General features: G+C 55.1%; 50 protein-coding genes and 1 tRNA gene (2 of these 51 only partly in view). 20 read left to right on the top strand and 31 right to left on the bottom strand.

Annotation, left to right across the window (positions count from 1 at the left end):
• The 4 genes from QLQ17_RS07675 to QLQ17_RS07660 all read left to right on the top strand — a co-directional run.
• A protein-coding gene (locus QLQ17_RS07675) for a DNA topoisomerase III (protein ID WP_283208954.1) crosses the window boundary here: on the top strand, window positions 1-443 show its 3' portion. The gene continues 1,726 nt to the left of window position 1, outside the view; 443 of the gene's 2,169 nt are visible here — the last part of the coding sequence; its start codon lies beyond the left edge, outside the window; it ends in the stop codon at window positions 441-443.
• A 71-nt stretch (window positions 444-514) separates the two neighbouring features.
• Entirely contained in the window at window positions 515-1,240 is a 726-nt protein-coding gene (locus QLQ17_RS07670; protein WP_283208953.1) for a response regulator transcription factor, read from the top strand.
• Between the two features lie 13 nt (window positions 1,241-1,253).
• The gene (locus QLQ17_RS07665) at window positions 1,254-2,882 is read left to right on the top strand and encodes a FecR domain-containing protein (RefSeq protein ID WP_283208952.1); all 1,629 of its coding nucleotides are present in this window, start codon (window positions 1,254-1,256) and stop codon (window positions 2,880-2,882) included.
• A gap of 9 nt (window positions 2,883-2,891) precedes the next feature.
• Window positions 2,892-5,459 carry a CHASE2 domain-containing protein gene (locus tag QLQ17_RS07660; protein WP_283208951.1) on the top strand — a complete coding sequence of 856 codons (2,568 nt, stop codon included), beginning with the start codon at window positions 2,892-2,894 and terminating at the stop codon, window positions 5,457-5,459.
• A 76-nt stretch (window positions 5,460-5,535) separates the two neighbouring features.
• Here the strand turns inward: QLQ17_RS07660 and QLQ17_RS07655 are convergent, their stop codons facing one another.
• The 17 genes from QLQ17_RS07655 to rpsB form a co-directional block, all read right to left on the bottom strand.
• Window positions 5,536-5,970, bottom strand: coding sequence for a fibronectin type III domain-containing protein (locus QLQ17_RS07655; RefSeq protein ID WP_283208950.1), 435 nt, complete (start codon window positions 5,968-5,970; stop codon window positions 5,536-5,538).
• A gap of 363 nt (window positions 5,971-6,333) precedes the next feature.
• Window positions 6,334-6,410: transfer RNA gene (locus QLQ17_RS07650), tRNA-Met, on the bottom strand.
• A 70-nt stretch (window positions 6,411-6,480) separates the two neighbouring features.
• Window positions 6,481-7,161 carry a ribonuclease HII gene (rnhB, locus tag QLQ17_RS07645; protein WP_283208949.1) on the bottom strand — a complete coding sequence of 227 codons (681 nt, stop codon included), beginning with the start codon at window positions 7,159-7,161 and terminating at the stop codon, window positions 6,481-6,483.
• On the bottom strand, window positions 7,161-8,324 hold the full coding sequence (gene lpxB / locus QLQ17_RS07640) for a lipid-A-disaccharide synthase (RefSeq protein ID WP_283208948.1): 1,164 nt from the start codon (window positions 8,322-8,324) through the stop codon (window positions 7,161-7,163). The genes rnhB and lpxB overlap by 1 nt, the downstream gene beginning before the upstream one ends.
• A 6-nt stretch (window positions 8,325-8,330) precedes the next feature.
• A complete protein-coding gene (gene lpxA / locus QLQ17_RS07635; protein WP_283208947.1) occupies window positions 8,331-9,122 on the bottom strand; it encodes an acyl-ACP--UDP-N-acetylglucosamine O-acyltransferase in 792 nt (263 codons plus the stop codon).
• Window positions 9,122-9,559 carry a 3-hydroxyacyl-ACP dehydratase FabZ gene (gene fabZ / locus QLQ17_RS07630; RefSeq protein WP_283208946.1) on the bottom strand — a complete coding sequence of 146 codons (438 nt, stop codon included), beginning with the start codon at window positions 9,557-9,559 and terminating at the stop codon, window positions 9,122-9,124. Before fabZ ends, lpxA begins: the two co-directional genes overlap by 1 nt.
• 11 nt (window positions 9,560-9,570) lie before the next feature.
• Window positions 9,571-10,596, bottom strand: a complete 1,026-nt coding sequence (gene lpxD, locus QLQ17_RS07625; RefSeq protein WP_283208945.1) for a UDP-3-O-(3-hydroxymyristoyl)glucosamine N-acyltransferase — start codon at window positions 10,594-10,596, stop codon at window positions 9,571-9,573.
• Between the two features lie 54 nt (window positions 10,597-10,650).
• A complete protein-coding gene (locus tag QLQ17_RS07620) occupies window positions 10,651-11,148 on the bottom strand; it encodes an OmpH/Skp family outer membrane protein (RefSeq protein ID WP_283208944.1) in 498 nt (165 codons plus the stop codon).
• Between the two features lie 44 nt (window positions 11,149-11,192).
• A complete protein-coding gene (gene bamA / locus QLQ17_RS07615) occupies window positions 11,193-13,511 on the bottom strand; it encodes an outer membrane protein assembly factor BamA (protein WP_283208943.1) in 2,319 nt (772 codons plus the stop codon).
• 43 nt (window positions 13,512-13,554) lie between these two features.
• The gene (rseP, locus tag QLQ17_RS07610) at window positions 13,555-14,904 is read right to left on the bottom strand and encodes an RIP metalloprotease RseP (protein WP_283208942.1); all 1,350 of its coding nucleotides are present in this window, start codon (window positions 14,902-14,904) and stop codon (window positions 13,555-13,557) included.
• A gap of 48 nt (window positions 14,905-14,952) precedes the next feature.
• Window positions 14,953-16,143 carry a 1-deoxy-D-xylulose-5-phosphate reductoisomerase gene (gene ispC, locus QLQ17_RS07605; RefSeq protein WP_283208941.1) on the bottom strand — a complete coding sequence of 397 codons (1,191 nt, stop codon included), beginning with the start codon at window positions 16,141-16,143 and terminating at the stop codon, window positions 14,953-14,955.
• A gap of 4 nt (window positions 16,144-16,147) precedes the next feature.
• Entirely contained in the window at window positions 16,148-16,987 is an 840-nt protein-coding gene (locus tag QLQ17_RS07600; protein ID WP_283208940.1) for a phosphatidate cytidylyltransferase, read from the bottom strand.
• 23 nt (window positions 16,988-17,010) lie between these two features.
• Window positions 17,011-17,781 (bottom strand): polyprenyl diphosphate synthase, encoded by a 771-nt coding sequence (gene uppS, locus QLQ17_RS07595; RefSeq protein ID WP_283208939.1) that lies wholly within the window; start codon window positions 17,779-17,781, stop codon window positions 17,011-17,013.
• 65 nt (window positions 17,782-17,846) lie between these two features.
• Window positions 17,847-18,404 (bottom strand): ribosome recycling factor, encoded by a 558-nt coding sequence (gene frr / locus QLQ17_RS07590; protein WP_283208938.1) that lies wholly within the window; start codon window positions 18,402-18,404, stop codon window positions 17,847-17,849.
• A 63-nt stretch (window positions 18,405-18,467) separates the two neighbouring features.
• Window positions 18,468-19,196, bottom strand: coding sequence for a UMP kinase (gene pyrH / locus QLQ17_RS07585; RefSeq protein ID WP_283208937.1), 729 nt, complete (start codon window positions 19,194-19,196; stop codon window positions 18,468-18,470).
• A gap of 176 nt (window positions 19,197-19,372) precedes the next feature.
• A complete protein-coding gene (gene tsf, locus QLQ17_RS07580) occupies window positions 19,373-20,242 on the bottom strand; it encodes a translation elongation factor Ts (RefSeq protein WP_283208936.1) in 870 nt (289 codons plus the stop codon).
• Between the two features lie 39 nt (window positions 20,243-20,281).
• Window positions 20,282-21,031: a 30S ribosomal protein S2 gene (rpsB, locus tag QLQ17_RS07575; RefSeq protein WP_283208935.1), complete on the bottom strand. Its 750-nt coding sequence runs from the start codon at window positions 21,029-21,031 to the stop codon at window positions 20,282-20,284.
• Between the two features lie 301 nt (window positions 21,032-21,332).
• Here rpsB and map point away from each other — a divergent pair, with 301 nt between their 5' ends.
• Genes map through dapE form a run of 6 tightly spaced genes read left to right on the top strand, consistent with a single transcriptional unit; the run spans window position 21,333 to window position 28,495 of the window.
• Window positions 21,333-22,103, top strand: coding sequence for a type I methionyl aminopeptidase (map, locus tag QLQ17_RS07570; protein ID WP_283208934.1), 771 nt, complete (start codon window positions 21,333-21,335; stop codon window positions 22,101-22,103).
• Window positions 22,104-24,749, top strand: a complete 2,646-nt coding sequence (locus tag QLQ17_RS07565; RefSeq protein ID WP_283208933.1) for a [protein-PII] uridylyltransferase — start codon at window positions 22,104-22,106, stop codon at window positions 24,747-24,749.
• Window positions 24,746-25,948, top strand: coding sequence for a succinyldiaminopimelate transaminase (gene dapC / locus QLQ17_RS07560; RefSeq protein WP_283208932.1), 1,203 nt, complete (start codon window positions 24,746-24,748; stop codon window positions 25,946-25,948). Before QLQ17_RS07565 ends, dapC begins: the two co-directional genes overlap by 4 nt.
• Window positions 25,945-26,289, top strand: a complete 345-nt coding sequence (locus QLQ17_RS07555) for an ArsC family reductase (protein ID WP_283208931.1) — start codon at window positions 25,945-25,947, stop codon at window positions 26,287-26,289. Before dapC ends, QLQ17_RS07555 begins: the two co-directional genes overlap by 4 nt.
• Window positions 26,290-26,316: 27 nt before the next feature.
• Window positions 26,317-27,345, top strand: coding sequence for a 2,3,4,5-tetrahydropyridine-2,6-dicarboxylate N-succinyltransferase (gene dapD, locus QLQ17_RS07550; RefSeq protein WP_283208930.1), 1,029 nt, complete (start codon window positions 26,317-26,319; stop codon window positions 27,343-27,345).
• Window positions 27,332-28,495: a succinyl-diaminopimelate desuccinylase gene (gene dapE / locus QLQ17_RS07545; RefSeq protein WP_283208929.1), complete on the top strand. Its 1,164-nt coding sequence runs from the start codon at window positions 27,332-27,334 to the stop codon at window positions 28,493-28,495. Before dapD ends, dapE begins: the two co-directional genes overlap by 14 nt.
• A gap of 31 nt (window positions 28,496-28,526) precedes the next feature.
• On the opposite strand, the gene QLQ17_RS07540 is transcribed toward dapE, so the two are convergent.
• Window positions 28,527-28,763 carry a SlyX family protein gene (locus QLQ17_RS07540; protein WP_283208928.1) on the bottom strand — a complete coding sequence of 79 codons (237 nt, stop codon included), beginning with the start codon at window positions 28,761-28,763 and terminating at the stop codon, window positions 28,527-28,529.
• Between the two features lie 169 nt (window positions 28,764-28,932).
• On the opposite strand from QLQ17_RS07540, the gene QLQ17_RS07535 reads away from it, so the two are divergent.
• A complete protein-coding gene (locus QLQ17_RS07535) occupies window positions 28,933-29,508 on the top strand; it encodes a cold-shock protein (RefSeq protein WP_283208927.1) in 576 nt (191 codons plus the stop codon).
• 66 nt (window positions 29,509-29,574) lie between these two features.
• Here QLQ17_RS07535 and QLQ17_RS07530 read toward each other — a convergent pair whose 3' ends face one another.
• The 3 genes from QLQ17_RS07530 to QLQ17_RS07520 are packed head-to-tail and all read right to left on the bottom strand — an operon-like array spanning window position 29,575 to window position 32,803.
• Window positions 29,575-29,952, bottom strand: a complete 378-nt coding sequence (locus QLQ17_RS07530; RefSeq protein ID WP_283208926.1) for a hypothetical protein — start codon at window positions 29,950-29,952, stop codon at window positions 29,575-29,577.
• A complete protein-coding gene (locus QLQ17_RS07525; protein ID WP_283208925.1) occupies window positions 29,945-31,339 on the bottom strand; it encodes a hypothetical protein in 1,395 nt (464 codons plus the stop codon). The genes QLQ17_RS07530 and QLQ17_RS07525 overlap by 8 nt, the downstream gene beginning before the upstream one ends.
• Before the next feature lie 57 nt (window positions 31,340-31,396).
• Window positions 31,397-32,803, bottom strand: coding sequence for a mannose-1-phosphate guanylyltransferase/mannose-6-phosphate isomerase (locus tag QLQ17_RS07520; RefSeq protein WP_283208924.1), 1,407 nt, complete (start codon window positions 32,801-32,803; stop codon window positions 31,397-31,399).
• 85 nt (window positions 32,804-32,888) lie between these two features.
• Between QLQ17_RS07520 and QLQ17_RS07515 the strand changes: the two genes are divergently transcribed.
• The 3 genes from QLQ17_RS07515 to QLQ17_RS07505 all read left to right on the top strand — a co-directional run bounded on the left by QLQ17_RS07515 (window position 32,889) and on the right by QLQ17_RS07505 (window position 36,864).
• Window positions 32,889-33,812, top strand: coding sequence for a DUF1853 family protein (locus QLQ17_RS07515; RefSeq protein ID WP_283208923.1), 924 nt, complete (start codon window positions 32,889-32,891; stop codon window positions 33,810-33,812).
• 54 nt (window positions 33,813-33,866) lie between these two features.
• Window positions 33,867-35,744 carry an MFS transporter gene (locus QLQ17_RS07510; RefSeq protein WP_283208922.1) on the top strand — a complete coding sequence of 626 codons (1,878 nt, stop codon included), beginning with the start codon at window positions 33,867-33,869 and terminating at the stop codon, window positions 35,742-35,744.
• Window positions 35,745-35,838: 94 nt separating this feature from the next.
• Window positions 35,839-36,864, top strand: a complete 1,026-nt coding sequence (locus QLQ17_RS07505) for an NADP-dependent oxidoreductase (RefSeq protein ID WP_283208921.1) — start codon at window positions 35,839-35,841, stop codon at window positions 36,862-36,864.
• A 51-nt stretch (window positions 36,865-36,915) separates the two neighbouring features.
• Here the strand turns inward: QLQ17_RS07505 and QLQ17_RS07500 are convergent, their stop codons facing one another.
• The 6 genes from QLQ17_RS07500 to QLQ17_RS07475 are packed head-to-tail and all read right to left on the bottom strand — an operon-like array spanning window position 36,916 to window position 43,798.
• Window positions 36,916-37,881, bottom strand: coding sequence for an NAD(P)H-quinone oxidoreductase (locus QLQ17_RS07500; protein ID WP_283208920.1), 966 nt, complete (start codon window positions 37,879-37,881; stop codon window positions 36,916-36,918).
• Window positions 37,882-37,937: 56 nt separating this feature from the next.
• Entirely contained in the window at window positions 37,938-39,041 is a 1,104-nt protein-coding gene (locus QLQ17_RS07495; RefSeq protein ID WP_283208919.1) for a tRNA-queuosine alpha-mannosyltransferase domain-containing protein, read from the bottom strand.
• Between the two features lie 15 nt (window positions 39,042-39,056).
• A complete protein-coding gene (locus QLQ17_RS07490; protein WP_283209060.1) occupies window positions 39,057-40,754 on the bottom strand; it encodes a sugar phosphorylase in 1,698 nt (565 codons plus the stop codon).
• A gap of 29 nt (window positions 40,755-40,783) precedes the next feature.
• Entirely contained in the window at window positions 40,784-42,010 is a 1,227-nt protein-coding gene (locus QLQ17_RS07485; protein WP_283208918.1) for a glycosyltransferase family protein, read from the bottom strand.
• Between the two features lie 31 nt (window positions 42,011-42,041).
• Window positions 42,042-42,845, bottom strand: coding sequence for an HAD-IIB family hydrolase (locus QLQ17_RS07480; RefSeq protein WP_283208917.1), 804 nt, complete (start codon window positions 42,843-42,845; stop codon window positions 42,042-42,044).
• Window positions 42,846-42,856: 11 nt separating this feature from the next.
• Window positions 42,857-43,798: a hypothetical protein gene (locus QLQ17_RS07475; protein ID WP_283208916.1), complete on the bottom strand. Its 942-nt coding sequence runs from the start codon at window positions 43,796-43,798 to the stop codon at window positions 42,857-42,859.
• Window positions 43,799-43,944: 146 nt separating this feature from the next.
• Between QLQ17_RS07475 and QLQ17_RS07470 the strand changes: the two genes are divergently transcribed.
• Complete coding sequence (locus QLQ17_RS07470) at window positions 43,945-45,399, top strand: protein adenylyltransferase SelO (protein WP_283208915.1); 1,455 nt, start codon at window positions 43,945-43,947, stop codon at window positions 45,397-45,399.
• 15 nt (window positions 45,400-45,414) lie between these two features.
• Here the strand turns inward: QLQ17_RS07470 and QLQ17_RS07465 are convergent, their stop codons facing one another.
• A complete protein-coding gene (locus QLQ17_RS07465; RefSeq protein WP_283208914.1) occupies window positions 45,415-46,929 on the bottom strand; it encodes a fumarate hydratase in 1,515 nt (504 codons plus the stop codon).
• A gap of 379 nt (window positions 46,930-47,308) precedes the next feature.
• On the opposite strand from QLQ17_RS07465, the gene QLQ17_RS07460 reads away from it, so the two are divergent.
• On the top strand, window positions 47,309-50,095 hold the full coding sequence (locus QLQ17_RS07460; protein WP_283208913.1) for a hypothetical protein: 2,787 nt from the start codon (window positions 47,309-47,311) through the stop codon (window positions 50,093-50,095).
• Window positions 50,096-50,195: 100 nt separating this feature from the next.
• On the opposite strand, the gene QLQ17_RS07455 is transcribed toward QLQ17_RS07460, so the two are convergent.
• On the bottom strand, window positions 50,196-51,275 hold the full coding sequence (locus QLQ17_RS07455) for a CaiB/BaiF CoA transferase family protein (protein ID WP_283208912.1): 1,080 nt from the start codon (window positions 51,273-51,275) through the stop codon (window positions 50,196-50,198).
• Between the two features lie 215 nt (window positions 51,276-51,490).
• On the opposite strand from QLQ17_RS07455, the gene QLQ17_RS07450 reads away from it, so the two are divergent.
• The gene (locus QLQ17_RS07450) at window positions 51,491-52,507 is read left to right on the top strand and encodes an AraC family transcriptional regulator (protein WP_283208911.1); all 1,017 of its coding nucleotides are present in this window, start codon (window positions 51,491-51,493) and stop codon (window positions 52,505-52,507) included.
• A gap of 18 nt (window positions 52,508-52,525) precedes the next feature.
• Here the strand turns inward: QLQ17_RS07450 and QLQ17_RS07445 are convergent, their stop codons facing one another.
• Together QLQ17_RS07445 and QLQ17_RS07440 are read right to left on the bottom strand one after the other, a co-directional pair.
• Window positions 52,526-53,380: a hypothetical protein gene (locus QLQ17_RS07445; protein ID WP_283208910.1), complete on the bottom strand. Its 855-nt coding sequence runs from the start codon at window positions 53,378-53,380 to the stop codon at window positions 52,526-52,528.
• Between the two features lie 3 nt (window positions 53,381-53,383).
• Window positions 53,384-54,784, bottom strand: coding sequence for a DNA recombination protein RmuC (locus QLQ17_RS07440; protein ID WP_283208909.1), 1,401 nt, complete (start codon window positions 54,782-54,784; stop codon window positions 53,384-53,386).
• A gap of 171 nt (window positions 54,785-54,955) precedes the next feature.
• On the opposite strand from QLQ17_RS07440, the gene QLQ17_RS07435 reads away from it, so the two are divergent.
• From QLQ17_RS07435 to QLQ17_RS07425, 3 genes are all read left to right on the top strand, one after another.
• A complete protein-coding gene (locus QLQ17_RS07435; RefSeq protein WP_283208908.1) occupies window positions 54,956-55,297 on the top strand; it encodes a hypothetical protein in 342 nt (113 codons plus the stop codon).
• Between the two features lie 93 nt (window positions 55,298-55,390).
• Window positions 55,391-56,200: a putative ATP-dependent zinc protease gene (locus QLQ17_RS07430; protein ID WP_283208907.1), complete on the top strand. Its 810-nt coding sequence runs from the start codon at window positions 55,391-55,393 to the stop codon at window positions 56,198-56,200.
• Window positions 56,197-57,671, top strand: the 5' portion of a protein-coding gene (locus QLQ17_RS07425; RefSeq protein ID WP_283208906.1) for an inactive transglutaminase family protein. The gene runs 46 nt beyond the window's last position; the window shows 1,475 of its 1,521 coding nt (coding positions 1-1,475); its start codon is at window positions 56,197-56,199; its stop codon lies beyond the right edge, outside the window. Before QLQ17_RS07430 ends, QLQ17_RS07425 begins: the two co-directional genes overlap by 4 nt.

Below are 57,671 nucleotides of genomic sequence, written 5' to 3'. Positions count from 1 at the left end.
TGACGGCTATCTGGGAATCCACGCTCGAACAGATACGGCGAGGCGAAGGCGACCCACGGCAATTTCTGACAGACCTTCAGAACCAGATCCGCAAGCTGGTTTCCGGGCCCGGAAGCCTCTCCCCCCAACCAGAGCCTGAGACATCCGGCGGCGTCCATTGCCCGAAATGCCGGGCCCCGATGCGGGAACGGGAGGGCAAATTTGGCGCTTTCCTCGCGTGTACCCGCTTCCCGGATTGCAACGGCACTCGCCCCATTGATGACACCCAACCTGAAGATGGCAGCGGCACCCGGCCCATCCCCTGCCCACACTGCTTTTCCCCCCTGGTACGGCGAAAAGGACCAAAAGGTTATTTCTGGGGCTGTAGTAATTTCCCTGGCTGCCGACAAACAATCAGTGATGACAACGGAAAACCGGCGATTCGTTTACCGAAGGCTACATAACGATACTGAAGCGGCTTTCAATTTTTGTAATACTCTGGTTCTGCTGGCAAAACCATTAACGAGGACGACCAATGCGCATTGCGCTGCTGGAAGATGAACAGGAACAGGCGCAACACATTCAGTCGATGCTGACTGAGCGTGGGCATCAGTGTGATCATTTTCCGTCCGGTCAGTCTTTTTTGAACGCCGTACTGCACCGTAGTTATGACCTACTGATTCTGGACTGGCAGATTCCGGATACGACCGGCATCGAGGTTCTGGAGAACGTGCGCTCTCAGCTCAACTGGCAAATTCCGGTGGTTTTTCTGACCCAACGTGACAGCGAAGCGGATATCGTGCGCGCACTGGATGCCGGTGCTGATGATTATTTGTCCAAGCCCGCACGTGAGGCAGAGCTGGTCGCCCGCATCAATGCGTTGGCACGGCGCACAAACCCCGATAACGACAAAGAGGTTCTGACCTACGGTCCGTTTCAGATCAACACCCAGCAACGCGCAATCAAGCTTCACGGCGAACCGCTAACCCTGACGGACAAAGATTTCGACCTGACCTTGTTCCTGTTTCAGAATCAGGGTCGGCTGCTCACTCGCGACATGCTGCTCGAACGCGTCTGGGGCATGGCCAGCGACATCAACACGCGGACAGTGGATACCCACATGAGCCGCCTGCGCCGCCGTATGGGGCTGAATCCGGAAAATGGTTTTCGCATTAAAACGATCTATCAAAAAGGCTACCGCCTGGAAGCCATGAGCGGTCCGACCACTGACTCAGAAGATACAGCGGCGGAAAGAGCTTGAAATGACTCAAGGCATGACGCATCGACCCCTTCTGATCAGCCTCCTGATCGCTTCCTGCCTTTTGGTGGGCGGCTATAGCCATGCGGAACTATCAATCACTCGCGGTTCCGAGGCCGGCTCTTCGAGCTTTGCGGCGTCAAGCGTGCCTGAATGGACCTATACCGTTCAGTCGGGCGAGACTATCCAGAATATAACCAAGCGGTACCTTGCCAACGGCATCGCCTCATCACGGCTGCTTCAACACAACGATCTCGTTGATTCTTCCCAGCTGAGAAATGGCGACACGCTCAGGATTCCTCTCTCCTGGCTTGAGCAGCAACCCGATCCGGCCCGGGCTACGACGGTTTCCGGACAAGTGATGGTGTTCTCGGGAAGAACCGGCAGCAAGCGCCCCCTTACACCGAATACTCTGATTCGCGTGGGTGATGAAGTCATTACCTATTCCGGCACGTCAACCATTAAGTTGGCTGACGGCTCGGTGATTCGTCTGTCTCCGAACTCGAGGCTTGCCTTCAATCGCCTGACCCGCTTTGGCAAGTCTGGCATGGTGGACACACGGCTGCGCCTTAATAGCGGTGAACTCGAAACCCAGGTAGAGCCGGTGATCGAAGATGGCTCACGGTTCGAGATCGAGACGCCCTCGGCCGTTGCTGCCGTTAGGGGCACCATGTTTACTTTGCGCACCAGTCCAGAGGGCACAGACTTGAGGGTAACCGAAGGCCGTGTTGCTTTTGGCCCGCCCGGCCACTCTAAAGCCATTCCAGAGGGCTTTAGCGCAAGCGTCTCATCCGCCTCCAATGGCGGTATGAGTATACGTCGGCTGCCGCCCGCGCCAGACGTCAACCCGATCCCCGGTCAGCTAAACCGGCTGCCTGAAACGCTCAGCTGGGAGCCCAATGGCGCGCCCGAATATCGGGTAAATGTATATGAAGCCGAGTCAGGCAAATGGCTCCAGAGCAAAACACAGCAGGGAACCAAATTCGATATTGAGTTACTTGATAACGGAAAATATCAGGTTCAGCTTGCGGCGCTGAATAGCCATGGCATTGCGGGTATGCCACGCATTGTCGACTTTGAAGTGGATCTGCAGGCAAGGGCCGCAGAACTGACCGAACCCGCGCCGGGTGAAGCCGTTAACGACGACATGCCGGAATTCAGCTGGCAACTGAAGGGCCAGAACGAGGTCGCACGCATTGAAATTGCCGATGACAAGAGCTTCAGCAATGTCATTGCGACCAGCGAGTGGGCACCAGACCAGCAGGCCCTGCCCTCCAGACCACTGTCGCCCGGAAAATATTACTGGCGGGTCGTGACCGAAGCCGGTGGCAATTCTGTCGCCACCAGCGAAACTCGAACGCTGGTGATCAACGGCACGCTTCCACCAGTGCGGATTATCAGCATCAACTACGTGGACAAACAGGTTCGGGTGTTCTGGGAGAAAGTCGACACAGCCAGCGAATACAGGCTGCAGCTTTCAGAAGAACCGGGTTTCCGCAACATCATCAAGGAAGCTGACCTGGCCGAAACGACGGCCGCCTTGCGACTGATCCCCGGAAGACGTTATTTTGTGAGGCTGAAGGCGCTTTCAGATGGCCCGCTCGAGAGCCGATGGGGCCCCGGGCGCGAACTCTTCCTTGAATAGCAAGGGCGCATGACACGGACCTGGCCGCCAATCAAAACCAACCCATGGACCCTGGGAATACCTCTGATACTGATGCTCTGGGCACTGCACTCTCTGGATGTGCCCCAGCGCCTCAACCTCTGGCTTTATGACACCCTAATTACAGCCAGCCCGACAGAGCTTTCACCTGACATCGCTCTGGTCGCCATTGACGAACGCAGCCTTGACGAGCTTGGCAAGTGGCCGTGGCCGAGAGACCTCCACGCCAGCTTGATTGATAAACTGGATGCCGCCGGCGCCGAAACCATCGTATTCGACATTCTGTTCGCCGAAAGCAGCGCGGAAGACGCAACGCTTGCCTCTGCCATGAGCGCTCATGGGCAGGTAATACTGCCACTGCACCTGTCGCCACCTTCCAGCAGCCGATTAATGACCGAATACATGCCCGTCCCACTGTTGGCGGATGCTGCCAGGTCGCTGGGACACGCCCACGTTGAATTGGATGAAGACGGAGTGGCTCGGGGCCTTTACCTTCAAAACGGCATTGGCAACCGGTTATGGCCAAGCCTCTCGCTGGCGGTGCTGAATGATTCTGTGGTTACCCTTTCCGATTCTGACGCTGCCCCTTACACAAATATTCGACAGCAATATCGTGCCATTCCACTGGCGGGAGCAGCGGGCACGCTCCCGACCTACTCCTACATCGATGTGCTGTCGTACCCACCCGCTTACGAAGAGTTTCAGGGAAAAACCGTTTTTGTTGGCGCCACGGCAGCGGGTTTCGGCGATGTACTACCCACCCCCTTTTCCGGCCTTCGCAAGCCGATGTCCGGGGTGGAGTTCCACGCAAATGCCTATTCAGCCCTCAAAAACGATCAAACGATCGAACGATCGCCATCATGGCTCAGCTACGCCCTGGCAGTTCTGGTACTCATTGGCCTCAGCCTCGCGCTTCCCAGAATGCGCCCGACACGCTCACTGGTTCTATGCGCTTCATCGGTTATCACGCTTATTCTGGCCCAGGCGTTACTGTTGTTCTACGGCCATTACTGGCTGAATGTTTCCTACGCTCTGGTCATTGCCATCCTTGCCAACCCACTGTCCAGCACCCTGCGGCTGGCAATGACCAACCGGTTTCTCAACCGTCAACTGGATGAGTTGGCTTCCGGCCCCAGCATGACGCTGCCCAAGCCCTCCCATCGGCATCCGTCTCAGTTGATGTCTCATCTCCGTGCCCTTCTGCAGCCTACAGGCTGGATATTCGCCCAGCAGGACGAAGTCATTGAGTCGGCCGAACTGTCTCTAACGGATGCCCCGACCTTCTCGTCTCCGGGCCTGTGGGCTCACCGTAATAATCAGAGCTGGGTGCAAATCACAAGAAACGACACCGTCTACACGCTGGGGCTGAAGCTACCAAATGACCTCAGTCGGGAAGCCATTCAGCGTTACCTGGACAAATTGCCGCTGATGAACACCGACCTGGACATCCCCGTTGAGCGGCCAAGGGAGAATGTCTCCGCCAGGATCGAAAGGGTCAGGAAAGCAACCTCGCAGATGAACCAGTTGCAGGAGTTCATCTATCGCAGCTTCGAGAGCATGCCTGATGGCATTATAGTCACAGACGAACTGGGCGTTATACGCTTTGCCAATGCGCACATCGAGCAATGGTTTGATGAACCTATGCCCAGCCTGAATGGATTGCCTCTGACACGGCTATTGGATGGCCATGACCCTCGGGACACCACCCCATGGCATGAAACCGTGTCAGAGACACTCACTCTGGCGCAAGCAAGGACCGTTGACTTGCAGCTTGGCCACCAATCTTTCCTGATTCACTTTGCGCCCTTCGCCCTGCCGGATGGCAATCAACGTGGAATAATCGCCAACGTGTCGGACATTTCGGAGCTTCGGGAACAGCAGCGCCAGCATCGAGAGGCGATCGACTTTATATCGCATGATGTCCGTTCGCCTCTTGTCTCACAGCTGGCGCTGATCGAACAGCTCAAACGCAATCAGGGCCCGGTCGAAACCGCCCAACTGGATCAGCTCGGAACCCTGGCCCGCAGAAGCTACAATCTGGCAGAAGAGTTCGTGCAACTGGCACGCGCAGAGCAGCTAACCGAGACCCGCTTCTACGAATGCGAGTTCCTCGCCATCGTCGAGAACGCCCGCGACAGCGTCAGCGAACAGGCGGCAGGAAAAGGCATTCAACTCGTTCTGCAGGGTCAGGAGGATCTCTGGCTGAATGGCAATGCCGAGTTGCTGGAACGGGCGGTCATCAATCTGATCACCAACGCCATACAGTACAGCCATCCAGGGTCCACGGTAACGGTGCAGGCTTTTCAGGCCGGTCATGAAGCATGCTTGAATGTGATCGACGAAGGCGAAGGCATAGCAAAGGACGAAATACCCTACCTCTTTGATCGCTATCGTCGCCAGAAAAGCAGTGAGCTATCCGGCAACCATGGCACCGGCCTGGGCTTATCCTTTGTGAGTGTCGTTGTCGAGAAGCACCGCGGGCGCATCGCAGTGGAATCTGCGCTCGGCGAGGGCACCGCATTTAAGTTGCGACTCCCAATAGCGACTCACCTCAACTAAGCGTCCATGCCTGCCCGTAACGAAAAAGCCACCGATAAACGGTGGCTTTTCAGATGGTTCGGTTCTAAACCTGATATCAGCTCTGGATTTCCTTGCTCACCAGATCAGACGGCGGGCTGACCAAGCCGTTCTCGTCCTCGGCCTGAACGGTGAAATACCATTTTCCGTCAGACAGATTTTCTACAGTATATTCCATGGTGTAAGCATCGCTGACACGAATGGTCCGGTCCAGGTTGTCAGGATTCTGGCCATAGCTGATGACATACCCTTCAAGCTCATACAATTCCAGGTCTTCATCATTCTGACGCTTGAAAGGCGCGTTCCAGCTCAGAGCTGCGGTGCGGTCGACGGTCTCAGCGGTCTGATCGCCACCGGAATTCTGCGCTGAAGCGGTGCCACCGGATGAACCAGTACCAGTGCCACTGGATGAACCGCCTCCACATCCAGTCAGGGCGATTCCGAATACGATAGCGGCTATCCCTGCCTTTGACATTTTAATGACGCGACTCATAACTTGTTTGCACCAGTTTTCCGTCGAATTTGTTAAATTCTATAAAATTGGTTCGTGCAAAGCTGTGAAAAGGATCATCGAATTGGGCAGTTTTTCGCCAGTTTTTTGACGAAAGCTAACGCAAATTTCCATTAGTCTGTTTAAAAACAGAAAGTTGCATTCAACTATGGGAAACCCGAAACACATCGGATCGAGATGATCACTTGGATTGGCGACTGTGTGGAGGAAGAACCTTGCCAGGCGCTTCTCGATTACAGGCTGCGCATGTTTTTGCAAGGAGAAGGAACTGACCAGAGCTCAAAGGGGAAGGCTGACCCAGAACGAAAAAAGGCAGATCACGAGAATGATCTGCCTTTTCTGATGTGGTAGCGGGGGCTGGATTCGAACCAACGACCTCCGGGTTATGAGCCCGACGAGCTACCAGACTGCTCTACCCCGCATCAAACTGGTGGTTAATCGGGCGGCGCCCTGATCAACGTGCGCGTATACTAAGGACTACGCCGGGGACTGTCAATCAATATTTTCAAACAAATCGTCCGGAAAAGAAAGCTCCCTCATGGCTTCTCTTTTATTGAACCCCACGGTCTCGACAACTTCCTGAACCGGCCTGAACGAACGGCGGTGCTGGGATGATAGTGCGCCGTGTTGACGCAATGCTTCCAAGTGAACCGGCGTCGGATACCCTTTGTGCCCTGCAAAACCGTATTCCGGAAACTGTTCGTGCAGGGATTTCATTTCCCGGTCACGGGTGACTTTGGCCAGAATCGAGGCCGCGCTGATTGCCGTTACCCGGCTATCACCCTTAATGACCGGTTCTGACGGCCAATGCCAATCCGGACACCGGTTACCGTCTACCAGAACATACTCCGGGGCCAAATGCAGGCCGTCCACGGCCCTTTTCATGGCAAGCATCGTGGCCTGATAGATGTTCAGCTGGTCGATTTCCTCCGCTTCGCACCGACCGATACACCAGGCCGCAGCATTCTGAATAATGTCTTCGTAAAGTGCTTCGCGGCGCTTTTCACTCAGCTTCTTTGAGTCCGCCAGGCCGGCTATCGGGCGCGCCGCATCCAGAATGACCGCAGCGGTCACAACAGCGCCTACCAAAGGGCCTCGCCCGACCTCATCCACACCTGCCAGCAGAGACCCTGTGTAGCGACATTCGAAGGGCGGAAGAGAGTTCTTGGGCATTAGCGCCGGCCCTCGAACAACTCGCTGATCGCAGTTGCGGCCTGCTCGTCTGCATCGCACCTGAGTGTTTCGTGCAAATCGCAGAAAGCCTGATGGAGCCGATCACGCTCATCAGTACTTTCCAGGCGTGAGAGAACAGCTTCACCCAGGGCCTCCGGCGTCGCATCATCTTGCAGATATTCGGGAACCAAAGGGGTTTTGGACAGCAGATTCGGTAGCGCAACGTGGGAAATACTGACCAACCGGGAGGCGATCTTGAAGGTCAGATTACTGACGCGGTAGCCCACTACCATCGGCTTTTTGAGCAACATCGCTTCCAGAGTGGCAGTGCCGGATGCAAGTAATACCACATCCGATGCCGCCATCACTTCGCGGGACCTTCCCCGCACAATTGTAACGGGCAGTTTGACATCCAACGCGTCCACAAGTGCTTTTACCTGCTGCTCGCGCTCACGATTGACGCAGGGAATTGCCAGCTGCAAATCGGGCCGCCGCGACTGAATCCAACGAGCGGTTTCCAGAAAAAGCCCGCCAAGCCTTTCAACTTCACCACCACGGCTACCCGGCAATAGGGCAAGTACAGGCGCGTGCTCATCAAGGCCAAGGTTTCGTCTCGCAGCCAGCGTATCTGGCTGCATCGGAATCAGGTCAGCAAGTGGGTGCCCCACGAACCTTACCGGCACATTGTGCTTTTCGTAGAAGCGGGCCTCGAACGGAAACAGGGTTAACATCAGATCAATCGATTTGGCGATCTTGAAAATCCGCTTCTGACGCCAGGCCCATACAGAAGGGCTGACGTAATGCGCGGTAAGCATGCCAGCTTCCCGGCAGCGGCGCTCAACTCCTAGAGTGAAATCAGGAGCGTCGATACCAATCACAACATCCGGTGGGGTGTTCAAAAAATAACGCATTAAGCGTGCGCGGATACTGAAGAGCTCGCGCAATCGCCCAAGCACCTCGACCAGCCCCATGACCGACAACCGTTCCATCGGTACCAGCGAGTGAAAGCCTTCAGCAACCATCTCTTCGCCGCCGATGCCTACAAAACGAGCTTTGGGGTATTTTCGGCGCAGAGCTCTAATAAGTCCGGCGCCCAGAATATCGCCAGAGGCTTCCCCGGCGACGATTCCAAAGGTGGGACTTCTGTCAGGACATAGTGTCATCGGATGTCAGCGAATAATGCCGCGTTCCGCACCACGCAGAGATTCAATCAACGGACGAACTTCGGGCACGTCAACGTAGGCCTTTTCAAGTTCTTCGATGGCCTGCGCCGTGGTCAAGCCCTGCCGGTAGATCGTCTTGTAGGCGCGGCGCAGTGAAGATAGAACCTCTTTACTGAACCCCCTGCGGCGCAGTCCTTCGACATTCATTCCAAACGGTTTGGCTGACTGGCCACTGGCCATGACATACGCGGGAATGTCCTTTAATACGATGCTTCCGCCGGCGCTCATGCTATGAACGCCAATACTGCAAAACTGGTGAACCATGGTACCACCGCCCAGAATGGCGTAATCCCCGACAGAAACATGACCCGCCAGAGTGGCAGTGTTGGCAAGGATGGTATTGTCGCCAATGATACAGTCGTGAGCGACGTGCACGTATGCCATCAGCAAATTGCCGCTGCCGATGACCGTTTCACCACGATCCTGGATCGTGCCACGGTGAATGGTGCAGTTTTCTCGAATGACGTTGTCGTCACCAATCAATAGGGTTGTTGGCTCGCCGGCATATTTCTTGTCCTGGCATTCTTCACCAACACTGGAAAACTGGAATATGCGGTTATTCCTGCCGATTCTGGTCGGGCCTTTTACCACCACGTGGGACATGATCTCGGTGCCCTCACCGATCTCCACATCCGGACCGATGTAGCTCCAGGGACCCACCGTGACACCTTCGGCAAGTTTTGCAGACGGATCAACGATCGCCTGGGGATGAACGCCCGACCAGTCGTTTGCCGCCATCAGACTTCTCTCTCCGCAGTCAATATTTCCGCCACACACACAACCTTTCCATCTACCAGGGCCTGACACTCAAACTTGCAGATGCCCTGTTTTGCAGTAATCATCCTGGATTCCATGCACAACTGATCTCCGGGAACCACAGGGCGTTTGAAGCGTACCTTACTGGAACCGGCCAGGTATTGCACCAACCCGTCAGACGGTTTTCGACCTCCCGTCATAAACCCGAGAATTCCCGAAAGCTGCGCCATGGCTTCAATAATCAGAACTCCCGGCAGAATGGGATTTCCGGGAAAGTGGCCGGCAAAATAGGCCTCGTTAATGGAAATGTTCTTGAAACCTTTTATGAACACACCGGTTTCAACTTCGGTCACCCGATCAACCAGCAGGAATGGATACCGGTGCGGCAGATACTCTTGTATCTCATCAATGTACATCATCGTTTTCGGCCTCAGCCTTCCAGTTTCTTTTCCAGTTCCTTGATACGCTTCGCCAAACTATCCAGCTGCCTGAAACGCACCGCATTTTTACGCCACTGCTTATTGGTGTCTGAGCTTGTACCCGATGAGTATACGCCAGATTCCCGAATGTCAGAGGTGACCATCGTCATACCTGTAAGATGGACCTGATCTGTCAGCTTCAGATGACCGGAAACACCGCACTGACCGCCAAACACACAGTGGCTGCCAATCTGCGTGGTGCCTGCAATGCCGACCATCGCCGCCAGCGCGCTATGGTCACCGATACTGACGTTGTGGGCGATATGGACAAGGTTATCCAGTTTCACACCATTGCCAATTACCGTATCGTCTAAGGCGCCTCGATCGATGCAGGTATTCGCGCCAACCTCGACATCATCGCCAAGAACGACACGGCCAATCTGAGCAATGCGGTGCCACTCGCCCTTCTCATTGGCAAAGCCGAAGCCATCCGAACCTAAAACGGCACCACTCAGAATGTGGCACCGTTTGCCCATCACAACATCGTGGGCGAGGGTCACGCGGGGCCTGAACAGAGAATTGTCGCCTACGCGGCAGCGTGCGCCGATGATGGATCCGGCACCTATAACCACACCCTCGCCAATCACCACGTCGTCTTCTATGACCACCTGAGGCCCGATACTGGCGGTGTCGGCAACACTGGCCGAAGGCGCGATGACGGACGAGGGGTGTATTCCGGGACTGGCTATCGGAGCAGGGTCAAACAAATGACTGAGCTTTGCATAGCCGAGATACGGGTTATCCAGCACCAGGGCATTCCCGGAGAATTGATCGGCAACGGAGGGAGAAAGAATGACCGCAGTGGCCTGCGTGTCAGCAAGATAACGAGCGTAAGACGGGTTCGAGAGAAAGGCGATCTTACCAGGGGAAGCGGCCTGCAACGTGGCAAGCCCTGCAATTTCAACGTCCGGATCACCCCGGAGTTCTGCGCCCAATCGGGCGGCGATATCACCTAGTCTAAAGGAAGATGTCCCCATGTTCCGCTCCCTAGAGTTTTCTTGTTATTCGGGGCCTGGGCGGCCCCGTAAGCGTTAGCGATCCAGCTTTTCCAACAGTTGTGCCGTCAGGTTCATGTCCGGCTTGACGTAAACCACAGCCTCGCTTGGCAAGATGATGTCCAAATCATTCTCTTCCATCAGCTCCTTCACCGCTGCGTCTACCTCTGGCCGAGCCTCTTCCAGGAAGGCCTGCTTTCGGTTCGCAACCGTGGAATCCAGCTTTTGCTTGAGAAAGTTAAACTCTTTGACCTTTTCCTGAAACTGGGCCGCCAACTGATTGCGCTCTGATTCGTTCATCATCGCACCGTCCTTTTCCAGCCGGTCTTTCAGTTTACGAGCCTGCTCCTGGGTTTCACGAACTCTGGCTTCCTCACCCGCAAAATCCTGCTGCAATTTTTCACTGAACGCCTGGGCATCCTGTGATGAAAACAGCGCCTGTCGCAGATCGACCACGCCAATTTTAGTTTCAGCAACCGCGTGGGTGGACAGGAACAAAGCCATCAGTGCGGCGATAACCGAAAAACGAAACATAATTACTCTCCTGATTGATATCAGTGTTGATAAGCCTTGGCACATCAGAATGTCTGTCCCAGAGAGAACTGGAACACCTGGGTGTCGTCCCCACGTTCATCGTTGAGCGGCTTGGCCAGACTGAATGCCAACGGGCCAACCGCCGTAATCCACTGGAACCCTATACCGGCTGAAGCACGAACGTCGTCCAAGGTCCATGAGAAGCCACGGTCAGCATCAAATACCTGGCCAGCGTCGACAAAGAAAGCCGTGCGCATGGATCGACTGTCGCCCGCGAATGGCGTTGGGACGATCAGCTCCAGGCTTGCCTCGCTCAACAGATTGCCGCCAAAGGGATCGGGATCGGACAGATCGTTCGGTGCGTTCGTTGCCAGCGGCCCGAGTGAGTTTGCCTCGTAACCACGCACAGATCCATAACCACCGGCGAAGTAGTGCTCGTAAAATGGCATGACTCGACGGCCATCGTAACCGTCGCCATACCCGATCTCCGAGCGTGCCCGGAATACCCATGTCTGGGCATCGTTAAGGGGCTGATAGAAATCGGTTTTCTGGCTCAATTTATAGAAGGTCAAATCACTACCCGGCACCGCCACATCACCAGACAAAGAAACGCTGTAGCCGTTCGTGGGCAATACGCCACGGTTCAGCGTACTTTGCCGCCATGAGCCAAACAGGAAGTAATTATTGAATTGCTCGCCTTCCTGATCAATGAAATCAAGGACTTCCTGAGATGTAAAGGTGCCCGATTTCAGTTTAGACAGGGTATACCCGACGCCAAAGTTCAGCCGGGTAATACCGTCGATGGGGTAACCAAAGCTCAGGCGGCCACCGTATTCATCCAGCAAGTAGGATGAGATGTCCTGCTCTTCAAAATCTGTCTCGCGCGCGAACACACTGAACCCTCTGCTGACACCATCAACGGTGTAGTAAGGATCCTGATAGGAGAAATTGGCGCTCTTGATGGAATCACTGACGTTGACGCCAATGGATACCTGCTTGCCAGTTCCGAAGAAATTGTTCTCGGAGATATTGGCCCCCAGGATCACGCCAGACGCCTGCGAGAACCCCACAGACGCAGACAAACTGCCGGTAGCTTGCTCTGTCACTGAATAATTCACATCAACCAGATCATCCGTACCGGGCACAGGAACCGTTTCCACGTTTACCGTTTCGAAGAAACCGAGTCGCTCCAGGCGTGTCTTGGAATACTCGATGCGATCTGTGGAGGCAACACCACCTTCCATCTGGGTCATTTCCTGGCGAAGTACGTCATCACGGGTCGATACGTTGCCTTCAAAATTGATGCGGCGAACGTAGGCGCGCTTGCCGGGCTCTAAAAAGAAGGTGACAGATGCTGTGTTGTCATCACTGGTTTCAGGAACCCCGTTGACGTTGGCAAAGGCGTAGCCTTCCCGGCCCAGGCGACGGGACAGCAACTCAGAGATCGCGGTCACACGCGCCTGCGAGAAAACATCCCCCTCTTCAATGGGAACCAGCTCTCGCAGCTCGGATTCATCGACAATGAGATCGCCCCGCAGTTTGACTTCCGAAACCGTGTACTCCGGCCCCTCATTGACGGAAAGCGCAATGAACACCTGTTTCTTGTCCGGTGAAATCGATACCTGGCTGGATTCAATATTGAAATCGATATAGCCCCGGTCGAGATAGTAAGAACGGAGCGTTTCCAGATCGCCACTCAGACGCTCACGCGCATACTTGTCTGCGTTGGTCAGGGAATTCCATAAGCTGGTTGACTGTAATTCAAACAGCTCCAGAAGGGTTTCATCGTCGAACGCTTCGTTGCCCACGATGTTCAGATGCTGGATGGCAGCAACACTGCCCTCATTGATTTCCAGGCTGATGGCTACCCGGTTTCGGGGTAAGGTTTCTGCCTTGGCTTCAACCCTGGCGCTGTAGCGACCCTGGCCGATGTAGGAACGAAGAATTTCCAGCTCCAGACGCTCCAGAGTCGCTCGACGGAAAACCTGACCTTCCTGCAGGCCGGCGCTGGATAGCGCATCCATCAGCATGGGCGTTTCAATATTTTTGTTGCCCTCGATATCAATCGAGGTAATGGACGGCCGCTCGCGCACCGTGAGGATCAGCACACTTTCGTCACGGCTCGCCTCAATATCGGTAAACAAACCTGTGCGAAACAGGTCCTTGATGGCATTTGCCAGTTCAAACTGATCAACAGGTTCGCCAATGGACACCGGAAACGCAGAAAACACCGTGCCCGCAGACACCCTCTGCAAGCCCTCTACTTCGATATCCGACACCGTAAACTCTTCTGCCAATACCGGTGTTGTGTGTAAAAAGGCTGCTAAAAGGCCGACTGCTAACTTCTGAAGAGAACGTCTCATTCAATAAATTCGCCTGTTGATGCGCAAAAAGGGTCCGCAATTCTCACAACCGCATCAGGTCGTTGTAAAGTGCAAACACCATTAAAGTGAGGATCATGGCCATTCCTATCCGCAAGCCGAACGCCTGCGCCTGTTCCGACAGGGGCTTTCTGCGAATGGCCTCGATGGTGTAATAAACGATGTGACCGCCATCCAGAACCGGGACAGGCAGCAGGTTAAGCACCCCTAGACTCACGCTCAGGTACGCCAGGAAGCGGATGAAATCTTCAAAGCCAGAACTGACACTGGCCTCCGCAATTCTGGCTATGGTGATGGGGCCACTCAGGTTGGTCGGAGACAGCAACCCGGTTACCATTTTCTTGATCGCCACCAATGTCAGCCGGGTGTCAGCCCATGTCTCTGACATGGCTCTCGGGATCGCCGCCACCGGTCCGAACCGGGTTTCCCGCAGCAACTCCTCCGGCCATTTAACTTCCTTGACCCCGGCGCCGATGAATCCCGATACGCTTCCGTCATTACCTTCCCTGGCAGCGGGCGTCACCGCAATGGTCTTTTCCTGTCCATCGCGGACGATGCCTAGCTGAATGGTCTCTTCGGGCGATTGTTGAATGGCCTTTACCAGATCAAACCAGTTTCCAATCGGCTGGCCGTCCACGGATTCTACCCGATCTCCAACCTGCAACCCCGCTGCCTGAGCCCTTCCTTCTGCGACAATCTCACCCAACACCGGTGGCACATCAGGGCGCCAGGGAGACAAACCGAATTCAGCAAGCGGGTTGGGAGTATCTTCGCTCAGTTGCCAACCGCCTAGCGCTCCGGACACTTCACCCTTGCTGCCGTTGCGGGAAACTCCGAAAGCGACGGAGCCATACTCGCCGGTGCGCTCGAGCAGGCGCATATTGATATCCCGCCAGGAGGTCACCTGGCGCCCGTCTACCGAATGGATCTCCATGCCGCTCTCAAGACCTACCCGATCAGCCACACTGTCTTCGGCTACGTCCCCAACGACGGTGGCCACACTGGTAAATCCGACAACGCTAAGCAACCAGTAGGCGAAAATGGCAAACAGAAAATTGGCGATCGGACCGGCCGATGCAATAGCAATGCGCTTTGACGGCGACTTGGCATTGAACGACTGGCTTTTGAGCTCTTCAGGGACCGGCCCCTCGCGCTCATCCAGCATTTTTACATAGCCACCCAGCGGGATTGCCGCGACGGCGAACTCCGTGCCGTGACGGTCGTACCAGGAAAACAGGGGTTTTCCGAAACCAACGGAAAACCGAAGCACCTTTACGCCGCAGCGTCGGGCAACCCAGAAATGACCGTATTCGTGCAGTGTAACCAGTATGCCCAGCGTCAACAGCAACGCCAGAACGGTTTCGACTATCTGCATAAGGTTCTCAACATAGCTCTATCAGATGGCGCTCTCGGTTTCATTGAATCAGTCCTGTATGGCTGACAAGAGCGCAATTTGTTCCCGGGCAATGATCCGCGCTTCGGCATCCTTGCTGAAAATCACGTCAAAACTCTCTGCCGGAACCACCTCAACCTGTTCCAGTGTTCGCTCTATGATAACGGCGATATCGGCAAAGCACAGCTTACCGTCCAGAAAGGCTGCCACCGCCTCTTCGTTGGCCGCGTTCAGAACCGCTGGCGCGGTGCCGCCTTGCTGATACGCTTCCGCCGCCAGTCGTAAACAGGGGAAACGCTCGGTGTCCGGTCGCTCGAAATGAAACTTGCCAATCTGGAACAGGTCCAATGGCGCAACGCCTGCATCAATTCGCTCTGGCCATGCAAGACCATTGGCGATGGGCGTTCGCATATCAGGACTGCCAAGCTGGGCCAGCACAGACCCATCGGCATACTCCACCATAGAGTGAATAATGCTTTCTGGATGGACATGTACCTCGACGAAATCCGGAGTGGTGTTGAACAACCAACACGCTTCAATCAGCTCAAGCCCCTTGTTCATCAGGGTGGCAGAATCCACTGAGATTTTCTGACCCATCGACCAGTTCGGATGAGAACACGCCTGCTCTGGCAATACAGAACGAAGAGATTCGGCGGAGAAGGTCCGGAAAGGGCCACCGGAAGCCGTCAGAAGTATACGGGTAATGCCTGCTCCGCGGGTATCGCGGATTTTATCAGCGGGCATACACTGAAAGATCGCGTTGTGCTCACTGTCGATGGGGAGCAGCTCGGCTCCCGACTCGGCAACGGCGTCCATGAATAAACGCCCTGACATGACCAGCGCTTCTTTGTTGGCAAGTAACACTCGCTTACCGGCCCGAACAGCAGACAGCGTTGGCGGCAGCCCGGCAGCGCCCACAATGGCGGCCATGACCGTGTCGCTCTCCGGGTCTCCTGCTACGTCGCAAAGCCCTTCTTTGCCTGACAAAACCTTGATATGCGGACAGTCAGAAAGCGCCAGTGATAAAGCCTTCGCGCTGTCCGGGTTCGACATCACCGCAAATCGGGGCAAAAACTCCCGGCAGAGCTCAGCCAAGCTTTCAACGCTGGTACTGGCGGTCAGTGCATGAACAGAAAAACGTTGAGGATGACGCCGGACGACATCCAGCGTATTCAGGCCAATTGATCCCGTCGCCCCAAGAATGGTGATGCTGCGTTTCATAACACTACCACTGCCCGGCCGTCAGCCATCCGAGCTGTGTGATCACAAGTGCAAAAACCGGAATAGCTGCGGTCAGGCTGTCAATACGATCCATGATGCCGCCATGCCCCGGAAGAAGCTGGCTGCTATCTTTAATCCCACGAAAACGTTTGAGCATGCTCTCCATCAGGTCCCCGACCACCGATACAGCGCCGGTGACCAGGCTGGCAATAATCAGAAGCGTCATCTGGGCGGCATCAGCCTGCGCAAGCCATCCAATCAACAACGCAAAGATGCCGACCGCGGCCAGACCACCCCAGACGCCCGCCCAGGATTTTCCTGGGCTGACCCGGGGCGCCAACTTGGCCTTACCAAAGGCCCGCCCGGCGAAATAAGCACCAATGTCAGCCACCCAAACGATACAGAACACGTACAGAATCAGCAGTAGATTGTTATCGCTTTCGCCAAACTCAAAGCCGCCGGTTCGCAGATGATTCAGGCCGACCCAGGCCGGCACGAGCACAAGCAGCCCCATAATGGCTCGACCCGGAACACTACCCCATTTAGACGACCCATTGGGATAGCCCTTAACCAACAGGAAACACAGCACCCACCAGATGGCCGCTGCCCAAAGCACCGCGATGGCAGGAACCTCAAGCATTGCGTAAAGCACAGCGGCGGTCAGAAGCGCATAGATGATCCGACCCGCGGACTCGGTCAGACCGGACATATTTGCCCACTCCCACGCGCCTATCGTAATAATGGCACCGGTAAACAACGCAAAACCCAGCGGCGGTAGAAAAAAGATACCGCCAATGGCAATCGGTGCCATGATGAGCGCAGTGATAATTCGTGTTTTAAGCACAGTGTCTATCGCTTTGGTTGTCGTTATTTTGTCGCAGCAGACTGCTCGATTTGGTCGTCTGTCTGCCCGAATCGTCTCTTGCGGCCGGCATAGGCTTTCAGAGCCATTTCCATCTCAGCCTCTCTGAAATCGGGCCAATAGACTTGCGAAAAATACAGTTCAGTGTAGGCAAGATGCCAAAGCATGAAATTGCTGATGCGCTGCTCCCCTGCGGTTCGAATCATCAAATCCGGCATGGGCAGATCGCCAATCGACATGTGCTGCTGAATCAGGTCGTCGGTGATATCAGACGGTGCGAGCTCTCCCGATTGGACTTTCCGGGCGACGGCTTGACTGGCCTGGGTAATATCCCAGTGGCCGCCGTAGTTGGCTGCGATCACCAGCGTCATCTGGGTGTTATCGCGCGTCAGCTCTTCCGCTTTTTGCATGTGTACCTGAAGGTTTTCACTGAAGGCTGAACGGTCTCCGATGATTCTCAGGCAGATGTTGTTGCGATGCAGCTTCTTGACTTCCCGCTCCAACGCGAAAAGAAATAAACGCATCAATGCAGAGACCTCGTCTTCAGGACGCCGCCAGTTTTCACTGGAAAAAGCAAAAAGCGTCAGCACTTCAACACCTTGGCGAGCGCAGGTCTCCACCACAGAGCGCACCGCTTTCACGCCCGCCTTGTGGCCGGCAACCCCCGACAGCTTGTGAGATTTCGCCCATCGATTGTTGCCATCCATGATAATGGCAACGTGACGTGGCTGGCGCCCGGCCGTTAGCGGAATCTCCGCGGAAACGCTTGCCGTCATGCAATCCCCTGCTCTTTCAGCACCGACATCAATACGGGCTGGTCTGTGTGCTTTTCGATGGCTGGTCAGACAGCCATCAAGTCTTCTTCCTTGGATTTCAGCTGCTGATCGACTTCAGCGATGTAACGGTCGGTCAGCTTCTGGATATCTTCTTCGCCACGACGCTCTTCGTCTTCGTTGATTTCTTTTTCCTTCAGCAACTCTTTAAGCATGCTGTTGGCATCACGACGCGCGTTGCGAATGGAAACCCGACCGTGCTCTGCATCAGCCTTGGCCTGCTTGACCATTTCCTTGCGTGTTTCTTCGGTCAGCATGGGCATGGGAACCCGAATCACATCGCCGTTGTTCGCAGGATTCAGCCCCAGATCCGAGGACATAATCGCTTTTTCGACTTTGGGCAACATCGGTTTTTCCCAGGGCGAGACAGCCAGAGTGCGGTTGTCTTCAACGTTAATGCTAGCCACTTGTTTCAGCGGTGTTTCCACACCGTAGTAATCCACCATCACACTATCGAGGATGGACGGATGAGCTCGGCCAGTGCGGATCTTGTTGAACGCCGAATTCAGAGCTTCCAGGCTCTTTTTCATCTTTTTTTCTGCGTCAGATTTAATATCGTCAATCACTTAAATTTCCTCGAATGCGTTGGTAAAAATTATTCGATCCCAGAGCTTAATCGATTCAACAGCCTATTCGATAAGCGTGCCTTCCGATTCGCCGGTCACAATGCGCGTGAGCGCGCCCGGCCGATTCATATCAAATACTCGAAGCGGCATATCGTGGTCTCGTGCCAGGCAAATGGCGGTCAGATCCATCACGCCCAGCTTCTTATCAAGCACTTCATCGTACGTCAGGTGCTCGTACTTCTCGGCGGTCGGGTCTTTGTATGGATCGGCAGAGTAGACGCCATCTACCTTTGTAGCTTTCAGTACCGCGTCTGCCTCAATTTCAATACCACGGAGACAGGCTGCCGAGTCTGTCGTGAAAAACGGGTTTCCGGTACCGGCACAGAAAATCACCACGTCGCCATCTTTAAGATCACGAACCGCACGACGACGATCGTAATGCTCCACAATACCACTCATGGGGATAGCGGACATTACGCGGGTACGGATATTGGAACGCTCCAGAGCATCTCGCATGGCCAGACCGTTCATGACAGTGGCAAGCATGCCCATATGATCGCCAGTGACACGGTCCATACCGGCTTCATTCAAAGCTGCGCCGCGGAACAGATTACCGCCTCCAACCACAAGGCCAACCTGAACACCGATGCCAATCAGCGATCCAATATCCAGCGCCATGCGATCAAGTACTTTAGGGTCGATGCCAAAATCGTGGTCTCCCATCAGGGCTTCGCCGCTGAGCTTCAGCAATACCCGCTTGTATCTGGGCTGGTTATTGGACGATTTCGGCATGGTGATCCCCTCTCTCTATATCTGGCAGGACAGACGCTTCAGGCCTGTATCTGACATACTCCTCGCAAAAAAGGGGTATCTCAGATACAAGCCCGCCACGAAAGCCGGAAAAATCCGGCTGACGTGGCAGACTAAATAGGCGCAATGACCATGGGCCAGAGCACCTGTTGGAAGGATCAGGCTTTGCTGGTGCCAGCTGCAGCTGCAACCTCGGCAGCGAAGTCCACCTCTTCCTTCTCAATGCCTTCGCCAACTTCAAGACGCACGAAGCTGACAAGGTCACCACCGGTCGACTTGATCAACTGACCAACGGTCTGGTCAGGATTCTTGACGAACGGCTGCTCAACCAGGCTGTTCTCGGCAAGGAACTTCTTGATCCGGCCGCCCATCATCTTCTCGACGATTTCGGCAGGCTTGCCTTCCATATCCGGCTGGGCCTTGATGATAGCCTTCTCTTTTTCCAGCTCTTCTTCCGGCATATCTTCCGGCTTACCCACACGCGGGTTAACCGCCGCTACGTGCATCGCGATGTCGCGAGCCGTTTCGGCATCGCCGGCGCTCAGCGCAACAACGGAAGCAATCTTATTGTTGCTGTGAACGTAGCCACCCAGAACCGGGCCTTCGACACGAATGATGCGACGAACGGTGATGTTTTCACCGATTTTCTGCACCAGTGCCTCACGCTTGGACTCGAGCTCACCAGCCATCAGTGATTCAACATCAGTCACGCTGTTGTTGAACGCAACGTCCAGCAGCTCGTTGGCAAAATTCATGAAGTTGTCATCACGAGCGACGAAATCGGTCTCGGAGTTCACTTCCAGGATATAAGCGACGGTGTTGTCGTCAGATACCCGAATCAGGGAAACGCCTTCAGCGGCCGTGCGGCCCGCCTTCTTCGCGGCTTTCAGGCCGGATGACTTACGCAGCTCTTCAATCGCCGCATCCACGCTTCCGTCTGCTTCAACCAGTGCTTTTTTGCACTCCATCATGCCAAGACCGGTACGCTCACGCAGTTCTTTGACCATTGCAGCAGTAATTGCAGCCATGTTCATTCCTCTTAACTGTTACAAATTCTAATCGGACGATTACTCAGCTGCTGGAGCAGCACCTTCCGCGTCTTCGCTGACCTCAACAAACTCGTCAGCACCGCCAGCTGTCTGGGACGCTTCAAGGCAAGTATCGGCAACCGCAGCAACGTAAATCTGAATCGCGCGAATGGCGTCGTCGTTGCCCGGAATCACGTAATCAACGCCGTCCGGATCGCTGTTGGTGTCTACAACGCCGATGACCGGGATGCCCAGCTTGTTGGCTTCTTTAATAGCAATGCGCTCGTGATCCACGTCGATAACGAACATGGCGTCCGGCAGACCGCCCATGTCCTTGATACCACCGATAGAACGCTCCAGGCGGTCCATTTCACGGGTGCGATCAAGGGCTTCTTTCTTGGTCAGCTTGTCAAACGTTCCGTCCTGGCTCTGGGTATCCAGATCACGGTAGCGACGAATGGACTGACGAATGGTTTTGTAGTTTGTCAGCATGCCGCCCAACCAGCGATGATTCACGTAAGGCTGGTTTGCGCGCAGCGCTTCTTCCTTGACGATCTTGGCGGCAGCACGCTTGGTGCCAACAAACAGGATCTTGTTCTTGTTGCTCGCGAGGTTGTACACGAAGTTCAGTGCATCGTTCATCGCGGGAACAGTCTGTTCAAGGTTGATGATATGAATCTTGTTACGGGCGCCGAAGATGAACTTCGACATTTTCGGATTCCAGTAGCGGGTCTGGTGACCGAAGTGTGCGCCTGCCTTCAGCAGGTCACGCATATTTACCTGAGCCATGATAATTACCTTTTTAGCTTCGGGTTAGTCCTCCACGAGTCCGATTGACCCAACCAGGCTCCCGTTTAGACTCCTAAGAGCAACAGAAGCAGGCACCCTGGGACAACGTGCTGACACGTGTGCGAATTTGCTGGATTCGTTTCCAGCGGGCGCGTTTATACCACAAATCGACCGCCGGATTCCATTTTTTTATCGGCCTGAAACTTCTCACCTGCGCGCTTCATCCTTATTGTGGGCAGCCTTGTACCCCGCAGCACTCCCCCTTAAAATGGCGCTTTGATCCAAATCAACAGGAAACTCAATGACGGTAACGATCAAGACTCCGGACGAAATCGAAAAGATGCGGGTTGCCGGCAAGCTGGCAGCGGACGTTCTTGAAATGATTGGAGAACACGTCAAGCCCGGCGTCAGCACGGAAGAGCTGGACGCCATCTGCCACGACTACATCGTCAATGAGCAACAATGTATTCCTGCGCCCCTGAACTACAAAGGGTTCCCAAAATCCATCTGCACATCGGTCAATCATGTGGTGTGTCACGGCATCCCTTCCGACAAGAAAGTCCTCAAAGAGGGCGACATCATGAACATTGATGTCACCGTCATTAAGGATGGCTACCACGGTGACACCAGTAAGATGTTCATTGTGGGAAAGCCCAAGCCGGGCACAGAGCGGCTCATCCAGATTACCCAGGAATGCCTCTATAAAGGTATCGAACTGGTGAAACCGGGTACCCAGCTCGGTGATATCGGCCACGTGATTCAGCAACATGCTGAAAAACATCGCTATTCGGTGGTTCGTGACTACTGCGGCCATGGCATTGGCCGCGTGTTCCACGAAGAGCCTCAGGTGATGCACTACGGCAAGCCCGGCACCGGCATGGAGCTAAAGGAAGGAATGATCTTCACCATCGAGCCAATGATCAATCAGGGTAAGTTCCATACCAAATTGCTTCCCGACGGCTGGACCGTCGTCACCAAGGATCACAAGCTCTCGGCCCAATGGGAGCACACCATTCTGGTGACTGCCGATGGGCATGAAGTTCTGACACGCCGTCCGGATGAGTCTTTCTAGGTGGATCTAAAGGCGCTGGAAACCAGAATCAGCCAAGATGTTTCTCCTGTGCTGGCCGCAAGGGAGCTTCTGAAAGAAACCTACAAGGCGGACGCAGACGCTTTCCGGCAGGGGGCGGATGTACGAGAACTGGTTCGTTCCCGGTCCGAGACTGTTGACCGTGTGTTGTCTCTGATCTGGAACCGATACGCGTTCGCCCAGTCGCCGGATATTGCCCTGATCGCGGTTGGCGGTTATGGCCGTGGCGAGCTTCACCCCCACTCTGACATCGACCTGCTGATCCTGACACGAAACGGCATAGAGGAAGCCTGGCAGGAAGACCTTGGCGGGTTCGTGACGCTGCTGTGGGATCTCAAGCTGGATATCGGTCACAGCGTCAGAAGCATCGAAGAGAGCATGGAATCGGCCCGCGAGGACGTCACCATCCTCACCAACCTGCTCGAGACGAGGACCATCGCCGGCCCGGATGACCTGCGAGCAAAACTCAGTGAAAAAATCTATTCCGACGAGGTCAGCTCCGACATTGATTATTTTGTGGCGAAGCGGGAAGAACAGAAGCAGCGCCATAAAAAGTACGGAGATACAGAGTACAACCTCGAGCCAAATGTAAAAGGCTCGCCCGGTGCGCTTCGGGATATTCAGACCATCGGCTGGATCACCAAACGGCATTTTGGCCTGCAGAACATTGCGGATCTCACACGGTTCAGCATTCTGACGGAAGAAGAACATCAGATCCTGTTTCAGGGCGAAACGCTTCTCTGGCAGCTTCGCTATGGGCTGCAGTTGATCGCCGACCGCAGCGAGAACCGGCTACTGTTCGATCACCAACGTGCCCTGGCTGAGATGCTGGGCTACAAAGATCAGGGCAAGCGGCTGGGTGTCGAATTGATGATGCAATCCTATTACCGGACCGTTCTGGCTCTGGCTGAGTTGACCGACGTCATTCTCCAGTACTACGACGAGGCCATCATCGGCGCCGGTAACGAAGGCGATGTTCTGCCATTGAACAAGCGCTTCCAGATTCGCAATTTCTACATCGAAGCCGTCAACAATCAGGTATTCGCCTACTCGCCCTACGCCATCATGGAGATTTTCGTGCTGATGGCGCAGCACCCTGAGATTAAAGGGATTCGGGCCACGACGATCCGTTCCCTGCGAGCGCACCGGCATCTCATAGACGACGCGTTCCGCTCGGACCTGGCAGTAACGTCACTGTTTATGGAGCTACTCAGGACGCCCCATGAGCTGGACCAGACACTGTCAGCCATGAAGAAATACAACGTGCTCGGCCGCTACCTGCCAGAGTTCGGCAAAATCATTGGCCAGATGCAGCACGATCTGTTTCATATCTATACGGTCGATGCCCACACCATGAGGGTGATCCGCAACATGGTGCAGCTGGACAATTCTGAGATGCGCAACGATTACCCTCTGGCATCCAGGCTGATACACCGGCTTCCCAAACTGGAAACACTCTACATTGCCGGTCTTTATCACGACATCGCCAAGGGTCGCGGTGGAGATCACTCGGAACTTGGCGCTATCGATGTGGAAGACTTCTGTGAGCGCCACCACCTGAGCGAGCGAGACACGAAGCTGGCATCCTGGCTGGTCGAAAATCACCTTCTGATGTCCATGACGGCGCAGCGAAAAGACATCTCTGACCCGGACATTATTTACGGATTTGCACGCGCAGTTCCGAGTCAGGTGCACCTGGATTATCTGTATGTGCTGACGGTTTGCGACATCAGCGCCACCAACCCCAAACTGTGGAATACCTGGCGGGCGTCGCTATTGCGCCAGCTTTACATCGAGGCCAAACGGGCACTCCGGCGCAACTCACAGACGCCAGTTGACCGGCAGGAATGGGTTCGTGCCACTCAGTCAGAGGCCAGGGAAATCCTGCACGCCCAGAACATGACGGATGAGCAGATTGACCGAATCTGGGCCACCATGGACGAAGATTACTTCCTTCAGGATTCCACGGTGGACATAGCATGGCAGACCGCTGCCATCATCCGACACGGCGATAAATCGGATCCACTGGTGATGATTCGCGATACCCGCGGCGGTCCCACTGACGGCTATTCCCAGATCATTATCTACATGAATGATCGGATTGATCTGTTTGCGGCCACAACGGCAGTTCTGGAGCAGCTGAACCTGAACATTGTGGATGCCCGCATCAGCTCAAGCGATGGCCCTTATTCTGTCAGTTCCTACATTGTTCTGGACGAAAGGCACAAGCCACTCGGCCTTGACCCTGCGCGCAAAGACCGGGTTCGTCAGCGATTGGTTGAAGAACTGGACGACCCGGACGATTACCCGGATATCATTCATCGGCGCACGCCCCGGCAGTTGAAGCATTTCGCTTTCCCGACAGAAGTGACCTTCTATAACGACACGGTGAATCAGCGCACAGTGATGGAAGTGATCACCCCTGACCGGCCTGGGCTTCTGGCCCGGGTTGGCCTGGTATTGCTGGAAAGCCGGGTTCGTCTGACCAATGCGAAAATCGCAACTCTGGGCGAGCGGGTGGAAGACGTGTTCTTTGTGACCGACGAACATGGCGACCCGCTGCACGATCCCGAAATTTGCCGCACCCTGCAGCACAACCTCTGCAAGACGTTGGACGATATTTCATGAATCCCGATCTCAACAGGCTGCATCCCTACCCCTTCGAAAAGCTGAGCAAACTGAAAGCGGGCATTCAGGAGCCGAAGCATCTGTCGCCCATTTCTCTGGGCATTGGTGAACCCAAGCACCCTTCGCCAGAATTTGTGAAACAGATGATTGCCAACAATCTGGACAAGCTGGCCAATTATCCGACCACACGAGGCACGGAAGAGTTGCGACAGGCCATTGCAGGCTGGGCCACCCGACGATTTCAACTGGCTTCAGGCTCGCTGACACCGGAGCGGCATATCGTACCGGTCAACGGCACTCGGGAGGGTATTTTTTCGCTGGTTCAGTCCGTGATTGATAGCAGCCAATCCGCCACCGTAGTGAGTCCAAATCCGTTTTATCAGGTCTATGAGGGCGCCGCCTTCCTTGCGGGCGCGACACCTCACTATCTGGCCTGCGACGCCAGCAACAACTTCATCCCGGATTTTGATCGGGTGCCTGCAGACGTTTGGGACCAGTGTCAGGTGCTGTTCCTTTGCTCACCGGGCAATCCCAGCGGCTCGGTGATTCCAAGAGACACCCTGACCCGAGTCATTGCCCTGGCAGACAAGCACGATTTTATCGTGGCCTCCGACGAATGCTACTCCGAGCTTTATCCGGACGAGAACAATCCGCCGGAAGGCTTGTTGCAGACCTGTGCCGCTATTGGTCGAGACGATTTTTCCCGGTGCGTGGTTTTCCACAGCCTCTCGAAGCGCAGCAATTTGCCGGGACTAAGGTCCGGCTTCGTCGCGGGAGACGCCCGGATTCTGGAAGGTTACCTCAAATACCGCACGTACCACGGCTGTGCCATGCCGATACACAATCAGCTGGCCAGCATTGCCGCCTGGCAGGACGAGAACCACGTCCGCGAGAACCGCGCCGCCTATCGCGAAAAATTTGAAGCGGTGGTCCCCATTCTTCGGGAAGTCATGAATGTGGAGTTTCCCGACGCTGGATTTTACCTTTGGCCAGAAACACCGATTGACGACGAAACGTTTGCGCGGGAGCTCTCGGCTCAGCAGAACGTTCACGTGCTGCCCGGCCGCTATCTGTCTCGCACCGTAAATGGCCACAACCCTGGTGAAAATCGCGTGCGCATGGCCCTGGTTGCGCCGGCCGAGGAGTGCGTTGAAGCCGCCAGGCGAATCGTTGATTTTGTAAGGAACTACAAGCCATGAAACTATTCGGCATCCGCAACTGTGACACCGTCAAAAAAGCCCGGAAATGGCTGGACGAAGCCGGCGTCGATTATCAGTTTCATGATTTTAAAAAGGACGGACTGGACTCGGCCACTCTTGAAAAGTGGGAGAAATCCGTGGGCTGGGAAGTGCTGGTAAACCGGCGCGGTACTACCTGGCGAAAACTGCCTGAGCAGGTTCGTGATAACATTGACGCCCAGACGGCTCACGAACTGATGCTGGAGAACAACTCCCTGATCAAACGTCCGGTAGTTGAGCACGACAAGGGCATGCTGATCGGTTTTGACGCCGACCAGTGGGCACAGCAGTTGAATCAGTAAAACCAACTTTAATTCAGGAGCACATCAATGAGTTTCGCATTCGGTATCGGGATCGGCACCCAGAATAATCAGGGCGAATGGCTGGAAGTCTTTTACCAGCAGCCGGTAATCACTCCGGACAACGGTCTCATCGAAGTGGCTCGTAACGTCCTGAATTATCAGGGCGGCAACCAGGCCATGTCGGTCACTCCAGAGCAGCTCAAAGCTCTGTCTGATGGTCTTCGACAGAACGGCCAGATGGATCAGAGCGCACTGGCCGGCAAGGCCGCTGAAAGTAAGCGTCCGGTTGTTGTGACCTTGCTGGATACTGATGACACGGCGTCCAGTACGCCCGAGGTTTACCTGAAGCTCCACCTGATCTCCAGCCGTCAGGCAAAGCCACACGAGTTGAAACTGGACGGCATTTTTGGCCTGCTGCCCAACCTGGCCTGGACCAGCGAAGGCGCCATTGACCTGAACGAACTCCCGGATCGCCAGCTCAAAGCGCGCATCGAAGGTCGCACGCTGGAAGTGAAGTCCGTGGACAAATTCCCGCAGATGACCGATTACGTTGTTCCCAAAGGCGTTCGCATTGCGGATACCGCCAGAGTTCGCCTTGGCGCCTACGTGGGCGAAGGCACCACGGTCATGCACGAAGGCTTTATCAACTTCAACGCCGGAACCGAAGGCAAGAGCATGATCGAAGGCCGCATTTCCGCCGGCGTAATGATTGGCGAAGGCTCAGACCTGGGTGGTGGCTGCTCTACCATGGGCACGCTTTCCGGCGGCGGCAACATCATCATTTCCGTTGGTGAAAATTGCCTGATCGGCGCGAACGCGGGCATCGGTATTCCGTTGGGCGATCGCTGCAAGGTGGAAGCCGGGCTTTACATCACTGCTGGAACCAAAGTCGCCCTACTGGATGACAACAACGAACTGGTTGAAGTGGTCAAAGCGCGTGATCTGGCCAGCAAGACCGATCTACTGTTCCGTCGCAACAGCCAGACCGGCGCCGTGGAATGCAAAAGCCATAAAACAGCCATCGAGCTGAATGAAGAACTGCATGCAAACAACTGATTCAGGCGCTCACTCAGGCACCCCGTCACCCACCCTCGACCTCGCCATCGAGCTGATTCGACGGCCGTCCGTGACGCCTGACGACGCCGGCTGCCAGGACTTGATGATGTCCCGCCTGAAAGAGCTGGGCTTCAAGGGCGAGGCGTTGCGCTTTGGTGATACCGACAATTTATGGGCGCGAAAGGGGTCGGACGGCCCGCTTCTGGCCTTTGCCGGCCACACGGATGTCGTGCCGACCGGGCCAGAGAAAAACTGGAACCACCCACCCTTCTCTGGTGAGATTGACCAGGAAGGGTTCCTTCATGGCCGCGGTGCTGCCGACATGAAAGGCAGCCTTGCCGCTTTCGTGACAGCTTGCGAGCGCTTTGTGAAGAAGCATCCAAATCACAAGGGGTCCATTGCGCTGCTGATTACCAGCGATGAAGAAGGGCCCGCCCAGGATGGAACGGTCAAGGTTGTTGAAACCCTCGAAGCCCGGAACGAAAAAATCGACTGGTGCCTGATTGGGGAACCTTCAAGCACTCATCGCGTGGGCGATGTGATCAAGAATGGTCGCCGCGGGTCTCTGCATGGGTATCTGACGGTTCATGGAACCCAGGGCCACGTTGCCTACCCTCACCTCGCCGAGAACCCGGTACACACGGTGGCCCCGGCACTGGACGCGCTGGCCAATGAAATGTGGGACAACGGCAACGACTTTTTCCCACCAACCACGTTCCAGATCACCAGGATTGAGTCAGGTACCGGAAGCAACATTATTCCCGGCGAGTGCCTGGTTCACTTTAACTTCCGTTATTGCACGGAAAATACCGCAGAAAGCCTGGAAGAGCGCGTGGTGTCCATCCTGGATCGCCACCAGCTGAAATACGATCTGCGATGGCATCTCAGTGGTCGTCCGTTCCTGACGGATCGGGGCGCGCTGGTCACCGCAGCGCAGAATGCCATCCGATCTGTGACAGGCGAAGAAACGGAACTTTCCACGTCGGGCGGCACTTCGGATGGCCGCTTCATCGCACCAACCGGGGCTCAAGTTCTGGAACTCGGCCCGTTGAACGCGACCATTCACAAGGTAAACGAGTGCGTGAAGGCCGCTGATCTGGACACGCTGTCCGATATGTACGAGCAGATTCTGGAAGAGCTGCTGGCCTGACACCGACCGGGGTCTTATCAGGCCCGCGGACTCAGTAATGAGGAGGAGGCGTTTCCTCCTCTTCTTTTCTGAGATTGGAAGAAGACACTTCTTTCAGCTGGGTATTCAACTGTCTTTTTGCTTCCCAGAGCTCACGAATATCCAGTTCCTGCCGGGCCAACTGCTCGCTGAGTGTGTTGATGACATCGTCCTGGAATGCAATCCGGGTCTCCAGTTCATCCAGACGGGCCTCAAGATTCTGCTCATTCGTGCTACTGCGTTCCGACATGCTTGGTCAGCGCCTCCCGTTATCTGGTATCATTCCGCTTTTATTCGTCCGGGGCCTTCAACTACTGAGTTCTGAAAGGTTTCGGTCGAATTCCACCACCGGATCGCCGAGTTTACCCGAGATCCGGTTTTTTATCGTTAGTGTTCTTAGAATGGAGAAACCGTAGTCCATGCAAAATCCAGCAAAAGCGATCGTTCTTGCCCTCCTGGTCGCTATCCCGTCACCGTTTATTCTTGGTTTTCTGTTGGTGACTTTCACCCCGGAGCTTTTCCAGATTCTGTCAAAATCCGGTTCCAGCGAGCTTGCAGGTAACACCACCTTTGTACTGGGCAGTGCCCAGGGAATTGCGGCTTATATCATTTCTCTGGTTTTGTTCGGTCTGGCAGGATTCTGCACTGTTGCCCTGGCAGCCAAGCCACCGGAAAAGGTAAAGCGCAGTGTTCCAAATGCGCCGGCTCGCCAGCCGAAGAAGAAGTCTGCCCCCAGCCCTGCCTCTGATGACGACGACGAAGGCCATGACGACACCGGCCCCGAAGGCAACGAGGAAGGCACCGTCAAATGGTTTAACGTCAAGAAAGGGTTTGGCTTCATCGTTCGCGCCAGCGGGGACGAAGTATTTGTGCATTTCCGTGCCATTCGTGGCCGTGGTCGCCGGGTACTGCGTCAGGGACAACTTGTTCGTTTCAACGTCGTCGAGGCCGATAAGGGTCTGCAGGCAGACAACGTTTCGATTCTGGACGAATAGTCTTACCGGCAAGTCTCGAAAAAAGGCAGCCACTGGCTGCCTTTTTTCATCGATGCTCTGGTGGAATCAGTTCCAAACCGCCAACTGCTCACCCCTCTGATCAATTCTCCACCATTTTTCGTCCTGCACTGGCTCACCCTCTTTCCAGTCACCCGGGCTACAGCGAATTTCCAGATCCAGTGCCCGCCAGGCACTGCGACCACAGTCGAGATCAGACGCCCAGGGTAGCTCATCGCCCTCGAGAATGAGTGACGCATACCGCTTGCCACCTGCACCGGGATAGATACTGATGGTAACGCTATGACCGATGTAGCTACCGCGCCCCTTTACCGCGCGATCGACCGTTTCAGATTCGGGGAGCTGAAGGTGATCCAGGTGACAGGAGAGCCATTCGGCAACAGCCGACAGATTGATGTCACGAATGTAGATTTCAAGGTCACGCAAGTTCCAACTCCAAGGGTTCATTAGATTTATGGCTATAGTGGCTCGCGCGATTGACTGCTGCAACCCGCAAATCCAACTCATGCGTGAGATCATCGAAGGTAAGTAGTCGTAAAGAGCCAGTGCGTTTTCGTTCATGCCAGGCAACTTCCGTGGCGGCTCGCTCAATGGCCAACGCCTCCAGCTCGGCGTTTAGCGGCTCCATAGGTTGGTGTCTGGCCATCGCAAGCAGCAACTGTCGGCGGCAACGTTCCATCTTTCCGGCCAGGGCTGACGCCTGCGCAGGCCCGCGTTCGGCAAATAGATGCAATCGGGAAGCCGTAGCTTCGACCCACTGCAGCAAACGGCCCGGCGTTGACAACAATGGGTTCCGGCATTTCGCCGCATGCTCCAGCACGCCCGGAGCAAACTCTAGCTGCCAACGTTTTTCAATAAATGGCTGGTGAACGGCAAGTATCGCGGCTTTCTGATCGGTGGTTGCATCAGGCATCCGGAACTGTTCGAGCTGTCTTCCCAGGTAACTCTGAAGCCGATCCACGTGCGGCTGAGCATTCTCGGGTTCGGGACTCAGCAAAAGGATGGGCCCGGGGAAGCTGGTAACCAGCTCCCTGACGATACTGAACTCATCGCCCAACAGGGTCATCAGGTCCACCGGCGACACATTGTCCAGAACCAATACTGGAAAAAGCTCATTGTGTGTGGTTGATGAAGAAAAGGCGGCCTGCTCACTGGCAAGAACATCCGCCTCGCGCCGGATATCCACAATAACGGCCCCACCAGGCAAAGTGGTAACCACTGACTCCAGCCAGCTGGACTTGCCGCTACCTGTCACGCCGGCCAACCAGAAAAGGCCCTTCGGTTGGGCGGACATGGCCACACAAACGTCTTCGCACAAGCGTGCCCAGCCTTCATCGGCTACGACGCAGGGCTTTACCGTCTCGATAGGTTCGGGAGCACTACAAAAATTCGCATCTGCCCCAGGCCTCACGCGAGGCCAATGCCCCACCAACTCCAGCACCGCAACATAGGCTTTTTCACGCAGACGATCGGCGCCAGACACTAACGTTTTTAGCAGTTCAGGCCACTCAAGCCAGTCGGAACCCGTCATCTGGTGAGCGCAGTAAATCCAGTAGGTCAGTTGAGATGACAGCAGGTTGTCGCTGGCAACAGCCGTAACGATGGGTTGCTCGCACTGAATGGTTCGGGTGAGCTCATCCAGGTCAACGCCCTGGCGCTGCAAAAAGCGGTTAAGCGTCGGAATTTCATCGAGCATTGAGAGCAGAAAATCTTCAATGGTGACCGCGTATCCGCCACGGCGAATGACACTGTCACGGGCATTTTGTAGCGCCGCCTGGCAGGCGGGACTCAGGCATCCTTGCCAGTCTTCCATGAAACATCTCCCTGTTTCGTGTGAGCCGGCATCGTCCTGAGCCGGCACTTGTCAGATTCAGACCCGATTATAGGTGTCTTCAAACCGAACGATGTCATCCTCGCCAAGGTAGCTGCCGGTTTGAACCTCAATCAGTTCCAGAGGAATTCTTCCGGGGTTGGTCAGACGATGAGTCACCCCCAGCGGAATGTAGGTCGACTGGTCCTCGGTCAGCAGCAGTACTTCGTCACCACGATTGACCGAAGCCGTCCCTTTCACCACGACCCAGTGTTCGGCCCGGTGATGGTGCTTCTGCAGCGACAGGGATGCACCGGGATTCACCGTGATCTGTTTCACCTGGAACCGCTCGCCCATGGCAACCCCTTCGTAGGTTCCCCAGGGACGATGAACTTTCTTGTGAAAACGATGTTCAGTACGACCTTGTTGCTTCACCTGGGCGACCAGCTTCTTTACATCCTGAACGCGTCCCCGGTCAGCGACCAACACCACGTCGTCGGTCTCCACAATGACGTGGTCAGACAGCCCGATGGCTGCGATCAGTCGGCCTTCCGAATGGAGATAGCATCCAGACACGTCCTCCGTAATGACGTCGCCACGACAGACATTGTTGTTCTCGTCATGAGGCTGTATGTCCCAAAGAGCAGACCAGGAACCGACGTCTGACCAACCAGCGTCCAGAGGAACAACGACGGCATCTGCCGTTTTTTCCATGACGGCATAGTCGATTGAATCATCGGGACACGCACTGAATGCTTCCGCACCTACCCGAATAAAGTCCATATCGGTGTTGCGCTGACTCCAGGCTTCACGACAGGCGGCCATCATCTCCGGCTGCTGGCGCTCCAGCTCCTGGATGTAGCGATCAGCCCGAAACAGAAACATACCGCTGTTCCACAGATAGCCACCTTCGGCCAAGTAACCTTCCGCCGTCGCCTGATCCGGCTTCTCTACGAACGCTTCTACGTCCCGGTACGCGCCGTGAGACGTTCCACCCTTGATGTAGCCATAACCCGTATGAGGCGCATCAGGCACAATCCCAAAGGTCACCAGTTTGCCTGCTTTGGCAGCTTTTGCACCCTCTGATGTCGCTTCTTTGAAGACGTCCGTGTTCTTCAGTACATGGTCTGAAGGCATCACCAGCAACAGTTCTTCGGGGTTTTCTTCCGCCGCGGCCAACGCGGCTAGTGCAATAGCCGGCGCGGTATTTCTGCCGACGGGCTCCAGAATAATACCGGCGGTACGTTCCGGGGCCTGGGCGTGAAGATGGGCCGCAACCACAAATCGGTGATCTTCGTTAGTAATCGCCAGAACCCGCACCTTGTCATCCAGAAGCAGGCCACGATCTATGGTTTCCGCCAGCAACGACTCATCGGTGACTACGGGAAGAAACTGTTTGGGGTAGGCTTCACGGGATAGCGGCCATAGACGGGTGCCTGAGCCGCCTGAAAGGATCACTGCGAGCATGAATCATCCTTGTTCAGAAGTTTTCCGAATTCTACCTCAAACCCGGCTGCTGTGTCCCAACAGAGGATTGGGTTATGCTGATGCCATGACTTTGAACGACAACATTCACGCCCACCTGCAGTATCGTGTTCCTGCTGTACGCCATCTGGCCTGGATGTGCCATGCCCCTCAGCTGATCCATTCGCCTCTAGACTTTTCGCCCGCTGAATACCTGACGGAGGAATCGGAACGACGCCTGAAGGAATGGGATAAGAACCCCGAGTCGGGCCCGGGAATTCTGACGGACAGTCCACCAAGGCGACTTGGGCAATACTTCGAGCGCCTCTACGAATGCCTGCTGCAGGATCTCCTGGGGTGGAACATATTGCTGAAAAATCAGCCGATTAGAAACAATGGCCTGACGCTTGGGGAGCTGGACTTTATTGTCCGCAATCCCGCCGACCAGGCCATCGAACACCACGAAATTGCCGTAAAGTTCTATCTTGGCTACTGGGGCGACCATCAAGTCGCCCCGCTATGGTATGGCCCCAATGCCAGAGACCGCCTCGACCTGAAATCTGATCGGCTGCTTTCACACCAATGCCGATTGACCGAAGCGGTTGAAACCCGAAACCGGCTGACGGATCTGGGCATTCCAACGCCAGATAGAGTTCGGGCATTCATGCCAGGCTACCTGTTTTACCCGGTCAACGAGTCGATACAACCACCCGAGAACGTTCCGGCGAATCACCTTCACGGCCAGTGGATCTACCTGGATCAAATGGACATGTCAGACGACGGGTCAGAGGCTGATCAAACGGTCTGGGTGCCTCTGCACAAACCCCATTGGCTGGGCCCCTGGCAACAAGAACAACATCCGGACCCGCTCGAAACGCAAGAGGCACTGCGCCAGGTGCGGGAGTCTGCGACACCCCGTCTGTTTGCGGTGATGAAACAATTGCCAGACGAGAGCAGCTGGCAGGAAATCAACCGCCTGTTCGTTGTTCCATCTCAATGGCCGGGGCAATAGTCTTTTTTTTTGTGGCAAGATAAAGCCGTTTCTTAACCTGCACGGGCGACTTTCATGGACGACCACAGCCAGTTTCGATTACTTTCCGAGCGGCGCTTCCTGCCGTTTTTCCTGACCCAGTTCTCTGGCGCGTTCAACGACAACCTTTTCAAAAACGTGCTTCTGTTGCTGATCACCTACACGGCCGGTGGACTGGCCGGATTGTCCATCGACATTGTGGTCAACGTCGCTGCGTTTCTGTTCATTCTGCCGTTTTTCCTGTTTTCCGGCATCGCCGGACAGATGGCAGACAAGTATGAAAAGTCCGGATTTATCCGGTGGGTGAAGCTCGCGGAAATACTGATCATGGCCGCAGCTGCTTTCGGCCTGTGGTTCCAATGGTATGAGCTGCTGTTGCTGTTACTGTTTTTGATGGGGACACAATCCACTTTCTTCGGCCCCGTGAAATACGCGATTCTTCCGCAAGTCCTGAGAAATGATGAGCTGGTCGGCGGCAACGCGCTGGTTGAGATGGGCACGTTCGTGGCCATTCTGGTGGGCACTATCGTCGCGGGACTGTTAATGGGATTCGGCGCCCCGCATCAACTTGCGGCCATTGGCGTACTGGGCATGGCCATTCTGGGCTACCTTGCGGCACGGAAGATCCCCGTCACCGGTTCGACTCATACCGATGTAGCCATCGGTCTCAACCCCTTCAAAGAAACCTGGCACCTGATGCGAGTTGCAGCGGATAATTATTCCGTCCTGCTGTGCATTATGGCTATTTCCTGGTTCTGGTTTCTCGGAGCCGCCTACCTCACTCAGTTCCCGAATTTTGCCCAAACGGATCTGATGGGCGACGAAACAGTGGTCACGCTTCTTCTGGCCATCTTTACCATTGGTATCGCCCTTGGTTCTGTTGCCTGCGAGCGACTGTCCGGCCACCGAATCGAATTGGGCATCGTGCCTATCGGCTCGGCAGGGCTGAGCCTGTTTGGCGTGGATCTGTATCTGAGCATGCCAGCCAACCCGTCCCCTACCGACTGGTGGTCCATCCTGAGCGACAGTGAATATCGCCGCATTGTACTGGACCTTTTGGGCATTGGATTCTTTGGCGGCCTGTTCATTGTGCCTCTCTACGCCTTTGTGCAGAAGGAAACACCGGAAGAACGCCGCGCCCAGGTCATTGCGGCCCTGAACGTTTTCAACGCCCTTTTCATGGTGGTCAGCGCCATCATGGGCGTGATCATGCTGGGCATTGTGGGTCTCAGCATTCCGGAATTCTTCCTGATTCTGTCGATCATGAATCTGGTGGTAGCGGGTTTCGTCTACCAGCAAGTGCCCGAGTTTGTGCTGCGCTTTATCGTGTGGGTTTTGTCCCACACCATTTATCGGGTGCGCCACGAGGGGCTTCGGAACATCCCAGATGAAGGGCCGGTATTGCTGGTCTGCAATCACGTTACCTACATGGATGCCCTGGTCATTGCCGGTGCCGTACGCCGGCCAATACGGTTCGTGATGGACCACAATATTTTCAAGACACCGGTTCTGGGCGGCATTTTCCGCATGGCCAGAGCCATACCCATTGGCTCGAAGAAGTCCGTACCCGACATTTACGAATCGGCTTTCGAGCGCATTGATGAAAACCTTAAAGCTGGCCATGTGGTGTGCATTTTTCCAGAAGGTCGGCTGACCACCGATGGCGAAGTGGCGAAATTCCGCAACGGCGTGGAACTGATTCTCGAACGCAATCCGGTACCGGTCGTTCCCATGGCTCTGCGAGGACTTTGGGGCAGCTTCTTCAGCCACTGCGGCGGCACCGCCATGACCCATGTACCCAAGCGATTCTGGTCCCGAATTGAGCTTCTTGCGGAAGCGCCAATTTCTCCAGAAGAAGCCAGCGCCGCAAGACTTGCAGAGAGAGTAAAGCAGCTGAGAGGCAATGCCCGTTAACGTTCGTGTATCGGCAGATTTGACGCCGGCGTCGTTGTAGCTCACACTAATCCGGTTGCATAACGAAACCATATTAGATGAGTGGAGAAACTCTGTGAGCGATATCACCAATCGAGCAATCGTCCTCAAGCGACGCCCCCAGGGCGAGATTCAGGATGGCGACCTGGTCATGGAAGAGCGCCCGGTAAGGGAACTCAAAGACGGCGAGGTTCTGGCAAAAGTCCTCTGGTTATCATTGGACCCTTACATGCGCCCACGCATGAACGATGCGAAGGGCTACATGGACCCCATTGGCATTGACGAAGTCATCGTCGGTGAATCCGTTGCGCGCATCGTGGAATCGCGCTCTCCGGACTTGCAGGTGGGCGACCTGGTGACCTGCTACTCCGGCTGGCAGGAGTATGTGGTGTTTCCAGGCAATGCCGAGATGGTCTACAAGATCGACCAGAAGCCAAATGTGCCACTGCAAACCTACCTCGGCGTGGCCGGCATGCCCGGTCGTACCGGTTATTGCGGCCTGATGTACGTGGGCAAACCCAAAGCCGGCGAAACCGTTGTAGTGTCGGCCGCCTCTGGCCCGGTTGGTACCGTCGTAGGACAGACCGCCAAGAAAGAAGGATGTCGTGCGGTGGGCGTCGCTGGCGGACCTGAAAAGTGCCGATTCGTGGTCGAGGAACTGGGCTTTGACGCCTGTGTGGACTACAAAGCCGGTAATCTGGAAGCCGATTTAAAAGCGGCCTGCCCGGACGGCATTGACGTGTACTTTGAAAACGTGGGCGGTGCAGTGACCCGTGCAGTCGCACCTCTGCTGAATCCCGGCGCACGCGTGCCGATTTGTGGATTCGTATCGGCCTATAATGCGGAAGACATGAATTCTGTCGAAACGCCCTTCCATATTCTCAAAGCGCTGGACCCGGTTCCGGAACACCGCTTTTTTCTGGTCACAGAATGGCAGGATCGGCACCAGGAAATCACGTCAATCCTCGCTGACCGCATCAGCAGTGGCGAACTGAAGTATCGGGAAACCATTGCTGAAGGCCTGGAAAACGCCACTGAAGCGTTCAAGGGCATGCTGAAAGGGAAGAACTTCGGCAAACAGCTGGTTCATGTTGCCGACTGATTGATCGGTGGCTAACCAGGCAATGGCCGGGCCACTCGCGCCCGGCCAATGTCACGTCACTTTTAACAACACCTTCCCGATGTTTTTGTTCTCTGCCACATAGGCCATGGCGGCCTCTGCTTCTTGGATGGGCCAGGACCGATCGATCACGGGTTCGATCTGCCGGGCACTGAGCAATGGCCAGACATGCTGATACAGCGCCGCCATCACCTCTCCCTTGTCAACGACCGTGCGAGAGCGCAGCGTCGAGCCAATCAGCCTCTGACGCTTGACCAGCATTAAGCCAAGATCCACTTCGGCCATTCGCCCGCCAAGCAGACCTATGAGAACAAGCCGGCCATCCACGTTCAGAACTTTCTGATCCTCTGCAATGTAGCTGCCGCCCACCGGGTCCAGAATCATATCGACGCCGCCCCACTGGGTCACCGCTTCGACAAAGGATCCATTGCTGCGATTCCAGAAACCGGAAGCGCCCAGACGCTTACAGATTTCCAGCTTGTCTTCATTCCCTGCAGTGGCAAAGACCGGATTACCCAACGCCGTGGCCAACTGAATGACCGCCGTTCCCAGGCCACTGGCCGCCGCATGCACCAGGACCTTTTCACCTGGCTTCAACTGAGCTTCGTGATAGAGATTCAGCCAGGCCGTGGCAAACACTTCCGGAATCGCCGCAGCCTGCTCCAGGGAATATCCCTTGGGCACCGGCAGTACCTGAACTGCGGGCACCACGACTTCCGAAGCGTATCCGCCTCCGGTCAACAACGCGCACACTGCGTCACCCGGTTTGAAGTCAGTGACGCCTTTACCGACTCTGGAAACCACACCACTGGCTTCCAGCCCAAGGATATCTGACGCACCTGGCGGCGGTGGGTAAACACCCGCACGCTGCATGAGATCTGCGCGGTTGACGGCCGTCCAGGCGATATCAATGGCAACGTGACCCTCTGGTACTTCAGAGATTGGCTCGCAGTCTTCCCAGCTTAAGGCATCCCCATTGATTCGGATGGCTTTTGTCATTGAAACACTCTCCCAGGCAATGTCGGCTTATTAGCTAGCAGGCACTCTGTCGCCCGTCACAGCAGCCCCGCAATGGTTTCAGAATACATTGTTTTAAGATAGCTGAGACGCCACCTTTCGGGCGACTCAGGCTCTGGCCGATGTCCAATCAGCCCCAGTATCAGTTCAGCCGCGGCCTTTGCTTCAGCTTCAGGATCATCCGGGCAACTGGGAAACCGTTGCGTCGCAGGCACATATTCGCGATAGGCGAGGCGATCCGGCGTCACCGCAACACATCCGGACGCCATGGCTTCCAGCACCGACAACCCCTGAAAATCGTGCAAGGCAGTGGAAAGCGCAAAATCTGCCTGCTTCAGAAGCTGGTCATAACCAGATCGGTCCGGCAAATACCCCCAGTTCAGGATGCGATCGCCGTACTTATGACGAATCTGTTCAAAGGCTTCCGGCGCCTGTCGAAACTGCTCCCCCACCACGCTCAGCCGAAAATCCTGCCCCAGACGAGCTAGCTCGTCCAACAATAACAGCAGCCGCTCCGGGGCTTTGTCGTACTCCCACCGGTGGTTCCATAGCAGGTGCGGGCATTCCGCATCTGGCCGCTCCTCGCGGGGTACAAATAGCCGATCTTCAATGGGTACCGGCAGCACCAAAGATTTCTCTCGTAGCCTTGAAATCAATCCATCTGGCAAACCGTCCGGCATCTTATCCAGAAATTGATAAGCCCCGTCCAGAAAGCTGTCACGATTCCATTCGCTGTTAAACAGCACCTGGTCTGCGGCGACCGCGCTGAACAGGTTGACAATTTGCGGCTCGGCGCTGGAATGCTGCAGGCCAGAGTCCGGATAGGCGAACTGATTTTCATGCATATAGAGCATGCAGGGGGTGCGGCCGAGATGGGGATGGAATCCTTTCAGCGTGGCGAGATCCACCATCGAGGTGGCAATCAACAGATCCCATGACTCTTGCAGCAATGGCTCGCTCAGCCAGGTCAGTGCGTTGCCACGAATTCGCCAACGAAAGAATCGCGGCGGAAGTGCGAGCACATGCCATTCAAATTGTGGCTGGCTGGCCACCAGTTGTTCACGCCAGCGCTGGTGGCTGCCTGCATCATAGGCAGACAGAAGCAAGATGCGCGGTTTGGCAGCAGAGGCAGTGTCGGACATGCCCGCATTCTGCCACTAATCCCGGTTGGACAACCACACACTTTGGTAGGGTTTGAGAGCAATACTGCCCGACAGGTCATCGATCTCCATGCCAGAAAGCAGATCTTTCCAATGGTCCGTCCCAATCAGATTGATTTCGGCCAGCGATACTTCCTGTACCTCGTCCGTGATGTTGTGGATGCAGAAAATGGATTGATCCCGGCGCATGCTTTGGCGCCAGAAACCGAACAGTTGCAGCCCCAGATGGAGAGTGAACTGGGTTGCATTGGGATGAAACGCCGGCTGCTTGCGACGGATACCGATCAGTCGTTTGAGTTCTGTAAACACCTTGTGGTGATGATTCTGGGGATCTGCAAGCAACGCTTCCAGGCGATCAATCTGCCACTGTGCACGGTTGATGGAACGGAAGCGCCCGGTGTTTTCCATGCGGTCGAAATCGTTCTCTGTGCCGAGCATACTGTGTATGTAAAACGCGGGAATTCCTTCCAGCGCCAGCATCACGGTATGCGCACATAGAAAACGCTGAAGCTGCAGATGATCGGCGCCCTTGTGCGCGGTGCCTTTCAGTGCGTCAAACAGCGCGATGTTCATTTCATAGGGCTGGTCTTTGCCATCCGGTGTTCGACGGTAGGACACCTTACCGCCGAACGACTCCATGGTATTGATCAGCCGCTGCTTTTCATCGTCTTCCAGAAGCCCGTCGGTCGGACGCAAACCCACACCGTCGTGGGAGGCGATGAAGTTCAGGTAGGTTGTGCCCATCTGGGCCGGCGGCATGCTCATTAACCAGGTCTTCAGGTGTCTGCAGTTGCCAGTCACCAGCGTATTGATCAGCAGCGGCGGCAGGGAAAAGTTGTAGATTACGTGTGCTTCGTTGGCGTTGCCAAAGTACGTCAGGTTTTCCCGGTTTGGGACGTTGGTTTCTGTAATAACCACACTCTGCGGTGTGTGGTGTTCAATCAACAGGCGTAAAATTTTGATCAGTTCGTGGGTTTGCTGAAGGTGGATGGACGGTGTGCCCACTTCTTTCCAGAGAAACGCCACGGCGTCCATCCGGAAGTAGGTAACGCCCTGCTCCAGATAATATCGGATGATGCCGGCGAACTCGTTCAACACCTGTGGGTTGGCAAAATTCAGATCCACCTGATCTTCGCTGAAGGTACACCAGACGTATCGCTCACCGTCTTCTGTCTGGACGGCATTCAGCAGTGGCGATGTTCTGGGGCGCACAACCGCGCTGAGATCATCACTGGGCCGTGCCTCGAAAAAATAATCCTTGCCCGGATCAATCCGCTTCCTGAAGTTCTCGAACCACCGACTGCGCGCCGACATGTGGTTGAGCACCAGATCTGCCATCACCTTATAGCGCCCGGCGATGGCTTCTACGTCTGACCACTCGCCGTGGGATTCATTCACCGCCAGGTAGTCCATTACCGAAAAGCCGTCATCCGAGCTGTACGGGAAAAATGGCAGCAGATGCACCACCGACACAGTGTCGAAAAGGCAGTCGTCCAGAAAACGCAACAGGGTTGTTAATGGCTTCTCGCCCTCTGCCTGAACCGTGTCGGCATAAGTGATCAGCATCACATCCGACTCGTCCCAATTGTTCTGGTGCGGCGGCGGAGCGGGGGCATCAGGCGCGATGCCCATAGTTTCGAGCAGCTGCGTGGCCAGTGCAGGCGTATCCAGCGCCGGATATACAATCTCCAGCATGGTAGCCAGTTTGTGGTGCAGTTGATGGCTCACGGGCGAGCGTACTCCTCGTTGTCCAGTTCAACGGCCTCCATCAGCTCAGCCTTAATGTCCGGCATAGCACTGGTGACCCGGTTCCAGCTTGGAATGAAAGGCGTATCCATCGGGTTATCCAGAAAATAGGCGCCTGCGCGCATCACATTCTGCGCGAACAACTCCACCGCTTTTTCTTCCTTGTGCCGATCAAAGCTCAGGCCGTTGATAACGGCGTCGCTTTGATAGGTCTCGATGAAGTCCAGGGCGATCCGATAATAGGTAGCCTTGATGGTTCGGAATTTCTCGTTGGAGAAAATCTCGCCGTTGGTTGCGAGTTTACGGAACAGCGCCTTGCTGATGTCCGTGCTCATTTTTGAGAGCCCGCGGCTGGCATCCTCCGGCGATAGATCCTGATGTTTGTGGTCATAGGTGTCTGCGATGTCCACCTGGCACAAACGATTGGTGGCGTAGTTCCGCTTCATCTCTGACAGCACCCCCACTTCCAGCCCCCAGTCGCTGGGAATGCGGAGGTCGTTGATGACGTCGGTACGGAATGAAAATTCACCCGCCAAGGGATAACGGAAGCTGTCCAGGTAATCCAGATAGTCGTTCGGGCCGGCCACTTTCTTGAGGGCACGAATCAGAGGCGTAACCAGCAAGCGGCTGACTCGCCCATTCATGTTTCCCTCGGCGACCCGAGCATAGTACCCCTTGCAAAACATGTAGTTGAAACCCGGGTTGGCCACCGGGTAAATCAATCGCGCAACAAGATCACGGGAATACGTCAGGATGTCGCAGTCGTGCAAGGCCACCGCTTTGCTGCGCCCGGCCGCCAGGGTGTATCCAAAGCAATACCAGACGTTGCGGCCTTTGCCCATTTCAGTCGGCGCAAGGCCTTGCTCGCGTAGCTTGAGATCCAGCGCCCGAAGTCTCGGACCGTCGTTCCAAAGAACCCGAACATGCTGCGGAAGCTCAGAAAAATACTCGAGCGCGTGGCGGTATTGTTCCTCGTTTGCCTGATCAAGACCGATCACGATCTGTTCCAGATAGGGAACCTTGGCAAGCTCACTCACAATGTTTTTGAGCGCAGGCCCCTCTAACTCCGAATAAAGCGATGGAAGCACCAGCGACATCGGCCGCTCTTTGCGAAAACTCATCAGCTCCTTTTCAAGATCCTCCACCGGACGGCGGACGAGGTTGTGGAGAGTTGTTATTATTCCGTTCTGATAAAAGTCGCCCATGGCGGCGCTCCTGTTTTTTCATACCCGGTGTTCAGTAACCGTACTCAATCAACAGATTCAGCACACATTCGTTCCAGCCCGCAGGGCCAGTTTTCAGAGACCGTATTGCCCGGCTTTGGGAGGGCAGTACAACCCTGTCAGAATTCACCCCTTTTACAATCACAGCAATGTCTGCCTGCTCGAGCATGTGTTGGTCATTCGGGCTGTCGCCCAGAGCAATCGCGACCAACCGACCGGCGGGATCCTGCTCACGGTATTTACCCAGCAAAAACCGGACCCCATCCGCCTTATCGAAGGTACCCATGGCGTGTAGGAACCGCCCTCCCTGTACCAGTCGGCAATTCACGTTTTTCAGTCTTTCTTTGAACACCGCCAGCGATTTTTCATCGCCCTCCCACAACAGTGGCTCGGTACCCACACGATCTTTGGCAAGTTCGGCCTGCGCCTCGGAAAGACTGGAATGGCGAGTCAACTCCTCTGCCGTCATGTCGTTGAACCCGGTAAATTGGAAGCCTTCCGCACGAAGAATCGCCAATTGCTCCAGCACTTCCGACCGGGATGCCCCAAAACTCTTCACCTGCTCCTCGGCCGAACCAAAACAGTTCGCGGGGATGACCACGGCGGCGCCGTTTTCAACGATAAACGGTGCCGCGTTGTTCATCTCAGACCGAATAGCGCGAATCTCTCCGATGGTTTTGCTGGAATTGAGGACCACGGGAATGCTCGACGCTGCAAGGCGCTTCATGGCCGGCTTTGCGGGCGACCAATCGTAGGTTTCATGATCCAGAAGTGTGCCGTCCAGGTCTGAAATAATGATCAGGCGGGGCTTTGGCATTGCCGATTCCTTTACTGTCGCTGGCGAATCAGAGGTTCGCTGAAGTGATGCGCGGGATCCACATGGATCACCACGTCGGCTCTGGCGGGCATCTCATCCAGGCAGGCCCGGGTAATTCGCTCATAATGCATGATAAAACGTGCAACCTGCTCATCCGACATCAGTCTCGAAGGCGCGCCTTCTTCATTATCGCTCTTTTTTGGTGCGGCGGTTATTTTGTCCCGCAGCTTGTGCTCCTGAAGGGTGCGCCATTCCAGGACGCACTCCATGGACGGAGCTTTGAGCATGATCAGGCAATCAATCTGATTGAAGAAATCGGAATAAGATCCCTTAAGGCATTGATTCACATACAATCGCCAGCGTTTGTCTGGATCCTCATCGCCTTCCAGTTCATTGACCGGTTTACACAGGGCTTCGTCGCTGGCTTCCGGCAGGGCGCCAACGCACCAACCTTCCATCAGCAGCACCTCCGCCCTGCCCTTAAATCTGGGCCAGGCCGACTCCGGCAGTCGGTCATCCTGAGCCTTATCGAACGCGGGTACCGGCGTGCGATCCTCCGGCATGGCCGAGGTCAGCTGATCAATCACCTGTTGACCCAGTTTAAGATCGTGAGTGCCTGGCACACCACGGGTCAGTAGAAGCGGATGCTGATCCTGGGCCAGTTGAACACGCTCAGACCGGGTCAGGTAAAGGTCGTCGATGGAAAAGCTGGCGGTTGGCACGTGATAGAGATCGGTCAGTAACCGTCGCAGAAACAGGGTCAGAGTGGACTTCCCGGTGCCCTGGGCTCCATGGATACCGACGATCACCGGGCGTTGTCGTTCCTGTCTGAGAGCCTGAATATGTTGTGCGAGCGGAAGAATCACATCACGAACCGTATCGGCGTAGCCAGAAGGCAGGGATTCCTGACGAATGAGCGTGTCTGTGATGCTGGTTAGATCGGCCGAAACCACGTTTTTGTCCCGTTTTAGAAGCTGGGTCGTATTTGATAAGTCTGCAGATTTTGTACCACTTGCAGTATAGGTCGTTGATTTGGCGTTTGTCGCAGACCTTAGCTATCTGGGACACTGCGCCTCTATTCAAATCCAAATGAGCATGCATGTCAGAGCCGAAGATAAACATCGAACATCGCTACCTGGAATTGCCAGATAGCTTTTACACCCGTGTAAAACCACGGCCTCTGGAAGACGGCAAACTGGTGTGCTTTAACGCACCTCTTGCCGAGGCCATGGGGATCCGTTCGGACCAACCTGCAGAATGGACGGGCGTTGGCTCTGGCACTGAATTGCTGGAAGGCATGGATCCGGTCGCAATGAAGTACACCGGGCACCAGTTCGGCGTTTACAACCCGGATCTGGGGGATGGCCGGGGGCTGCTTCTCTGGGAGACCATCGGGCCTGACGGGCGCCGTTGGGACTGGCACCTGAAAGGTGCTGGCATGACGCCCTATTCCAGGTTTGGCGACGGACGCGCGGTGCTTCGTTCCACCATTCGCGAATACCTGTGCAGCGAGGCCATGGCCGGATTGGGCATCCCCACAACACGCGCCCTGTTCATGGTCAGCGCAAAAGATCCCGTTCGCCGTGAATCCATAGAAACCGCCGCATCGCTGCTCCGGGTCACCCAGAGCCATATCCGCTTCGGCCATTTTGAATTCGCAGCCCACCACGAAGGGGAAGAGGCGCTTCGCGCATTGCTAGAACACGTCATTGCGCTTCACTTTCCGGAATTGATTCAACTGCCTGAGCCGGAGCGCTACCGGCGCTGGTATGAAGCGGTGGTTGAGCGCACCGCCTGGCTAATCGCCGATTGGCAGGCCGTCGGTTTCTGCCACGGAGTGATGAACAGCGACAACATGTCCATCATCGGTGAAACCTTCGACTATGGCCCTTACGCGTTCCTCGACGATTTCGACGCCGGGTACATTTGCAACCACACCGACCAGGGCGGGCGTTACGCCTACAACCGCCAGCCGAACATTGGCTTCATCAACTGCCAGTATCTAGCCAAAGCCTTGCTGCCGGTGATGGATGAAGACGATGTAAGACGGGGGCTTCGACGCTACGAAACCGCCTACAACGAACGATTCCAGGACACGATGCGACAGAAACTGGGGCTGCAGATTCAGGACGAGTCGGATCTGAGCCTGATCATGGACACTTTCAGTATGCTCCATGAACACCGCATTGATTACACGCTCTTTTTCAGAGGCCTGTCCAACCTTCACAGCAAGGGCTCAGCCCCGATACGGGATCTGTTCGTCGACCGCAGTGTTGCTGGCGACTGGCTCGGTCGATATCAGGCACGGCTCGAAAAAGAGAGCCTTGGCCCGGAAGAACGGGAAGCGGGCATGCGGTCGGTGAATCCCAAATTCATTCTGCGGAACTATCTTGCCCAACAGGTGATCGTCGAAGCCCAGAGCGGAAACTTCGAACCCATGAAAAAACTGTTGAAGGTTCTGGAAAAGCCATTCGATGAACAGCCCGAACACGAGGACTATGCGGCGCCTCCCCCTGACTGGGGGAAGCACCTCAACATCAGCTGTTCTTCCTGAAGTGAACGGGCAGGATCAAACGGCCTTGGCGGCGATGATCTTGTCGTGCCACTCCACAGGGCCTGTCTGGTGTACCGATGAACCCTTGGAATCCACGGCAACCGTGACCGGCATGTCCTCTACTTCGAATTCGTAGATGGCTTCCATGCCCAGCTCTTCAAACGCCACCACTTCCGCCTTTTTGATGGCTTTGGAGACCAGATACGCCGAACCGCCCACAGCCATCAAATAGACCGCGCCAAATTCGCGAATGGCGTCGATGGCCACCTGACCACGTTCGGCCTTGCCGATCATGCCCGTCAGGCCGGTTTTCTCAAGCATGGTACGGGTGAACTTGTCCATCCGCGTGGCCGTGGTCGGGCCAGCCGGGCCCACAACTTCTTCACGCACAGGATCCACCGGACCGACGTAATAGATGAAGCGGCCTTTCAGATCCACCGGCAACTCTTCGCCGCGCTCGATCATATCGACCATTTTCTTGTGGGCAGCGTCGCGGCCGGTCAGCATCTTGCCGGAAAGCAACACGGTTTCACCCGGCTTCCAGTCTTTCACGTCTTCCGGTGTCACTGTGTCCAGGTTGACGCGGCGCACGCTTGCGCCCACTTCCCAGGTGATTTCCGGCCAGTCGTCCAGGCTTGGTGGCGTCTGCAATGAAGGACCAGAGCCATCCAGCACAAAGTGTGCATGGCGGGTAGCGGCACAGTTCGGAATGATTGCAACAGGCTTGTTGGCTGCGTGAGTTGGGTAGTCTTTTACTTTCACATCCAACACGGTGGTCAGGCCACCAAGGCCCTGGGCACCGATGCCCAGCTCGTTCACTTTCTCGAACAGTTCAAGACGCAATTCTTCTGAACGGTCAGACGCCCCTTTGGCCTGCAGCTCGTGGATATCAATCGGATCCAACAGGGACTCCTTGGCAAGCTCCATGGCTTTTTCGGCCGTACCACCAATGCCAATGCCCAGCATACCCGGCGGACACCAGCCAGCACCCATCTGCGGGACCATTTTCAGCACCCAGTCCACCACCGAGTCCGAGGGATTCAGCATCGCGAACTTGGACTTGGCTTCAGAACCGCCCCCTTTGGCAGCCACATGAACATCCACGGTATTGCCCGGCACCACCTTGTAGTGAATCACCGCCGGGGTATTGTCCTTGGTATTGGCCCGTTTGCCATCCGGATCCGACAGAACCGATGCACGCAGCACGTTGTCCGGATGCGTGTAAGCGCGACGCACGCCTTCATTAATAATGTCGTCCAGCGGCATGTCAGCATCCCACTGAACATCCATGCCGATGGTAACGAACACCGTCACGATGCCGGTGTCCTGGCAAATAGGGCGCTTGCCCTGGGCACACATGCGGGAGTTGATCAGGATCTGAGCCATGGCGTCCTTCGCCGCCTGAGACTCTTCCTTCTGATAGGCTTCGTAAACGCCCTGAATGAAATCTTTCGGGTGATAGTAGGAAATAAACTGCAGCGCGTCGGCCACACTCTCGATCAGGTCATCCTGGCGGATTACGGTGGTCATAGTCTTCTCATCAAGGTTGGTTGTTCGAAAAGAATGCAATTCGCGAAGTTTACCAAAATCCCCCAGACACCGCATGAACAAGGTGATGTCTGACTGGACACATGCACTCGACAAACGTCGAACGGGGAACTATTTTCCATGGAGGCCTAACTTCAAGCGCGGGGTCGGGCTGCTGATGGTCAGAATCACACTTTAGAGCGATCAACTGTTGCTTCGCTGCCGCTATAGTCATAGCTATGAAAATGGCTTAACTTTACGGCCAGACATTCAGGCAACCCACTAACAAGCAGAAAAGGCGTCTGACACAAGGTTTACCGTACGAGTACGGTCCCGCCAGACGCTGAACATAACGACACAACAACAGGAAAAGGTTCCACCCATGTACAAGAAAACGTTATTAAGTCTTGCCGTGGCCTCTTCAATTACCCTGACAGGCTGTATCGGCACTGAGAGTGGTGACGACGAGAAGCCAGTCAACCCCAATGCCACCAGCGCGATTAACCCAGCCGGTTCTGTCTGGCCGATCTTTGACCCTGCCACCAGCGCACTTCCTGTGCCTTCTGACCTGCAGGCCGCGGGATCATCCGACGGAACATATGGCGGTAGCGACGAGAATCCAATTACAAATGCGTTGGATTTTATGGACGGTGCGTCGACCACAGCGCAGTACGACATCAAACTGAGCGGAACCATTGACCCTGACAGTTTGGTCTTTACTCCGGTGATCGACAACGACGGCACGCCGGCTCCGAATCCGCAACAGAACGTTTTCCTGCTTTCATTGGACTATCCGGGTGGTGACGGCCTTCTGAATTCCGGGGAAGTGCCAACGTTTGATATCGGCCTTGCCTTCCAGAATCTGCAGGCAAAGGCTGCTGCGTTTGAAGCTGAGCAGAACGCAGAGACCCCTGATCCAGATGCGATCGCAGCCGCTGGCGCCGAGCTGCAGGCTGCTGCAGCAGCCGTTCAGGACTTCAATAACGAGTTCCGCGCGGAAGTCGTGGACCTTGACGGTGGCACAGACAACGTGCTGCGCATCACGCCTTTGCGGCCCCTGAAGCCAAAAACCAAATATCTGGTTGTTATCACCAATGAAGTGACAGAGCCTAACGGTGACCCAATTTTCCCATCACCGTCTTATCAGTTCACTCGCGATCCGGACAAAGTTCTGCTTGATCCGGCTCTTGGCGGCGTCCGCGACGCAATCGCCGGCTGGGAGCAGCTGGCGAGTGGCTATTTTGCAGCACTGACCAACAGCTCAAGGGAAGCCATTCCTTCTCTGGATCCTCTGACATCTGACAACATTGCTCTGTCGCTGACGTTCACGACCGGCGGAACAACGGATGTACTTGAAGCGGCCGTTTCACCGGCCCAATTCTTCTACAGAAGCTCAGTCATCGACACTCGGCAGACAGCGATTGCCGACTACCTTGCAGCTAACAGTGAAACTTTTGCTGCACTCAGCGCACCAGAACAATGGGCCACGCTGAATCAGGTCGCAAACGACGCGGTCGATGACGCCAATGAGGCACCGCCTACCCTTGCCCAGACCGCCGCTGGGACTGTTGCGGCTCTTGCGGACATCGGCGCGGAGTTTTCTATTCCTGCTGCAAGAACCATCCTTCCATTTGAAGCGACACGAATTCCCCCTGGTGCAAACCCCGCACTACCCAATGATGAGTCGACCATCCTTCAGGCGAGCATCGAGCTCCCTTACTTTCTGGAAGTCCCATCAACGGAGCCTGCTGAGGCCGAATCCGCAGCACAGGCATTGAATTCCACGTGGGAAGCTTCAACTGGCATTGGAGCAGCTATTGACGCTGCATCCGGTAACGATTCGGGCACAACTCCTCCCTCAGACAAGATCACGTATCGTTACCCGTTCGCCACAGAAAAAGCGACGGTAACCGCTCCTTTGATGTTCTCTGTTCCAGATCCCTCGACCGTCATCGATATTGACGGCACCACATGTGGCGATACGAAACCTTATGATGTGGTAATTTACCAACACGGTATATTCGGCAACCGGGCCAATAGCCTGCCTATGGCCAATCAGCTCGCTCGCGCTTGTTATGTCACCGTCGCTATGGATCTGCCACTGCACGGCATCGCTCCAAAACTGGCTGACGGTAGGGATGACCCCTTCCTATTTTTCAGTGTCGACAACGGGGTCTTCTCCGGGGTTCCAGTCAGTGAGCGCCACTTCGGGTGGTCACAGGGAGCAGACGGGCCGACCCGGATGGTATACGGCGATGGTGCCCTAGGTTCATCGGCTGAATACTTCCTGAACCTTGGAAACCTGCCTGCTGCCCGGGATAACAACCGGCAGGGCGTGGTTGATCTTCTTAACCTGAACGCCAGCTTGATCAACCTGAACGACATTGATCTTGACAACGACGGCACCGCAAATGACGTCGCCTTGGATTTTGATACAGAAACCGGAAGCAACCTGTATTACGTCGGCCACTCGCTTGGCGGCATCCTTGGCACATCATTCGTTGCGCTTGTAAACGATGCAGCCCAAGATGATGTTCTCGGTAACAGCAATATCATTCCGATTAACGCTGCCGCCTTGGTAACGCCCGGCGCTGGCATCGCCAAGCTTCTTGAAAACTCTCCAAGCATCGGTAGCACTGTTTTACAAGGGCTGGCGCAATCAGGCCTGACTCAGGGAACCAGCAATCTTGAGCTATATCTGAACGTGGCTCAGGCATCCCTGGATAGTGCAGAGCCACACAACTTTGTCTCCTCGCTTAATGAGAGTGGAACCAAGGTCTATATCAATGAGATCTTTGGTGATGGTTCTGACCCGACCACCGCAGACCAGACAATTCCAATCGCGGCTGACACAGCATATGCCGGTCAGTATTCTGCACCTCTCGGTGAAGCGCTGCCGGCGCCTCTTGCAGGAACAGAGCCGCTTATCGCTCAGCTAGAGGCAGATCGTGTCGATGTAGCGATCGCACCGGCCGGGGAGTCTCTGACCCAAGACGCAAATGTGGTCCGCTTTACGGCAGGAACGCATTCCACTGTCGTGTCAGCAGACAACACTGCCGTGTTTGCGGATATGGCAACCAACATCATTTCGTTCTTCGGTTCCAACGGAACGTCGCTCAGTTTCAACAACGGAGCGAGCGTCAAGGCGGACTCTCCGTCTGCAGATTAGACTCGACTGGATGATTTAAGATGAATTAGGCCTGGGTTCGGCAACGTTCCCAGGCCTTTTTTTACTAATCAGAAGTAAAATATCCAAAATTTAGTGCTGCTTACCTTTCTGCAGACTGCCAATCACTGAACTGGATCGGACATCCAGGTTGTTTTTGAAGCTTTCCGTCACCTCGATCAGCCTGTATCACCATTCCCCGTTGCCTAATTTGGCTGTGCTCTGCCGCCTCTTCAATGCTCAGCACTGGCTCAACACACGCATCCACCTCTGCAAATACTCCACACCAATGCTCCAACGAATGCTCTGACACTTTCTCTTTTATGGCCGCCTTCAAACGCTGCTGATCTTCGGGCTTCTGGCTCATCGAGATGCGTTTTAAATCACTCAATTTCAGAGTGTCCAACAGCTGAGCGGAGAATTGCGGCTCCAGGCTGCCGACAGATAGCCACCGCCCATCGCTCGTCTGGTAATAATCATAGAAAGAACCACCATTGAGCATGCCGCCCTCTCGCGTCTGTTCCTGACCACCCGCCAGCGCTGCGGCACCTGCCATGGCGTTCATGGCGAAGGCAGCATCGGTCATGCTGATATCGACGAAACTGCCCTCCCCGGACTGTTGGCGTTGGACGACAGCCGCCAGGATGCCCATGACTGCATGATGGGAGCCGCCGGCCACATCAGCGACTTGAATGCCCAGCGGGGGCGGACCGCTTTCCTGCCGGCCTGAATGGCTGGCGATGCCGGATAGCGCAAGATAGTTGATGTCGTGGCCTGCCCTGTCTCGGTAGGGGCCGGTCTGGCCGTAGCCTGTGATCGCGCAATAGATCAGGTTGGGGTTTTCTGCTTTAAGCGCCTCGTAGCCAATGCCCAGCCGGTCCATCACGCCAGGACGGAACTGCTCAACAACAATGTCGTAATCCCGGACCAGCGCTTTGATTTTGTCAACGCTGCCCTCGGATTTCAGGTTGAGCGACAAGGTCTGTTTGCCACGGGAAAGATAGGAAAAGGTCGTGCTGAACTTGCCGTCAAAAGGGGGCATCACCTTAGCCAGATCCACTCGGTCCGGCGCTTCCACTCGAAGAACCTCAGCGCCCATGTCCGCCAGCATCATAGTGGCGTACGGGCCCGGAAGTAAGGTGCTAAAATCCAGAACTTTCAGGTGGCTAAGTGGGCGGGTCATGCCTTGCTCCTTATGAAAAGTGACGATGCATCATCCATGTTCTGATGCTGCCCGCTTTCCCTGGCTTCGCCAACCACCATATCGACCATTCACAGTGGCTTTTTCATCCAGTGAAGAATGACCCTAGGTTCACTCTTTGAACCATGGCATGATTCACTCTGAAGACGGAACTCACTGACAACAATAAATGGCACAATGATAGAGTCACAATTGACATGTCTGAACTGACGGTTTCCAGACACTTTGTAGAGGCAGCGTTAACCGGCGCCAGGCGTCAGAAACTGGACATCGACCGCATGCTGGTCGATGCCGGTATTTCACCTGAATTGCTCAAAATCGAAATGGCAAGGGTGAACAGCCACCAGTACAGCCAGCTACTTCAAACGGTCTGGAACGTTTTGGAAGATGAGTTTATGGGCCTTGGCCCGCGCCGTTGCAGAACAGGCACTTTTGCCACCATGTGCACCTTGATCATGGACTGCCCGAACCTGAAATCTGTTTATCGGCAGGCGTTCGAATTCTGCCGGTTGTTTGAACCGATGGTGGGAATGAAGCTGGAAACCAGCGGCACCGAAGCAAGACTGGTAACGGTTATTGAAGGAGAAGTGAATGACCCGGTTCACTTCTTTCAGGAAAGCATTCTGGTGATCTGGCATCGCCTGGGCAGCTGGCTGGTTGGCCAGCCCGTGGAGTTGTCGGGCGCGGAGTTCAATTACCCGGAGCCCGCTCATGGTGACGAGTATCGCCATATTTTCCATTGCCCGCTGACCTTCAATGCCCGCGAAACGGCCCTGACATTCGATCGTCGATTCCTGGACGCTCCCGTCATCCGGGATAAACCCGAGATGCGCCAGTTTCTGAGAACTTCCCCCGCAGATCTTCTCTCCAGACCGGACGAAAGTAACACCTTCACTGGCAGGATCCGCACATTGATCGGTCGCGATTTTTCCCGGTCATTGCCCGACTTCGAATGGATTGCGGCAGAACTGAACACCAGTCCGCAAACCCTAAGGCGCCGGTTAAAGCAGGAAAACACCTCGTTTCAGGAGATCAAGGATCTGTTGCGGCGAGATCTGGCCATCTACTATCTGTCGAGGCCGGATCTTGCGATTAACGACATTGCGTTCAAGGTAGGATTTACGGAACCGTCCACGTTTCATCGGGCCTTCAAAAAGTGGACGGGGGTTACCCCAGGCGCTTTTCGCGAGGGCGACAGAGGCGGTCTTGAATAACCGCCTAGCTACTACCAGTTAGTTGTTGTTCTGCATTGTACGAATCAGCCGCCCCAGCGTCCGTGCGATTTCGCTGGCAGCGCCCTGGTTCTCCGCCAGCTGCATCAGACGTGAGCCGTCTCGCGGATCGTAAATCCAACAAGCGGCAGCAGCCGGCTCACAATCCCAATCGATCGCAGGGTTTACACCAAATACGGTCATGGATTCTGTCGTACGAGCCACCCTGCCATTCGTCTCTCGACGGGCTTCCTGAATATTGAGCGAATCGTTATTGCGACTGACCCGGTATGAAATATCAGCGGGACGATCCAATCGTTTGATGCGCTGGTCGGCGCGCCAGCCAACGTTACTCAGCAACGCATTCAGGTGCATGACAAGCGCTTCGGCCTCGGAATCTACAAGGTATAACTCCCGCAATTGGTCTGCCGATGCTTCACCGGCAGGCTCAATGACCGCGACTGGCTCGCTTTCAGCGGGAGTGACCTGGTTGGTCGGTGATTTTTCCCGTTTGCGGGCTTTTTCAACACGGGTGATCATTGTCAATGCAGCCGTGTAATGATCGCCCTGCGCACCCGCCTGTGAAATGTAACCTTCCAGAGCAGACTGGGCTTCATTCAAATGCCCGGATTCGAGCATCACTCGACCACGGTAATACAGGTAATCAGCAGGTTTGCCCGTCTCCATCTGTTGCAGCCTGGACAGATATTCACTGGCTTCGCCCCAGCTCTCGGCTTTAACCGCTGTTTCCGTGGCCAACATCAAGCGGCGCATTTCGTGTTCAGGTTCAAGCGCCAGCGCGTTACCGATATACGCTGACATCGACAACAGGCAAACAATCATGATCTTGCGGACTACCCGGACTCTACTGAGCATATTTCACTCCTGCTGGTTGTTACCGACAGCATCATCAGAGCGGGCCGCCCCCACATCATCGCCGCCATCTGCATCGACCTCGGCCTGATCCAGAATGCTCTTTGGTAATTCTTTTTTAACACGAACCCCAAGCTCGACAAAGCGATTCGCCTGGGATATCAGATTCCCACGCCCACGGGTCAGGGTGTTCATGGCATTGTCGTATGTGCCCTGGGCCGTATGGAGCTGGCCACCGAGCTTCTCCATGGCTTCCACAAATACCCGGAGCTTGTCATAAACTGCGCCCGCCCTGTCTGCGATCTGCCGCGCGTTCTGGCTTTGCCGCTCGTAGCGCCAGATGTTCTCAATGGTTCTGAGCGTCGCCAGTAATGTCGTGGGAGTCACTACAATAATCTTTCTTTCAAATGCTTCTGCAAACAGGTTCTCGTCTTGCTGAAAAGCCGCCACAAAGGCGGGCTCAATAGGCATAAACAACAGCACAAAATCGGGGGAATGCAAGCCGTGCAGCTGGCTGTAGTCTTTCTCGCTCAATGCCTTGATGTGGTTGCGTACCGCTTCAACGTGCTGATTCAAAGCCGCATTTCGAGCTTCTTCGTCTTCCTCACTGGAAAACTGCTGATAGGCAACCAGAGACACTTTCGAATCAATTACCAGATTTCGGCTGTCTGGCAGGTGTACTATCACGTCCGGGCGCAGCAGCTGATTGTTGTCGTCGCGATAGGTGCCCTGGGTTTCGTACTCAATGCCTTTGCGAAGTCCCGAACGCTCCAACACCCGTTCCAGAATCAACTCGCCCCAGTTGCCCTGAATCTTTTTGTCGCCTTTCAATGCCTTGGTCAGGTTTGACGCTTCTTCCGTTATCTGTCGGTTCAGCTCTTGTAACGACTTGATTTCGCTTCTCAGAGCCTGTCTGTCCCGGGTTTCCGTGGTGTAAACGTCTTCTACCCGCTTGCGAAAGTCCTGCAATTGATCCCTGAACGGGTTGAGCAGGGAATCAAGGCTGGTCTTGGTTTGCTGGCTGAAGCGTTCACTTTTCTGCTCGAAGATTTTGTTGGCGAGGTTTTCGAATTCCTGCTTTAGCGCATCGCGATTCCGTTCCAGCAGTTCAAGTTTTTCGTTGGTCGAACGCCGCTCCTTGTCCAGAGTGACTTCCTGCTCTCTAAGAGCCATTTTCGCGTCCGACAATTCGTTAGCCAGTTCTTCGATGCGCTTCTCGCGCACCTCTTTGTCCGCTTCAAGTTCGGTAATTTTGCCCTGTTGCCAATGATTTTCTGATTCCAGGCTCGTCACTTTTTTTTCCAGAGACCGCCGAAATAAAACCACCGTCAGGACCAGCAGCACAAGCGCAAGGACACCAAGCACTACTGGATCGCCCTGGAAAAAATCTTGCAAAGGCTCCGGCACCTCGAACTCCTTGTTATTGGGCGTGAATTACGGAAGCGTTGACAGTCTATCTCATATTAAACGTGACTACTTTGCAAAATATCACCTCACCAGCATCTGTCTCTGGACTCTGTTCGTATTATCATTTACAACGTCTAGAACGGGCGCGAGAGATGGAACGAGATAGCAAAGATGCTTAAAGAGCTCTGGAAAAAACTGGGATCGGAGTTTTCCAGCACCGATGAGTCCGGACCTGGCGACACGCGGTTGTTGCCACACATGACTCATACCGGTGAGTTTCATCTGGAGCGTCTGACTTCTCTGGTCGAATCCCGCTACAACAGGTCTTTCAAGGGGCAGGGCGATGAATCCGTCCGTGAACTGATCCATTTTGCTTCGCGGATTCAGGATCAGGACATCCAGCGCGAACTGCTGCTGTTTTACCTCAACTGTTCCCCGTTTATTCAGGAATATCTGCGGTCTGAAGAAGTACTTGATGGCAACCATTTCCTGTCTCAAAACTCCTCCCGATAAACCTGCCCCCGTTACTTAACCGTAAACCGACACCGTGTCAGTGATGATGTATACTCTCGCGACGTAATTTTCGTGGGTTTTCAACGGGTCTTTATGTCTGCGCTAGTTCCTTCTTCGTTTCTGAAATGGGCCACGTTTCTGGCTTCTGTCATTTTTTTCAGCGGCTGCACATCCAATCAATACTTTATGGTGGAGAAGAAGGACCTGAACCAGTTGGGCGACTCTGTGGAAGCACAGGGGCAAAGCATCGCAAGCCTGGAGCAGAAAACCGTTGAGCAAATCAGCGCTTTGTCTGAAAAAAATGAAACCAGTACCCAGGCCATTCTGAGCGCGCTCAACGAGCAGGCAAAACGCTATTCATGCCCTCCCGCCCCGGCACCGGCTGAGTGCAAAACCGCCTCTCAAACAGCCAGCAACGATGCCCGAGGCCGTACAAATCGGCTGAAAGGCAAGGTAATCGTTGGCGAGCTGGAAAAGTTCTACCTGGCTGTGCCGGGCCTGGTGTACGACGCCCGTATTGATAGCGGAGCCGAAACCTCCTCACTGGACGCCCGAAACATTACGCGTTTCGAGCGGGACGGCAATAACTGGGTACGTTTCGATGTGCCAAAACCTGGCACCGGCGAACTCATTACCCTGGAAAAGGAGATTTCCCGCAGAGTCCGAATCATTCAGTCCACCACCGATGAATCGGAACGACGTGTCGTGGTAGAGCTCCAGTTCATGATCGGCAATCATCATCAGCAGGCAGAGTTCACGCTGACCAATCGCCAGCAGATGTCTCACTCGGTGCTTGTCGGACGGAATATCCTGCGAGACGTCATGTTGATCGATGTTGGCAAGGAGTACGCCACTGAACTCCCCTCCCCGCTTCCCAACGCCGGCGGTAGCGAATCGCCATGACCTCCAGGTCCCGAATACCGTTTTACATTGCCATCGCGCTTCTAATAGCTGCCGGAATTTCTTTAGCCATCTGGCGCCACATTGAGCTGGGCATTCCCTGGTTCAGCGGCCAGGAAAAGCCCGTCTGGATGGTGGAGGCGCGCGTCGACTTCAATGGTACCGGCGATCCGGTACTGGCAAGTCTGAACGTACCCGACAACCCGCCGGGATTCCGGGTGCTTTCCGAACAGGCCGCGTCTCCAGGATACGGTTTCTCGATTGTTGAGGAAGGCGGGAATCGACGTGCCGAATGGTCCAAACGCGAAGTGACTGGCCCACAAACCCTGTATTTCAAAGTTCAGCTGGTTCCCGATGAGACTATCCGGAGCCAGACGCCTGAACGCAAACCCAGAACGGACAAAGTGTTCTGGGAAGAGCCCCAGGCAACGGCCGTGGAAGAAATTCTGGATCAGGCACGATCACGCTCCAGCACTCCGGAAAGCCTGACCCGTGAGCTGATCAAACTGCTGCAACCAGACAGTAGACGCTCGCAGAACACCACACTACTGGTGTCCGAAGCCAATTATCTTGACCTGCTGTCCCGCATGCTGAACCACGCCGGCATTCCGGCCAGAACCGCCGACGGTTTGTACCTGGAAGATGCCCGGCGTCGCCAGAGCTTGCGGCCGTTCCTGCAAATCTACAACGGCGAAGACTGGTTGACCTTCAACCCGCGCACCGCAGAACAGGGCTTGCCTGAGAACGTGCTTTTGTGGCGTCAAGCAGCGGCATCACAGCTGGACGTTGTTGGCGGCGACGACTCCGAGGTCAGTTTTTCCATGCTGCGCCAGACCGTACCGGCCCTGCAGTTGGCACAGGCAGAATCCAATCAGAATGGCCTCAGTTTTCTGAGCCTTTACCAGCTACCTATCGAAGAACAAGGCATGTTCCGGATGCTTCTGCTTTTGCCTCTGGGGGCAATGATCGTCGCTTTCATGCGCATCGTGGTAGGCATTCGCACATCGGGAACCTTCATGCCAATTCTGATTGCCGTTGCCTTCGTGCAAACCACCCTGGTGCCGGGATTGATCGCGTTTGTTTCTGTTGTCGCCATTGGCCTATTGATGCGTGGCTACTTGTCCAGCCTTAACCTGCTGTTGGTATCGCGAATATCGGCTCTGATCATTCTTGTCATCTTTATTACGGCTGGTCTGAGCATCGCCGGTTATCACATGGGCTTCAACACCGGTATGACCGTCACCTTCTTCCCCATGGTGATCATCGCCTGGACCATCGAGCGCATGTCGATTCTCTGGGAAGAGGAAGGCGTCAGAGAGGTATTTATTCAAGGCGCGGGCAGTCTTTTCGTTGCGGTCTGTGCTTTCCTGGTAATGAGTACGCCGATTGCCAGCCACCTGACCTTTAACTTCCCTGAAGTGCATCTGGTGGTACTGGGTTTGATCCTGCTGATGGGACAGTACACGGGCTACAA

The organism is Marinobacter sp. CHS3-4, from assembly GCF_030053415.1.
GTDB lineage: Bacteria > Pseudomonadota > Gammaproteobacteria > Pseudomonadales > Oleiphilaceae > Marinobacter.
The sequence above is the reverse complement of the archived record's forward strand: the minus strand, read 5'-3'. Positions and strand labels throughout refer to the sequence as shown.

Bases quoted from the DNA above. Each gene is read 5' to 3' on its own strand.
- QLQ17_RS07670 (WP_283208953.1), top strand. From the start codon at position 515: ATGCGCATTGCGCTGCTGGAAGATGAACAGGAACAGGCGCAACACATT.
- QLQ17_RS07665 (WP_283208952.1), top strand. From the start codon at position 1,254: ATGACGCATCGACCCCTTCTGATCAGCCTCCTGATCGCTTCCTGCCTT.
- QLQ17_RS07660 (WP_283208951.1), top strand. From the start codon at position 2,892: ATGACACGGACCTGGCCGCCAATCAAAACCAACCCATGGACCCTGGGA.
- QLQ17_RS07655 (WP_283208950.1), bottom strand. From the start codon at position 5,970: ATGAGTCGCGTCATTAAAATGTCAAAGGCAGGGATAGCCGCTATCGTA.
- rnhB (WP_283208949.1), bottom strand. From the start codon at position 7,161: ATGCCCAAGAACTCTCTTCCGCCCTTCGAATGTCGCTACACAGGGTCT.
- lpxB (WP_283208948.1), bottom strand. From the start codon at position 8,324: ATGACACTATGTCCTGACAGAAGTCCCACCTTTGGAATCGTCGCCGGG.
- lpxA (WP_283208947.1), bottom strand. From the start codon at position 9,122: ATGGCGGCAAACGACTGGTCGGGCGTTCATCCCCAGGCGATCGTTGAT.
- fabZ (WP_283208946.1), bottom strand. From the start codon at position 9,559: ATGATGTACATTGATGAGATACAAGAGTATCTGCCGCACCGGTATCCA.
- lpxD (WP_283208945.1), bottom strand. From the start codon at position 10,596: ATGGGGACATCTTCCTTTAGACTAGGTGATATCGCCGCCCGATTGGGC.
- QLQ17_RS07620 (WP_283208944.1), bottom strand. From the start codon at position 11,148: ATGTTTCGTTTTTCGGTTATCGCCGCACTGATGGCTTTGTTCCTGTCC.
- bamA (WP_283208943.1), bottom strand. From the start codon at position 13,511: ATGAGACGTTCTCTTCAGAAGTTAGCAGTCGGCCTTTTAGCAGCCTTT.
- rseP (WP_283208942.1), bottom strand. From the start codon at position 14,904: ATGCAGATAGTCGAAACCGTTCTGGCGTTGCTGTTGACGCTGGGCATA.
- ispC (WP_283208941.1), bottom strand. From the start codon at position 16,143: ATGAAACGCAGCATCACCATTCTTGGGGCGACGGGATCAATTGGCCTG.
- uppS (WP_283208939.1), bottom strand. From the start codon at position 17,781: ATGACGGCAAGCGTTTCCGCGGAGATTCCGCTAACGGCCGGGCGCCAG.
- pyrH (WP_283208937.1), bottom strand. From the start codon at position 19,196: ATGCCGAAATCGTCCAATAACCAGCCCAGATACAAGCGGGTATTGCTG.
- tsf (WP_283208936.1), bottom strand. From the start codon at position 20,242: ATGGCTGCAATTACTGCTGCAATGGTCAAAGAACTGCGTGAGCGTACC.
- rpsB (WP_283208935.1), bottom strand. From the start codon at position 21,031: ATGGCTCAGGTAAATATGCGTGACCTGCTGAAGGCAGGCGCACACTTC.
- map (WP_283208934.1), top strand. From the start codon at position 21,333: ATGACGGTAACGATCAAGACTCCGGACGAAATCGAAAAGATGCGGGTT.
- dapC (WP_283208932.1), top strand. From the start codon at position 24,746: ATGAATCCCGATCTCAACAGGCTGCATCCCTACCCCTTCGAAAAGCTG.
- QLQ17_RS07555 (WP_283208931.1), top strand. From the start codon at position 25,945: ATGAAACTATTCGGCATCCGCAACTGTGACACCGTCAAAAAAGCCCGG.
- dapD (WP_283208930.1), top strand. From the start codon at position 26,317: ATGAGTTTCGCATTCGGTATCGGGATCGGCACCCAGAATAATCAGGGC.
- dapE (WP_283208929.1), top strand. From the start codon at position 27,332: ATGCAAACAACTGATTCAGGCGCTCACTCAGGCACCCCGTCACCCACC.
- QLQ17_RS07540 (WP_283208928.1), bottom strand. From the start codon at position 28,763: ATGTCGGAACGCAGTAGCACGAATGAGCAGAATCTTGAGGCCCGTCTG.
- QLQ17_RS07535 (WP_283208927.1), top strand. From the start codon at position 28,933: ATGCAAAATCCAGCAAAAGCGATCGTTCTTGCCCTCCTGGTCGCTATC.
- QLQ17_RS07525 (WP_283208925.1), bottom strand. From the start codon at position 31,339: ATGGAAGACTGGCAAGGATGCCTGAGTCCCGCCTGCCAGGCGGCGCTA.
- QLQ17_RS07520 (WP_283208924.1), bottom strand. From the start codon at position 32,803: ATGCTCGCAGTGATCCTTTCAGGCGGCTCAGGCACCCGTCTATGGCCG.
- QLQ17_RS07515 (WP_283208923.1), top strand. From the start codon at position 32,889: ATGACTTTGAACGACAACATTCACGCCCACCTGCAGTATCGTGTTCCT.
- QLQ17_RS07510 (WP_283208922.1), top strand. From the start codon at position 33,867: ATGGACGACCACAGCCAGTTTCGATTACTTTCCGAGCGGCGCTTCCTG.
- QLQ17_RS07500 (WP_283208920.1), bottom strand. From the start codon at position 37,881: ATGACAAAAGCCATCCGAATCAATGGGGATGCCTTAAGCTGGGAAGAC.
- QLQ17_RS07495 (WP_283208919.1), bottom strand. From the start codon at position 39,041: ATGTCCGACACTGCCTCTGCTGCCAAACCGCGCATCTTGCTTCTGTCT.
- QLQ17_RS07490 (WP_283209060.1), bottom strand. From the start codon at position 40,754: ATGCTGGAGATTGTATATCCGGCGCTGGATACGCCTGCACTGGCCACG.
- QLQ17_RS07485 (WP_283208918.1), bottom strand. From the start codon at position 42,010: ATGGGCGACTTTTATCAGAACGGAATAATAACAACTCTCCACAACCTC.
- QLQ17_RS07480 (WP_283208917.1), bottom strand. From the start codon at position 42,845: ATGCCAAAGCCCCGCCTGATCATTATTTCAGACCTGGACGGCACACTT.
- QLQ17_RS07470 (WP_283208915.1), top strand. From the start codon at position 43,945: ATGTCAGAGCCGAAGATAAACATCGAACATCGCTACCTGGAATTGCCA.
- QLQ17_RS07465 (WP_283208914.1), bottom strand. From the start codon at position 46,929: ATGACCACCGTAATCCGCCAGGATGACCTGATCGAGAGTGTGGCCGAC.
- QLQ17_RS07460 (WP_283208913.1), top strand. From the start codon at position 47,309: ATGTACAAGAAAACGTTATTAAGTCTTGCCGTGGCCTCTTCAATTACC.
- QLQ17_RS07455 (WP_283208912.1), bottom strand. From the start codon at position 51,275: ATGACCCGCCCACTTAGCCACCTGAAAGTTCTGGATTTTAGCACCTTA.
- QLQ17_RS07450 (WP_283208911.1), top strand. From the start codon at position 51,491: ATGTCTGAACTGACGGTTTCCAGACACTTTGTAGAGGCAGCGTTAACC.
- QLQ17_RS07445 (WP_283208910.1), bottom strand. From the start codon at position 53,380: ATGCTCAGTAGAGTCCGGGTAGTCCGCAAGATCATGATTGTTTGCCTG.
- QLQ17_RS07435 (WP_283208908.1), top strand. From the start codon at position 54,956: ATGCTTAAAGAGCTCTGGAAAAAACTGGGATCGGAGTTTTCCAGCACC.
- QLQ17_RS07430 (WP_283208907.1), top strand. From the start codon at position 55,391: ATGTCTGCGCTAGTTCCTTCTTCGTTTCTGAAATGGGCCACGTTTCTG.